Here is a 56,571-nt window from a genome sequence, read left to right on the forward strand (position 1 = left end):
GGGGCTCCGGGGGGGCTCCGCCCCCGCCGCCCGGGGCGGGCCCCACCACGATCCGGAGCTCAGGAGCGGGCCACCCGGTACAGCACGGTGCCGTGCGACGGGACCGAGGCGCGGATCGTGCCGCTCGTGGTCCGGCTCGACGTGCTCCACAGGTCCTTGAGCGTGTACGACGACGAGCCGCCCAACCCGATCTCGGCCGCGCTGGTGCTGATCGTCGTGCCTGAGTCGGACTCGTTGAACAGGGCGACCGCCCGGTCGCCGTTCGCCAGTTGCTTGCTGTACACGGCCAGGCCGTTCGTCCGCTTCACGAGGACGCCCTGCTTGCCGAGGCTGTCCTGGTCGACGGCGACCACGTCGCGGTTGGTCAGGATCGTGTACGTGGCGGGCGACGCCTTGCGCAGGTCGGTTCCGATCAGCAGTGGTGCCGCCATGACGGCCCACAGGCTGAAGTGTGACCGGTACTCGGTGTCGGTGAGCTTGCCGTTGCCGACCTCGAGCATGTCCGGGTCGTTCCAGTGTCCCGGGCCGGCGTACTGTGCCAGCTTCTCGTTGGCGTGCAGGATGCTGATGATCTTCGACCAGTTGTCGCTGATGTCGCCGGTGGTCCGCCACAGGTTGCCGACGTCGGCGCCCCACGTCCAGACCTTCGGGTCGGTGCGGCCCCACTCGCAGATGCTGTACACGATCGGGCGGCCGGTCGCCTTGAGCGCGTCGCGCATCGCCGTGTACCGCGTCCGTGCGTCGACGCCCTGGTTGTTGCAGTTGTCGTACTTGAGGTAGTCGACGCCCCAGGACGCGAACAGGGCGGCGTCCTGCTTCTCGTGGCCGAGCCCGCCGGGGAAGCCGCCCGTACCGTTGCAGGTCTTCGTGCCGGCGCTGGTGTAGATACCGAACTTGAGACCCTTGCCGTGTACGTAGTCGGCGACCGCCTTGATGCCGTTCGGGAACCGGGTCCGGTCGGGTACCAGGTTGCCGTCCGGGTCGCGGGCCGGCTCGGCCCAGCAGTCGTCGATGTTGACGTAGCGGTACCCGGCGTCCCGCAGGCCCTTCGAGACGAACAGGTCGGCGATGCCCTTGATCATCGCCTCGTTGAAGTCGGACCGGCAGCCGGTGGAGTTCCAGTTGTTGAAGCCCATCGGGGGCGTCCGTGCCAGGCCGTTTTCCAGGGCGGCGGCCGGGGGAGCGTCGAGGGTGGCGGCGACGGCGGCGCCGGCCAGGGCGAGGCCCACGGCGGCGAGTGCCGATCCGAGCTTGCGGGGTCTGTGCACGCTGTGCCTCCTAGGGAAGTCGCGGCGGACGTGCGGAGTGGTCGCGCGTCCGGCGAAGCGGTGGCGGACGCGCCCGCGGACGTCATGCCGGACGCACCTCCGGCAGTCGCTGAGGGTGCGTCGCGCCGGTGCGGTACTCCTGGCAATGGGCGGGCGTGGGAACGGCGCGACCGGTCGGAGTGCGGGGAGCGCCCTTAGGCATTGACGCTTGTAATTTTCTTAGAAAGGTAGGATGTTTAATGGGTGCGCGTCAATGGCGTTTCCCGGCCGGGCCGGCCCTCGGGCGACCTTCAGCCGGTCCGGCGTGACCACTGTCGGTCGGTCCTGCGAGCCGGCACTCAGTCGGCCCGGTGCGCCGACTCCAGGCGCCGTACCGACTGCCGGATGTGCTTGCGGAGCAGGCGTTCGGCGGTCTCCCCGGCGCCGGACTCGACGGCCCGGAGGATCTCCGCGTGCTCGTCGTACTCGGCCTGCCAGGTGCGCCAGCGCTCCCACAGGAGGGCGACCGCGCCGAGCGCGGCCAGTTCCTGGAGCGCGTCGAGCTGGCCGACGACGATCTCGTTGCCGCAGTGGGCGTACAGCGCGCGGTGGAACCGCCGGTTGGCCAGGCTGAGCTGGACGTGGTCGGGCTCGGGCGGGTGGCGGCGCGCCTCGTCGAGCGCCGCGCGGGCGGCGCTGACGGCCGCGGGTGCGCCTGTGTCGCGTACCGTCCGGGCCGCCGCCCACGGCTCCAGCAGCAGGCGCACCTCGTACGTCCGGCGGACGTCCTCGACGCCGACCGCGCGCACCACGGCGCCCCGGTTGGGGGTGACCGTCACCAGGCCGGTCGCCGCGAGGGTGATCAGCGCCTCCCGTACCGGCGTCTTCGACACCCCGAGCTGTTCGGCGATCCGGCGTTCGACGAGCGTCTCGCCGGGGGCGAGGCGGCCGCCGAGGATCGCCTCCCGTAGAGCGTCGACGACCAGGTCCGACGTCGTGGTCGAGCGGGGCAGTGGTGGCAGGACAGGTGGCATCGAATTCCGTCCAACGGAAAGGCTTCCCGCGATACTGGTATACCAGCGGCTTGGGTGCGAATGTACACCTGCCGCGATTTCATCGGATGTCTATCCGTCGATGAATTCGGTGGCGGTACGACGGGCGCCGTCCGCGGCGGGGGAGCGGACGGCCACGCCACGCGAAGGAGACCGACGTGGACATCCGGCATGCCACGCACCCGGACGAGCTGCGGGCCGGTGGCGCCCGCGAGGCTGAGATCCAGGCGCGCATCCCGGCCGGCCGGTGGGCCGAGTCCGCGGACATCGCGGGCCCGGTGGTGTTCCCGGCATCGGCGGCCGCGGATTACGTACACGGTCATGTACTCGTGGTGGATGGTGGGTGGATGGCGAGATGAACAGAACCGGGTCGCCCTCGGCGATCGCGAAGGTGGTGGCGGTGGCGGAGGCGCTCACCGAACACCGGCGGCTGTCCCGGATCGCGCAGGTCACCGGGCTGCCGATCTCGACGGTGCACCGGATCCTCCAGGAGCTGGTGTCGCAGGGATGGGTACGCGAGGGCGAGGAGCGCGACTACATGCTCGGCCCCGGCCTGCTCCGGCTCGCCGGCCGCGCCGCCGACGACTCCGACCTCGCCCGGGCGGCCCGCCCGGCACTGCGCGCGCTGGGGGAGCGCAGCGGGTACACCGTCCACTTCGGAGTACGTCAGGGCGACGAGGCGGTGTACGTGGACAAGCTCGAAGGGCGCGGCGCGTACGGGATGCGCTCGCGCATCGGTGCCATGCTGCCCCTGCACTGCACCGCCATCGGCAAGGCGATCCTCGCGGCGCTGCCGGAGGAGGACGTGCGTCTGATCGCCGCCCGTACCGGCCTGCCCCGGCGGATGCCACGCACGTTGACGGCGACGGACGCGCTGCTGGCCAACCTCGCCACCGTTCGCGCCCGGGGCTGGGCGCTCGACGACGAGGAGAACGCGACCCGGGTGCGCTGCGTCGGGGCGGTCGTCATCGACCATCGCGGGGAGCCGATCGGCGCGGTCAGCGTCTCCGGACTCAGTGTCGACCTGGGCCGCGTACAGGTCGCCCGGCTGGCTCCGATGGTGGTCCGTACCGCTCGCGAGGTGTCCGCGGCGCTCGGTGCGCGTGGCCTGAGCGGCGTGCGTCCCGCCTGACCGGGTGTCGGCCGGGCCGCGCAGCGCCCACCGGGCGTCCCTGATCCGCCGGGTACCCCTGCCGATCGACCCGCGTCTTTGGTATACCAGATACCACGCGTTGAACAGGAGTGGCTGATGTCCCACCACCAACAGGTCAGGCGGGCGCTGGAGTCCGTCGTCGCGATCACCGTCACGCCCTTCGACGAAGCCGGCGCGGTGGACGTCGACGCGTACGCGAAGGTGCTCACCCGATACGTCGACGCCGGTGTCGAGACGGTCACCCCCAACGGCAACACCAGCGAGTTCTACTCGCTCGACCCCGACGAGCTGACCCTGGGCCTGCGGATCACCACGGCCGCCGTGGCCGACCGGGCGACGGTCGTCGCCGGCGTGGGGTACGACGTCGCGCGCGCCGTACGGATGGCGCGGGAGGCCGCCGACGCCGGCGCGCACGCCGTCATGGTGCACCAGCCGGTGCACCCGTACCAGTCGACCGAGGGGTGGGTCGCCTACCACCACGCGATCGCCGAGGCCGTGCCCGACCTGGGGGTGGTGCCGTACGTGCGCAGCCCGCTGGTCACCGCCGGCGCGTTCGTCGCCCTCGCCGACGCGTGCCCCAACGTGGTCGGCGTCAAGTACGCCGTGCCCGACCCGCTCGCGCTGCCGGGGCTGGTCGCGGCGGTCGGTGCCGGCCGGCTGGTGTGGGTGTGCGGGCTGGCCGAGACGTGGGCGCCGTACTTCTGGCTCGGCGGCGCGCGTGGCTTCACCTCCGGTCTGGTCAACGTCGCACCGCAACCGTCACTGGACCTGCTGGCGCACCTGCGCGCTGGTGAGTACGAGGCGGCGATGGCGGTGTGGGCACGGCTCAAGCCGTTCGAGGACCTGCGCGCCCGCAACGGGAACGCGGCCAACGTGTCGGCGGTCAAGGAGGCGCTGGCCCAGCTCGGGCTGTGCCGGCGGGCGGTACGGCCGCCGATCGGCGAGGTCTCGGCGGCGGAGCGCGACGAGGTGGCCGCGTTCCTCGCCGCTCTTTAGCGCCCCGGATCCTGGACACGTGTGCCGCCTATGGCCGGCGCGCGTGTCCAGGATCGTGGAGGGGACGGGCTAGCGTGCCAGCTGTTCGTTCATGATGAGGAACGCGCCCAGGCCGTGCAGGTCGTTGGTCTTGCGCGGGCGGGCCAGGTAGTACGCCTGGTCGCCGACGTTGGTGCCGATGCAGATCTCGCGGACGTCACCGGTCGACGACACCCGGGCGAGCACACCCCGGTACCCCTTGTCGGCCACCGGCCGGTAACTCGCGTCGACGTAGCCCCGCTGTACCGCACGCGAGATCGTGTACGTGTACATGCTCGAGCAGGACGTCTCGGTGAAGTTGCCGGACAGGCCCGCCTCGGGCACGAGTTGGAACCAGCGCCCGCTGGCCGGGTCCTGGTACTTCTTGAACGCCGCGACGAGGGTGCGGATGTGGTCGACGAGGTCGGCGCGACCGGGCTGGTTCGCCGGTACGATCTCGAGCGCCTCGATGGTGGCCATGCTGTACCAGCCGATCGCGCGGCACCACGACTCCGGTGCCTGTCCGGTCGTCTTGTTCGCCCACGACTGGGACCTCGACTCGTCGTACGCGTGCCGCAGCAGCCCGGTCTTCGGGTCGTACAGGTGCGACCAGTAGATGTTCAGATTGCGTACGGTCTCGGCATTGGCGTAGTCGGCCTCGCCCACGACCTGGCCGTAGTGCAGCAGGAACGGCAGCACCATGTACACCCCGTCGGCCCAGAGTTGGTTCTGCCGGCTGGTGGCGTGCCAGAAGGCGCCGGGGTTGCCGTCGTTTCTCGTCCGTGGATAGGTCTTGAGGCGGTTGCGGATCTGCGTCGCCGCGGTCCGGTACTTCGTGGCGCCGGTCTCGGCGTACAGCGCGAGCAGCACGGTGCCGGACTGCATCGAGTCCAGGTTGTTGAAGCTGCGGGACATGTTTCCGCTCGAGTCGACGAAGCGGTCGGCCCACGCCCTCATGTACGACAGGTACTTCGGGTCGTGCGTGCGCTGGTAGACCAGGTACGTGCCGTACAGGAAGAGGCCCTGGGTGTAGCCCCAGCCGCCGAGTTCGGTCGGCGAGGCGCGATTCTCCTGGGCGTCGGCCACCAGCGTCGAGTAGTCGACCGCGGACGTCGACCCGTCGACAGAGGCGGTGGCAGTGGTGGCGGCGGCGACCACCAGGGCCAGGGTCAGGGTGGCGGTGGGCAGCGCCCGCCCGGCCATCCATCGGAGGTTTAACGACATCGGTACGCGCTCCTTTCCGGCGTTGCCGGTGGTGGCGGAGGGGCTGGACGTCCGTAGTGGACGGACCGGCGACGAACGGTCTATCGGCTGGTCAACCGCCCCGGCGTCGCTCGTGTGCGGCTTCTCCGCCAGGTGGTAGAGGAGATGCCCGTACCTTGACGGGGCATCGAAGTGATCCTATGTTTTCTGGCAAGTTTCTGAACAGGTCCGCCGGCACGTTCTCCCGCCTGACGGGCGACATACCGCCACCGGCGACGCCGACGTCACGGTGACACCCATACCTGCCGGTGCCCGGCGACACCCCGTGCCGGCCGGTGCACCCGGTACGACCGGAAAGAGGCAGCTACATGGCGAGACTCAGAGCAACGGGTACCCGGTGGCGCCGCGCCGCCACGGGTGCCGTGGTGGCCGCCGTCGCCACCCTCGTCGCGATGGCGGGTGCCGTGCCGGCGCACGCCGACGTCGTCAACCCCCGGCAGACCTGGCTGCGCAACGCCACCGGCGGCCTGTTCCTGCACTGGGGCATGCGCACGTCCCCCGGCTACACGAGCTGTACGGCCTGGGAGAACGCGGTCACCAGCGGAGGCTGGAGCGCGGACTACTGGGTACGGGAGGCGCAGAAGCTGCACACCCAGTACATCGTGCTCGCCACGATGCACAGCCGGCTCGGGTACGCGCGGCCGTACCCGTCGAAGATCCCCGGCTCCTGCGCGACCAGGCGCGACTTCCTCGGCGAACTGATCGCCGCGGCCAAGGCCAAGGGGCTGAAGGTCGTCTACTACCAGACCGACGACCCGCAGTGGCACGACGAGGGCGGCCACGAGTGGCTCGACTCGGCCGCCTACTCGACGTACGCCGGGCACACCGTGGACCTGACCACCCGGCCCGGCTTCGGGGAATTCAGCTACAAACTGTTCTTCGAGATGATGAGCCGGTACCCCGACCTCGCCGGCTTCTGGATCGACAACGACAACGCGTACTGGGAGGACCACAACCTCTACCAGCAGATCCATCAGCAGCGCCCGGACATGTTGCTGACCAACAACAACGAGGACACGCCCGAGATGGACGTCGTCAGCAACGAGCAGAAGACCGGCATGACCCCGGCCTACGACTACCCGCAGGCGGTGTGGACGGCGCAGCCGCGCATCGTCGAGGCCGACTACAAGCTGCCCAGCAGCGGCGCGTGGTGGTACAGCGGCAGCGACTCCAGCGTCGACTACACGCTCACGCTCGGCCGGTTCGTCATGAACGCCGGCTCGTCGATCAAGTCGCTGGAGGACGAGCAGGCGATGGTGAACGGGAAGTTCCCGTCCAAACAGGTGGCATTCAACAACTTCGCCGACACCTACCTCGGCGCGATCTGGGAGTCGCTCGGCGGCACCGAGGGCGGCGGCTTCCTGCACGGCGGCATGCCGGGCGGCTTCTGGAACGACGGCGCGCACGGCGCGACCACGATCAGCCGGAGCAACCCGAACCTCCAGTACATCCACGTCGTCACCCGGCCCAGCGGCAGCGTGCTGAAGGTCCGCGACGCCGGGTACCACGTCACGAAGGTGACCGACCTGCGCACCGGGGCGGCCCGCACGTTCAGTCAGGCGAACGGTGTACTGACGATCAACAACAGCAGCTGGGACTCCTACGACACGGTGTTCAAGGTCGAGACGACCGCCGGCCGGGTGGGCGTGTACTCCGGCGTCAAGGCGTCGGCGTCCACGGGTACCGCCGCCAACCTCGTCGACGGCGACTACGCGAAGTACTGGTCCAACAACAAGACCGTGCCGGCGACCGTGACGCTGGACCTGGGATCGGCGAAGCGGGTCGAGTACCTGGGCATCAACCAGCATGAGGACTCGGTCAGCTACGAGCGCTCCTCGACCGAGCAGTCGGCCCGCATCAAGGGCTACTCGGTCGCGGTCAGCACGAACGGCAGCAGCTGGACGACCGTGAAGAGCGGCACGCTGCCGAGCCACCGGGGCGCCCAGTTCATCGACCTCAACGTGGCGTCGGCCCGGTACGTCCGGCTGACGATGAACGGCACCTGGGCCACGGCCGGCAACTCGAAGAACCGGATCGGTATCGATGAGCTGTGGGTCGCCGGCGGCTACGCCTGATCCCACCTGCCGCGATCTTGGACACGTGTGCCGCCTATCGCCGGCACGCGTGTCCAAAATCGCAGGTAGCGTGTGCCGGGTGCGCCCCGATGAGCTACTCGCGTTAGACCGCGCCCACGTGTGGCACCCCTACGGGCCCATGCCGGGCCAGACCGATCCGCTGGTCGTCGAGTCGGCGGCCGGCGTCCGGCTGCGGCTGGCCGAGCCGTTCGAGGGGCACCGGGAACTGGTCGACGGGATGTCGTCGTGGTGGGCGGCGATCCACGGGTACGCCCACCCGGTGCTCGACGCCGCCGTCCGCGACCAGCTCGGCCGGATGAGCCACGTCATGTTCGGCGGGCTCACCCACTCCCCGGCGGTACGGCTCGCGACCCGGCTGGTCGATCTCACCCCGGCCGGCCTGGAGCACGTGTTCTTCTCCGACTCCGGCTCGGTCGCCGTCGAGGTGGCCGTGAAGATGTGCCTGCAGTACTGGCGGTCACTGGGTCGACCGGACAAGCGCCGGCTGCTCACCTGGCGCGGCGGCTACCACGGCGACACGTTCCACCCCATGTCGGTCTGCGACCCGGACGGCGGCATGCACCACCTCTGGTCGGGCATCCTGCCCCGCCAGGTCTTCGCCGACGCGCCGCCGGTCGCGTTCGACTCCGCGTACGCCCGGCAGCTGGCCGACCTGATCGCGGCGCACGCCGACGAACTCGCCGCGGTCATCGTGGAGCCGGTGGTGCAGGGTGCCGGGGGGATGCGCTTCCACGCGCCGGAGTACCTGCGGGTGCTGCGGGAAGCCACCGCCGCCCACGGCGTCCTGCTCGTCTTCGACGAGATCGCCACCGGGTTCGGCCGGACCGGCGAGCTGTTCGCCGCCGACCACGCCGGGGTGAGCCCGGACGTGATGTGCGTGGGCAAGGCGATCTCCGGTGGGTACCTGTCGTTCGCGGCGACCCTGTGCTCGGCCGAGGTCGCCGACGGCATCTCACGCGGCAACGTACCGATGCTCGCGCACGGACCGACGTTCATGGGCAACCCGCTGGCCTGCGCGGTGGCGAACGCCTCCCTGGACCTGCTGGCCGACGGCGGCTGGCGGACCGACGTGAAGCGCATCGAGGCGGGCCTGCGCGCGGGGCTCGCACCCGCCGCCGAGGTACCCGGGGTCGCCGACGTACGGGTCCTCGGCGCGATCGGCGTCATCCAGCTCGACCACGACGTCGACGTCGCCGCGGCCACCCGCGCCGCCGGCGCGCGGGGCGTGTGGCTGCGCCCGTTCCGGGACCTGATCTACACGATGCCGCCGTACGTCACCGACGACACCGACGTCGCGCGGATCGCCGCCGCCATGACGGCCGCGGCGGCCGTCGGTTGATTCGTCCATCGTGGACTGACGGACCGGATTCGTCCAGGCTGGACAGACACTAACGATCTACGGATTGCGATATGGTCGGCACGAAGCTCGGCCGAATCACGGGGAGGAATCCGCATGCCTGTCCACACATCCACGCGGTCACACGACCGCGCCGAGCGCCGCCGTCCGCGGGCACTGCGCACCGCCGCCGCGGCGGGTGTCGCCACCGCTCTGCTCGTCGGCACGGTGCCGGGCACGGCGCACGCCGCCGTCGCCGACAGGCCCGTCCGGTTGCCGATCGGCACGGTCGCCGACGTGGCGGCCACCGGCAACCGGGTGTTCGTCAGCGGCGGCCGGACGTCGAACGATCTCGTCGTGACGAACGCGGCGGGCGGGGCGGCGCGGACCGTCAGCGGCCTGCCCGGCCCCACCGACCTGCTGCTCAGCACCGACCGCGCGACGCTGTACGTCGCGCTGCCCAACACCGGCGAGATCGCCGCGATCGACACGGCGACGCTGGCCCAGAAGGCGCGGTACCGGACCGGCGCGCCGTGCCCGTCGTCACTCGCGATCACCGGGACGTCGCTGTGGTTCGGGTACGGCTGTGGCCAGTGGGGCGGCGACATCGGCCGGGTCGACCTCGCCGCTATCCCGGCCACCGTCACCCTGGGCCTGGCCGGGGGCGACTTCTACGACTTCCCGCTGCTGGCCACGGCATCCGGCAACCAGAATGTGCTCTTCGCCGGCCAGCCCAGCCTGAGCCCCGGCTCGGTGAGCGTCTTCTCCACCACCGTCACCGACGGCAGGCTGCCGCTCGTCGGCCGGACCGACCACACGGCGGTCGGCAGCAACCTGCGCGACGTGGCCGCCACCGCCGACGGAGCGATGTTCTACACCGCGTCCGGCGCCCCGTACGAGGTGGTGGGCTTCGCCACCACCGACCTCACCCAGGCGCGGCGCCGGCTGCCGACCGTCGCGTACCCGAACGCCGTCGAGCTTTCCCCCGACGGGCAGTACCTGGCCGCCGGGTCGGACGCCTCGTACGACCCGGACGTGTTCCTGTTTCGCCAGGACGGGACGCCGGTCGCCACGGTCGAACTGAACGGCCCCCTGCTCGACCGGGCGCTGGTCTGGGCGCCGAACGGCAAGCGGCTGTACGCGGTGACCGGCGACCGGTACGCGTCGACGCCGCAGTCGGCGGTCCTGCACGTCATCGAACCGACCTGGGGCTGAGGCCCCACGCCCTGACCATGATCGTGGAGGGTTCTCCGTGTTCCGGCACGGAGAACCCTCCACGATCATGAGGGGTGCTACGGCTGCGGGCGGACCCGCAGGCCCTGCATCCCGCCGTCGACGGCGAGGGCCGTGCCGGTGGTCGACCCCGACAGCGGCGAGGCCAGGTACGCGATCGCGTGCGCGACCTCGTCCGCGGTGACCAGCCGGCCCATCGGCTGCCGGGCGTTGAGCGCGGCGCGCTCGGCCTCCGGGTCGGGAGCCTGGTCGAGTAGCCGCCCGACCCACGGCGTGTCGGCGGTGCCCGGGTTGACGCAGTTGACCCGGATACCCTCCCGCACGTGGTCGGTCGCCATGGCGAGGGTCAGTGCCAGCACGGCACCCTTGGACGCGCTGTAGACCGCCCGCTGCGGCAGGCCGGCGGTGGCCGCGATCGAGCAGGTGTTGACGACCGCGGCGGCCGGCGACCGGAGCAGGTGCGGCAGCGCCGCACGGGTGACGCGGGCCATGCCCACCACGTTCACGTCGAGTACCCGCAGCCACTCGGTGTCGCCGGCGTCGGCGACCGTGCCGATCGCGCCGATCCCGGCGTTGTTGACCACCACGTCGAGGCGGCCGAACCGGGTGACGACCGCGTCGACGGCGGCCCGTACCGCGGCGTCGTCGGTGACGTCGCAGGCGATACCGACCAGCGGGTCGGGTACGTCGTCGGGCTTGAGGTCCAGGCAGGCCACCCGCGCGCCGCGCGAGGCCAGCAGCCGCGCGGTGGCCAGTCCGATGCCGGACGCCCCGCCGGTGACGATCGCGACGAGGCCGTCAAAGTCCCTCATGCCGCCCCCTCGCTACGCTCGCTCATGCCGATCCCACCTCCGCCTCGGCGACGGACTGCCGCTGCCGGCCCAGGCCGTCGATCTCCATCTCGACCACGTCACCGGCGGCCAGGTACGGGAACCGGCCGGACAGGGCCACGCCCTGCGGCGTACCGGTGTTGATGACGTCGCCCGGATCGAGCACCATCACCTGCGACAGGTGCCACACCAGGTAGGCGACCGAGAAGATCATGTCGGCGGTGGTGGAGTCCTGCCGCACCTCGCCGTTGACCCACGAGCGCAGCCCGAGCCGCTGCGGGTCGGGTACCTCGTCCGGGGTCGCCAGCCACGGCCCGAGCGGGTGGAACGTCTCGCAGCACTTGCCTTTGGACCACTGCCCGCCCGACCGGTCGAGCTGGAGCTCCCGCTCGGACACGTCGTTGCCGATCGTGTACCCGGCGACGTGCGCCAGCGCGTCGTCCGGCGAGGCCAGGTAGCGGGCCCGCCGGCCGATCACCACGGCCAGTTCGACCTCCCAGTCGGTCCGCGTGCTGCCCGGCGGGAGGAGCACGTCGTCGTACGGGCCGACGACCGTGTTGGGGTGCTTGAGGAACACGATCGGGGTGCTCGGCGGGGCGGCGCCGGACTCGGCGGCGTGCGCGGCGTAGTTCTGGCCGATGCAGATCACCGCGCCGGGCCGGGCGACCGGCGGACCCACGCGCAGCCCGGCGGGGTCGAGGACGGGCAGCCGGCCGGTGTCCAGCGCCTCCCGGACCCGGTCGACGCCGCCGCCGGCCAGGAACGCGCCGTCGACGTCGGCGGTGAGCGGGGTCAGGTCGTACCCGCCCCCGTCCGCGGTGCGCACCGCCGGGCGTTCCGCGCCGGCCGGGCCGAGGCGCATGAGAAACACGTCAGTCCTCCTCGCTGGTGGTCCGCTGTGGACGGCCGGATCCGGCCGTCGTCCACTCCGGACCGTCCGGGTAGCGGAACCGGTGCAGGGTCTCCGGCCGGATCTTCGCGCTGAACCCCGGCGCGGTCGGTGCCCGGTACCGCCCGCCACGCACCACCACCGGGTCGACGAAGTGTTCGTGCAGGTGGTCGACGTACTCGATGACCCGGCCGGCCAGCGTGCCGGAGACCGCGATGAAGTCGAACATGGCCAGGTGCTGCACGAGTTCGCACAGGCCCACCCCACCGGCGTGCGGGCACACCGGTACCCCGAACTTGGCCGCCAGCAGCAGGATCGCGATGTTCTCGTTGACCCCGCCGACGCGGGCGGCGTCGATCTGCACCACGTCGATCGCGCCGGCCTGGAGCAGTTGCTTGAACACCACGCGGTTGGGCACGTGCTCGCCGGTGGCGACCCGTACCGGCGCCAGCGCCCGACGGATCGCGGCGTGCCCGAGCACGTCGTCGGGGGAGGTGGGCTCCTCGATCCAGTACGGGTCGAACTCGCGCAGCCGCTCCACCCACCGGACCGCCTCGGCGACGTCCCAGCGCTGGTTGGCGTCGATCGCCACCCGGATTTCCGGACCGACCGCCTGCCGGGCGATCCGCATCCGGCGGACGTCGTCGTCGAGGTCCGCGCCGACCTTCAGCTTGATCTGGGTGAACCCGTCCGCGACCGCTTCCTTGGCCAGCCGCGCGACCTTGTCGTCGTCGTAGCCGAGCCAGCCCGGTGACGTGGTGTACGCCGGGTATCCCGCCTCCCGCAGCAGCGCCTCGCGCCCGGCGCGGCCGGGCTCGGCGCGGCGCAGCAACGCCAGCGCCTCGTCCGGGGTGAGCGCGTCGCTGAGGTACCGCCAGTCGACCAGGTCGACGATCCGCTCCGGCGCCATGTCGGCCAGCAGCTTCCAGACCGGCTGGCCGGCGCGCCGGGCGGCGAGGTCCCAGGCGGCGTTCACCACGGCGCCGATCGCCATGTGCATGACGCCCTTCTCCGGGCCCAGCCAGCGCAGCTGCGAATCCGAGACCAGCTCGCGGTAGAGGCCACCCAGGTCGGCGCAGAGCGCGTCGACGTCGCGGCCAAGCAGGTACGGCGTGAGCGCCCGGACCCCGGCGGCCTGCACGTCGTTGCCCCGGCCGATGGTGAATGCGAAGCCGTACCCGTCGGGGCCGGTGTCGGTGCGCAGGACGACGTAGGCCGCCGAGTAGTCGGGGTCGGGGTTCATCGCGTCCGAGCCGTCGAGTTGGCGCGAGGTCGGGAAGCGGAGGTCGACGACGTCGACGGCGACGATCCGTGCCATGGGGACCTCCTGCTCGCAGCGCGCGGGAAAATCCTATAGGAATGTGGATCCTATAGGAACTTCTCAATGTCGTGCCCCGCCGGGGAACCGTCTAACCGAACGAGGCACGCAACCGGTCGCGCGCCCGTTCCAGGTGCTCGCGCATGGCCCGCTCCGCCGCCGAAGCGCCGCCCCGGATCACGGCCGCGGCGATCCGCTGGTGCTCGGCCAGCGTCTGGGTGCCGCCGCCGCCCGCCGAGTACAGCCGGAAGATGTGCAGGTGGCAATGGGTACGTTCGAGCGCGACCCGCAGTTGCCGGTTGCCGCTGAGCGCCGCGATGAGGCTGTGGAAGCGGCTGTCGTGGGCGGCGAGCGTCTTGTAGGCCTCGTACTCGTCTCCGAGTGGCGGCTCGGGGCAGGAAGCGATCTCCTGGGTGATGCGCGCGTGGGCGTCGCGGTCGGCCAGTTCGGCCGCCCGGCTCGCCGCCCAGGGCTCGACCAGCAGGCGGAACAGGAACAGGTCGTCCACTTCGGAGCGGGTCAGCAGGGGGGTGGCCGAGTAGCCGCGCAGCGGCTCCTTGGTGACCAGGCCGTCGGACTCCAGCCGGGCCAGGGCCTCCCGGATGGGCGTCTGGGACACGCCCAGCTGCCGCGCCAGGCCGTCGATGCTCACCCGGGCGCCGGGCGCGATGACGTGATCCATGACGAGCGCCTTGACCGCTTCGTACACGTCGTCGGCGAGCACCTGCCGCTGTGGGGGCCGGATTCCGGCCGGCCGAACGGACGAGGTGGAGGAGGCGGTGCGCGCCGGTGGCGGGTCACTCGTCATGGGCAGCTCCCGTACGGCGGTCGTGGCCGAATATCCTATATGGTCAACGGTCGAGGTGGCGCGCGAGCGGCCAGACGGCCTTCCGCCGGACGATTTTTGCCGCGCTCCGCATGGCCGTCATACCGGCCTCTATCGATAACATCATTCAGTTCGCCGGCGTACCGCCGGACGGACCCGGGCGACCGACGGCGTTGCGGTCGGCGCTCGTGCTGTCCCGGGCTCATCAGCGGCGAGGCGCGCAGACAAGGGAGATGGCGGCATGACGTCACGGGTGGACTCCCATCACCACATCTGGGACCTGTCGGTGCGCGACCAGGCGTGGCTGGACGGCGAACCGTTCACCCCGATCCGGCGTACCTTCACCGTCGACGACCTCGCCCCGCTCGCGCGCGCCACCAACGTCGACGCCACCGTGCTGGTGCAGACCGTCGCGGTGCCCGAGGAGACGCCCGAGCTGCTGCGGGCCGCCGTGGACCACGACCTCGTCGCCGCGGTGACCGGCTGGGTGGACCTGACCTCCCCGTCGGTCGCCGACGACCTCGCCGCCCTGCGTTCCTGCATCGGCGGCGCCTACCTGCGCGCGATCCGCCACTCCGTACAGGACGAGCCCGACCCGGACTGGCTGGACCGGCCCGACGTGCGGCGGGGACTGCGCGCCGTCGCCGAGGCCGGACTCGGGTACGAGCTGCTGGTCCGGCCACCCCAGCTACCGGCGGCACTGCGGGTCGTGGCCGAGGTGGAGCAGGTGGAGTTCGTCCTGGACCACTGCGCGAAGCCGTACGTTGCCGCCGGCGTCCTCGAGCCGTGGGCGACCCAGGTCCGGCAGCTGGCCACCCACGCGAACATCACCTGCAAGCTCTCCGGCCTGGTGACCGAGGCCCACTGGGACCGGTGGGGGCCGCGGACGCTGCGCCCGTACGTCGACGTGGTTGTCGAGGCGTTCGGGCCGCAGCGGCTGATGTTCGGCTCCGACTGGCCGGTCTGCCTGCTCGCCGGCTCGTACGGCCGCTGGGTGGAGACCGTCGACGAGCTGATCGCGCCGCTCGCCGAGGACGAGCGGACGGCCATCACCGGCGGCACGGCCCGCCGCTTCTACGGCATCCCGGAAGGGGGAGCGGATGCAGACCGTCGCGCTGCATACCCGGCTCAAGGCCGGTAGCGAGGAGGAGTACGAACGGATCCACCGGGTGATCCCGGCCGACCTGGATGCGGCGCTGCGCGCGGCCGGCGTCCGGGAGTGGCGCATCTGGCGGGACGGGCAGGATCTGTTCCACCTGGTGACCGTCTCCGACTACCGGGCGATGCGCCGGTTCCTGGCCGGGCACCCGGCGAACGTCGACTGGCAGGCGACGGTCGGGCCGCTGCACGACGTGCCCGACGACTACTCCGGCAACGACGACGGTATCCGGCTCGTCTGGGAGCTGCCGCCCTCCGCGCCCTCCGCACCCGCCGCGCCGTGATCCCGGCCGCGGCCGGGACCGGGTGAACGTCGCGGGGCCACCATCCCGCGACGCCCACCCGGGCGGCACCGGGTCAGCGGCTCCACCGCTGGTTGGCGCCGCCGTTGCAGGTCCAGAGCTCCACCAGCGTGCCGTTGGCGGTCGCGTTGCCCGTCACGTCGAGGCAGAGCCCGGACTGTACGCCGACGATCGTGCCGTCGGCGTTGACCCGCCACTGCTGGTTGGCGCCGGCGTTGCAGTCCCAGAGCGCCACCGGTGAGCCGGGCGCGGTCGCCTGGTTCAGCACGTCCAGGCACTTGGTGCCGTACACCTGGAGCGCGCCGTTCGACACCTGCGCCCACTGCTGGTTGGCGCCGCCGTTGCAGTCCCAGATCTCGACCTGGGTGCCGTTGGTCTGTACCTGGTTGGGTACGTCCAGGCAGCGGCCCGAGGCGGCGCTGACGAGCCGGCCGGACACCGGCGGGGGCGGACCGGCCACCGGCGTGACGCTGAGGTTGTCGAACTGGGCGGTCTCGCCCTGACTGGTGCCGAAGCCCACCTGGCCGACGCTCCAACTCGTGTCGGTGAGCGTGGCGACCGTCGCGCCGTCGATCCGTGCGGTGATCGTCGCGCCGGAGAACGTGAGCGAGAGGTTGTGCCACGAGTTGGTACCGAGCGCCGCCACGCTGCCGCTGCGCAGCGGCGTCATCGCGGTGTTGACGTCGTTGCGGAACACCGTCCAGCCGCCGGTGTCGCTGACGCGCAGGTAGTACGCGTTCAGCCCGGCCGGGCCGAAGCTGTGCTGGGTGCCGGCCCGGCCGATGAGCTCGACGTACCCGGCCTGCTCCAGCAGCACGTCCGACGACACCGCGTAGTTCGACCAGCCGATGTCGCCGAGCAGCGCGTACGGGTCGCTCAGGTCGTCCCAGGTGATCGGGGCGCGCGGCGACATCTGGCGTACGCAGCGACCGCCCCGGCCGGCACCGCACCCGGTGACCTCGAAGGCGCCCTGCATGTCGGCGAGGTACCTAGCCTCCCGGCCGGTGGCGTAGGAGTCGTAGGTGTCGGTGTACGGCAGCGGGAACGACCCGGCGGCCGGGCCCGCCGCGCCGCCCTTGCCCTGGCCCGTGGTGGTGCTGAGGGTGTACATGTAGCCGGGTTGCAGCGTCAGCGAGAAGCTGCCGCCCCGCAGGTCGGCCGGGTGGACGAAGTGGTCGGCGGCGTTGCCGGAGCCGACCTTCGTGGCCCAGACGTGTACGGTGCCGGTCGACAGCCCGCCGGTCACCGCGGCGGTGAAGGTCTGCGCCGCGGTCGCGTCCATGGTCTCGATGACCGTGCTGAAGTTGCCGTCGGCCGGTGACCGCAACGTCACGTAGCTGCCGTTCGACCGGTTGCCGCCGAGGTAGCCGGAGGCGGAGTCGAGGTAGCGCCACCCGGGCGCGGTGAACTGCGTGGTGTGCGCCATCACCCAGGCGTTCCGGCCGATCGAGTAGGCGCCCGACCACGGCTGTGCGGCCAGCGCCACGCCCATCGTCGGGAACGGGATGTTGGGTGTGACGGCCGCGATGACCGGCCAGTTGAGGTACGCGGTCATCCTGCCGTCGAGATAGCCGCGGTTGATGCCCCGGGCGAGCGCGACCGCGCCGGCGTTGTAGTCGTCGGAGCCGTTCTCGCTGGCCCAGATCGCCTTGCCGGAGGCGACCGCGTTGGCCGAGCTGGGGCAGGTGCTCTGGGAACCCCGGTAGCCGCAGACGTAGTGCGACCCGAGGACGTCGACGGCCGCGGCGAAGGCCGGGTCGCTCACGACGTCGTCGGCCGGCCGGAAGCTGGTGTCGTCGGCGATGATCTTCACCCCGCCATAGCCACGACCGTTCAACGTGGACTTCAGGTTCTGGTACCAGCCCTTGTCGTAGCCGCGCTCGTTCCAGCCGCCGAGGTAGTCGATGCTGAGCCCGTGGTTGGTACGGGCGCAGTCCAGCCAGCGTACGAGGTAGTTGACCATGTCGGTGGACCAGAAGGTGCCGTTGCCGATCCAGCCGGGTGCGCCCCAGGCGAGCCCGACGAGCCTGATGCCGGGGTTGCGGGCCTTCGCCTGCTCCATCAGCCACCACTCGTACCCGCGGTCGCAGTTGAGGTCGCCGGCGGTGTGCTGATGGCTCGGTTCGGCGCCGCTGGTGGAGTTGGTGTCGCCGCCGATCTCCACCTTGAGGATCTGCACGGCCGCGCCGTAGCCGGGCTTGAACAGGTAGTCGAGGATCTGGCCGCGCTGCGGTTCGGGATAGTCGATCAGCAGCCGGCTGTTGCCGCCGCCGCCGCTGATCGCGCCGACCCCGTCGAACGTACGGCCGGGGGCGGTGCCGTCGATGGTGACCGTGGTGGCCGTCGCCGCCACCCCGGTCCGGGCGGCGGCCGTCCCGGTCGCGGTTGCCGCCGCGGTCGTCGAGGTCGCTTTCGTGTCGGGCACGGCCGCCGCCGGTGTCGCTGCGGGAGGTACGGCGAAGGCCGCGGCCGCACAGAGCGCGCTCCATGACAGTGCGCGCTGGAGGGAAGCACGCTGAGCAAACATGACATAGTCAAACACGACCGGACGAGACCGCACAACAACAAGCATCGATGTATGGTCCGGTGCGAGGTTCCCCGTCGCGGATCTTGACGATTTCACCTACGGGAATAGTAGGTTATTGGCGATCGCGATGCCCCGCATGGCCGTAGGGTCAGTAGTGGTACCGGTCTTGAAGCGGCTCCTGTTCCGGCCGAGGAGGCCCCATGGCACTGTGGAAGCCCGACCCCAGTTTCTATCCGTCCCCGCGGCAGGCGGTCGCCGCGCCGCCCGAGAAGCTCGCGTACCTCGCCGCCTTCGACCGTTCGGAGCAGCGCCCCGACGCGATCGCCGTTCTCGACGTCGACCCCGACTCCGAGCGGTACGGGCAGGTCGTCGGCTGGACCGACATGCCGTACACCGGTGACGAGCTGCACCACTTCGGGTGGAACGCGTGCAGCAGCGCGCTGTGCCCGTACGCCCCGCACCCGCACGTCGAGCGGCGGTACCTGATCGTCCCGGGCCTGCGCTCGTCGCGCATCTACGTCATCGACACCAAGGCCGACCCGCGCCAGCCGGAGATCGTCAAGGTTCTGGAGCCCGAGGAGCTCGCCAAGCACGCCGGCTACTCCCGCCCGCACACCATCCACTGCGGGCCGGAGGGCATCTACGTGTCGGCGCTGGGCGGGGCGGGCGGCAACGACGGGCCGGGCGGGATCGCGCTGCTCGACCACACCTCGTTCGAGGTGCTCGGCCGGTGGGAGATCGACCGCGGGCCGCAGTACCTGGCGTACGACTTCTGGTGGCACCTCGGCCACGACACGCTCGTCACCAGCGAGTGGGGGACCCCGTCCATGGTCGAGGACGGGCTCGTCGGCGAGCTGCTGCTCGGCCGCAAGTACGGGCACGCCCTGCACTTCTTCGACCTCCGCAAGCGCCGTCACCAGCAGACCGTCGACCTGGGCGACCAGTACCAGATGGCGTTGGAGCTACGGCCGGCGCACGACCCGACCAAGGAGTACGGCTTCGCCAGCGTGGTCGTCAGCGTCGAGGACCTGTCCGCGTCGATCTGGGTGTGGCACCGCCAGGGCAAGGAGTGGGCCGCCACCAAGGTGATCGACATCCCCGCCGAGCCGGCCGACCCGGCGCTGCTGCCACCTGTCCTGCAGCCGTTCGGCGCGGTACCGCCGCTGGTCACCGACATCGACCTGACCGTCGACGACAAGACGCTGTACGTGTCCTGCTGGGGTACCGGTGAGCTGCTCCAGTACGACGTGACCGACCCGTTCAGGCCGGTGAAGACCGGTTCGGTGCGCATCGGCGGCATCGTCGGTCAGGTGCCGCACCCGGCCGCGCCGGACCAGCCGCTGCGCGGTGGACCGCAGATGGTCGAGATCAGCCGCGACGGCCGCCGGGTGTACGTCACCAACTCGCTGTACGGCGCCTGGGACGACCAGTTCTACCCCGACGGGGTGGGCGCCTGGGCGGCGAAGCTCGACGCCGACCCGAGCGGGGGCATCGCGCTGGACGAGCGCTTCTTCCCCCACGGTGACGACTTCCGGGGCCTGCGGGTGCACCAGGTGCGGCTACAGGGCGGCGACGCCTCCTCCGACTCGTACTGCTACCCGTGACCGGGTGGCAGTGGCTGGCGCTGGCCGGGTTGGGGGCGTTCCACGGGCTCAACCCGGGCATGGGCTGGCTGTTCGCGGTCGCGATCGGGTTCCAGGAGCGCAGCCGGGCAGCGCTGCTGCGCGCGTGTGCGCCGATCGCGGCCGGGCACGCGGCGTCGGTACTGGTCGTGGCGGGCCTGGTCGGCGTGTTCCAGTCGGTGCTGGCCACCCGGCTGGTCGCGATCGGCGGTGGCACCGTCCTGGTCGGGTTCGGCCTGTGGCGGGCGCTGTCCACACGGCACTTCCGGTGGGCCGGCATGCGGCTGTCCCCGGCCCAGCTCATGGCGTGGTCGTTCCTGATGTCGTCGATCCACGGCGCCGGGCTGATGTTGCTGCCGGTGCTGGTGGCTGGGCCGGCGCCGGCCGCGGGCCACCACCACCTCGCCGCGGCGGCCGGCGCGTCGCTGTGGACCGGCCTGGCCGCCACGGCCGTCCACACCGTGGCGATGGTGGGGGTCGCCGGAGTGGTGGCGCTCGTCGTGTACGAGGTCGTCGGCCTGGGAATCCTGCGTACCGCCTGGGTCAACCTGGACCGTGTCTGGGCGTACGCCCTGGTCGGCGCGGGCGTGGCGACGGTGGCGGCGGCCGTGGCCGCCTAGGCCCGCATCCTCTCCGGGGACACGTCCATCGATGGCGGTTGCTATCCTGCGCCGGCGCGGGGAGGGCGCGACTCGGGGGGATGTGGATCGCATGGATGAGTTCGCTGGCGGGCCGGACGGCGACCAGCCCCGGCGGATCGATCGCCGCCGGGACCTCGCCGTCTGGGTGGTGACGCCGCTGGTGACCCTTCTCCTCGGGCCGGTCATCGCGTTCTGCGTCTCGGGGGCGGCGCTCGGCGCGGCGCGGGGCACGCCGCCGTCGATCGACTGCACGAGCCACATCTACCGCGATGAGAACGTCAACCGCGGCCACATCCCCGACGGTAAGGGCGCCTACCGGATCCAGCGGGACTGCTATGGCGCGGAGACGTCGATCATCCGGCGCTATGCCGCCGCGTTCCTGGTCGGGTGGGTGCTGCTGTGGCTCCTGCCGTGGTGGCGAGGGCTGCGGCGGGTGAGGCTCCTCCTCGCGGTTGTGACGGTGCTGCCGCTGGTGCTGCTGCCGGTCCGCTTGTTCTTGGGGATGCCCGACGAGTGGTGAGGCCGTGACCGATGTTGCCGTAGGTCAGAGACCGCGCCGGCGGCGGATCGCGATGCCGACCATGCCGATGCCGACGAAGATCACCGACAGGATGCACAGCGCCTTGAGTAGCATGCCGCCACGGTAGCGGGCGGCATGCTGCCCGGGAGCGGGCGGCATGCTGCCCGGGGGCGCCGGCGATGGCGTCAGAACGCCCGGCGGTACTGGGCCGGCCAGCCCGGCTCGTCGCCCAGCTTCATCGCGGCCCGGCGCGGCCAGTACGGGTCGCGTAGCAGTTCGCGACCGAGCAGCACCAGGTCGGCGTGGCCGTCGGCGAGGATCTCCTCGGCCTGCTCCGGCTCGGTGATCAGCCCCACCGCGGCGGTGGGCACGCCGGCACCGGCCCGTACCCGGGAGGCGAGCGGCACCTGGTAGCCCGGGCCGACCGGGATGGTGGCCTGCGGCACCGCGCCGCCGGTCGAGCAGTCGATCAGGTCGGCCCCGGCCGCCTTCAACTCGCCGGCGAGCGCCACGCTGTCCTCGACGGTCCACCCGCCGTCGGTCCAGTCCGTGGCGGAGATCCGTACCAGTACCGGCACGTCGTCGCCGACGGCCGCGCGGATCGCCCACGTCACCTCGACCGGCAGCCGCATCCGGTTGGCCAGGCTGCCGCCGTAGCCGTCGGTGCGGTCGTTGACCAGCGGCGAGAGGAACTCGTGCAGCAGGTACCCGTGCCCGGCGTGCACCTCGACGGCGCGGAAGCCGGCGTCCACGGCGCGCGCCGCGCCGGCCGCGAACGCCTCCACCACTCCGGCGATGCCGGCGGCGTCCAGCGCGCGGGGCGTGCGGTACGTGAGGGTGAAGGGCGTCGTCGTGGGGCCGACCGGTTCCCAGCCGCCGTCGGTGTCGGGTACGCCGCCCTGCCCGAGCGCGAACGGCGGGTAGGTGGACGCCTTGAACCCGGCGTGCGCGAGCTGCATCGCGGGCACCGCGCCCTGGGCGCTGACGAACGCGGCGATCGGCCGCCACGCGTCGACGTGCCGGCCGGACCAGATCCCGGTGTCCTCGGGCGAGATGCGGCCCTCGGGGTTGACCGCGGTGGCCTCGGTGATGATCAACCCGGCGCCGCCGACGGCCCGGGAGCCGAGGTGCACGGCGTGCCACGACGTGGGCAGCCCGTCCTGGGCGGTGCAACTGTACTGGCACATCGGGGACATGCCGACGCGGTTGGGTAGCGTGACCGCCCGCAGTGGAAGCGGCTCGAACAGCAGGCTCATGCACTCATCCGTTCACTGGAGTGGCGGTACGTTCACAAGGTGACGGGAATCCCTATCTAATTTATAGGGAAACCAGGGTATGCTGGCCGTCATGGGTGCCCGATCGAAAGCAGCGCCCGGCCGGCACCGCGCGGCCGGCGGCCTGACGCACTGTCGCTGACCCCCGCCGTGCCCGCGACGCGGGGCGGAGCCGACACGTACGCGTTTTCCAGCCAGGCCGACCCTTTCGAAAGAGCAGACATGACCATCACTTTTACCCCTCGCCGTGCCGTTCACCCAGTGACGGGTCTCGCAGCCCTCGCCCGCCGGTACGCCGCCGACCCGGCGAGTTGGCCGGTCGCGCCGCGATTCACCGCCGACGACCGGTGGTACGCCCGGCTCGGCGGTGACCAGACTCACGAGGTGTGGCTTCTGACGTGGCTGCCCGGCCAGTCCACCGACCTGCACGACCACGGCGGGTCCGCCGGGGCGTTCACCGTCGTCAGCGGCGTGCTCACCGAGCAGGTTGTCCGGACCCTCCGTACCGGGCCGGTCACCCCGGTCGAGGTCACGCTGGCCGACGGGGCGGTACGGGCGTTCGGCGGCCGGCACATCCACCGGGTCGTCAACAACGGCACCGTCCCCGCCGTCAGCCTGCACGTCTACGCTCCGGCGCTGGGCGAGATGACCCGGTACCGCATCGAGGACGGCCGGTTGCGGGTCGCGGTGGTCGAGAAGGCCGGGGTCGACTGGTGACCGCCCGGCGCACCATCGACCAGATCCTCGCCGACGCCCGGGCGCGCCTGGACCGCCTCGAACCGGCCCAGGTGGCCGACGCCCAGCGCGACGGTGCCGTCGTCGTCGACATCCGGCCGATCGCCCAGCGGGTCGCCAGCGGTCAGATCCCGGGCGCCCTCGTGGTCGAGCGCAACGTCCTCGAATGGCGTTTCGACCCGGCCAGCGACGCCCGGCTGCCGGTGGCCGACCGGTACGACCTGCCCGTGATCGTGTACTGCCAGGAGGGTTACACCTCGTCGCTCGCCGCGGCGGCCCTGCAGGATCTCGGCCTGTTCCGGGCCACCGACCTGATCGGCGGCATCAGTGCCTGGCGGGCGGCCGGTCTTCCGGTCGAGCCGGCACCGGAGGCACCGGGAACGCCGGCACCGGAGGCACCGGGAACGCGGGCACCGGAGGCACCGTGACCAGGGCCTACGGTGGCGCCGCGAGCCGCCGCGCCGCCGACGTTCCGGCGGGGCCTGACGTCCCGGCCGGCGACGTCGACCCGGAACCGTCGACGCTTGTCGTCAATGTCCAGATCGCGGTGCCACGCGGCACCCCGTCGGCCGAGCGGGTGTTCGCCCTCGCCGACCGCCTGCACGCGTTCGCCGTCGGCGACGACGCCGCCGCGCGGGTCTCGACCACCGTCGCCCTCGTCGTCGACGAGACGGCCCCCGGCGTCGACCCGGACCTCCCGCCCGCGGCGCCGCAGCGGCCGATACCCGATCTCGTGCTTCTCGTCGACCGCAGGATCGCGCTGCTCGAAGGCCGGACGATGCGCCTGACCCGGCTGGAGTACGACCTGCTGTGCTACCTCGCAGACAATGCCGGCCGGGTGCTCACCCGGGGCCAACTGATGCGCCAGGTGTGGGGGTACCCGGTCGGCGTTGCCGGCCGTACGGTCGACGTCCACATCCGCCGACTGCGGGCGAAGCTCGGCGGTCGCGGTCCGGCCATCAGTACCGTCCGGGGCGTCGGGTACCGGCTGGACCGGCTCAACCGGGTCGCGGTGGTCCGCGCTGCCACCGGGGCGCGCACCGGCTGACCGGCGCCGGGGTGGTTCAGGGCGCCGGGGTGGCCCACGGGCCGGTCGGGATCCGCCAGGCCCGTGCCGGCGGCCGGGCGGCGGGCGGCCGCCGGTGCCACAACACCAGCAACCATGCGATGCCGACGGCCGACACGACCATCAACCCGGCCCAGTCCAGGAACGTGATCAGGTGGACCTGTGCCTCGGTCGGCTGCGGGATGTAGCCCCGGTCCAGCAGGCTGTACTGCCACGCCGTGCCGGTGAGCAGCAGTGTGAGCGTCACCGAGATCTGGTGCATCGAGTCCCACAGGGCGTGCAGGACGGCCACCCCCAGGTACGCCGCGAAGACGCGGTCGGACAGCAGGAAGTGGTCCCGGGTGCTCCGGGAGAACAGCACGCCGCCGAGGATCGCGGTCCACAGTCCGTGCCCGAGCGGGGTGAGCAGGCCGCGCAGCATCTCCGTCTGCACGACGTCCATCAGCGACAGGCCGCGCTCGGTGAACAGGGCGGTGAACGCGTACCCGGCCGACTCGAACGCGGCGAACCCGAACCCCACCGACGCGCCCAGGATCATGCCGTCGCGGACGGACTTGAGGTGCAGCTGCCGGGTGAGCCAGGCCAGCGCGACGAGCTTGACCCCCTCCTCGATCAACCCGACGCCGATGAACAGGCCGGGGGAGGGGTGCAGCAGGTACGACTCCAGCAGCGAGGCGGCCAGGACACCGAGGACTCCGCCGGTGACGAACGTGTTGAAGATCAGCTCGGTGGTGATCTCGCCGGTGTCGCGGCGCTCGAAAGCCCAGGCCACGAACGTGACCGGGACGAGGAAGCTGCCGAGCAGGACGAGGGTCGGTACCAGGTTCGGGTTGCCGGTCAGGAACGTGACCGCCACGGTGAGCAGCCACAGCGCGAGGCCGTAGAAGAGGATCCGGAGCCACGGTCGGGGCCTGCCGGCCGGCGGACCGCTGAGATCGGCCATGTTCCCTCCAGGGCTCATCGACGCGTGACTCGGTTACCCATTCGGGTGACGCCCAATCCGCGCCGGCTGAACCGTTGCCGGAGAGGCCGACCGGCAACGGAACCGTTGCCGGTCGGCCGACCGGTCAGTGCATGACGGCCGACTCCAGCGGGCCACGCAGGAAGAACAGGATGAACATGACCGCCACCACGTACATCAGCGGGTGCACCTGGCGGAACTTGCCGTTGACCACCTTCAGGAACACGTACGAGATGACCCCGGCGCCGATGCCGTTGGAGATCGAGTACGTGAACGGCATCAGCACGATGGTCAGGAACGCCGGGATCGCGATCTCGTAGTCCGACCAGTCGATGCTGCGGACGGACGTCATCATCAGGAAGCCGACCACAACGAGGGCGGTCGACGCCGCCTCGAACGGGACGACCGTCACCAGCGGCGCCAGGAACATCGCCAGCAGGAACAGACCACCGGTGACCAGGTTGGCGGCGCCCGTCCGGGCGCCCTCGGCGACACCGGCGGCGCTCTCGACGAACGAGGTGGCGCTGGACGAACTCGCCACGCCACCGGCGGCCGCGGCGATGCCGTCGACCAGGAGGATCTCCTTGGCCCGCGGCGGCGCGCCGTCCTCGCCGAGCATGTCACCCTCCTGGGCGACCGCGACCATCGTGCCCATCGTGTCGAAGAAGTCCGTCAGGATCAGCGTGAAGGCGAACATCAGCGCGACCAGCCAGCCGGCCCGGCTCCACGAGCCGAGCACGTCGAACTTGCCGAGCAGCGACAGGTCCGGCGTGAAGTCGAAGATCTTGTCCGCGCTCGGCAGCTTCGGGACGTTGAGGCTCCAGCCCTTCGGGTTGGGCTTGCCGTCGACGAACGACGGGCCGACCTTGGCGACCGCCTCGACGACGATCGCGATGACGGTCGAGACGACGATGCCGATCAGGATCGCGCCCTTGACCCGGCGGACCACCAGGAACAGCGTCAGCAGCAGGCCGAGGACGAAGACGAGCGCCGGCCAGCTGGCGAGCTTGCCGCCGATGCCGAGGTTCACCGGAGGTGAGGCGGTACCGCCGCGCACGAACCCGGCGTCGACGAAGCCGATCAGCGTCAGGAACAGGCCGATGCCGACCCCGATCGCGGTCTTGAGCTGGGTGGGTACCGACCGGAAGATGGCGGTGCGCAGTCCGGTCAGGACCAGGATCGAGATGACCACACCTTCGATCACCACCAGGCCCATCGCGTCGGCCCAGGTCATCTGCGGTGCGACCTCGTACGCGACGATCGCGTTCACGCCCAGGCCGGCGGCGAGCGCCAGCGGGAACCGGCCCACCACGCCCATCAGGATCGTCATGAGACCGGCGACGAGCGCGGTCGCCGCGGCCACCGCCGGCAGCGCCAGCTTCTTGCCGTCGCCGTCCACCGCGGCACCCAGGATCAGCGGGTTGAGCACCACGATGTAGGCCATCGTGAAGAAGGTCGCGAGACCGCCCCGCACCTCCCGGCTGACCGTCGAGCCGCGTTTGCTGATCTCGAAGAATCGGTCGAATCCGGTGCGAGGTGGGCTGGCGGGCTGCTGGCCGGGCGGGGCTGCCTGGTCGACGGTGTCCATACTGTTCCTAGCGTTTGATCATCCGGGGCTTTGCGCGCATAGTTTCAGGCCACCGGGCCGCTTGAAAAGCTCACGCCCTCGGCCGGACCCAACAGTAACCGACCCGAGACCTGCGAAATCTCGCTGTAACACGGGCGGCGGTCGTCTCCGGTGGCCGTTCCCGGTGATCGTTTCCGGTGGTCGTCTGCGGTGATCGTGTCCGGTGATCGTCGCCAGGCGCCGCGGGTCAGAGCACCCCGGCGGCGGCGCGGACCGACAGCCCGACACCGACCAGCATGACCAGGGCCGCGGTCAGGGTCGACGCGGCCGCCGGTACGCGCGCCGCGAGCGGGCTCAGCCGCCGGGCCAGCCGCGCCCAACCGGCAGCCGCGGTCACCCGGCGCTGCACCACGACCAGGAGCAGGCCGGCGCCGGTGAGCGCGGCGGCCATGCCGAGCCCGTACCCGAGGACGAGCAGGACGCCGAAGCCGGCCCGGCCCAGCCCGACCGCGCCGAGCAGGACGACCAGGGCGGACGGGCTGGGTACGAGGCCACCGGCGAGGCCGATGCCGGCGAGGCCGAGTCGGCTGGGCCGGCCGGCCCGCGGCGGATGATCGTGCCCGTGCGGGTGGGAGTGGCCGTGCTGGTCGGGATGCCCGTGCGGGTCGGGATGCCCGTGCGCGTCGGGATGCCCGTGCGGGTCGGAGTGGGAGTGGCCGTGGGAGTGGGAGTGGGAGTGGGAGTGGGAGTGGCCGTGCGGCTGGCCGGCGCCGCGGCGCAGTCCACCGACGAGCATGCCGAGGCCGACGGCGGTCACCAGGATCCCGCTCGCCAGACCGAGGTAGCCGAGCAGGCGGTCGCCGGCCAGGGCGCTCGACGTACTCAGCAGCAGCCCGATCACCAGTACCGCGCCGGTGTGGGTGAGCGTGACCATCGCGCCCACGGAGACCGCGTCGCGGATCCGGCCCTGCCGGCCGGCGAGGTAGGCCGCCAGGACGGTCTTGCCGTGCCCGGGCAGCGCGGCGTGCCCGGCGCCGAGCAGGATCGCGACCAGGACCGCCAGGACGCCGACGACCGGGGTGAGGTCGCGCCCGGCAGCCAGGTGCTCCAGCCGCCGGTCGGCGCCCGCCAGCCACCGGCTCACCGGATCACCGGCGGCCGTCGCGCCGGGGCCGCCCGCGGCGCGGCCGGCTCCGGTGTCGCCGCGTCCGGCGGAACCGCCCACGGCGGAACCGCCCGCCGCCGGTTCGGTCCGCAGCCGTGCCGAGCGCACGTCCGGTGACGAGGAGAGCAGGTCGGTCGGGTACGACCGGAGCTGGTCACTGACGCTGGTCGCGGGCAACGGGGAGTCGATCAGCCGTACCCCGTCGCCGACCGCCGTCATCTCGCGCCAGCCGACCCGGTCGGCGCGCCAGCGGTTGGTGACCGTGACCGTGGTCGCCGAGGCGAGCCGGGCAGGGGCGCTGAGCCCGCAGGTCAGCCGGCTCGTCGGCAGGCCGCCGCTGCCCGGGGCGTACTCCAGCGCCGGTGCCCGCACCGTCCACGCCAACCGTTCCCGGCCGGCGCGGACCTCGAACTCCCGCGCCAGTTCGGCGCAGGTGGCCGCGGCGTACGCCGACCGCTCGGCGTCGCCGACCGTACCGTCGTGGTCGGTGTCGACCCCGGCGCGCTCCTGCATCGTCGGGATCTCCGCGATGTCGACGATCGCGGTCACCTCGACGCGGTCGGGGCGCAGCGTCAGACCCTCGTACTGGTTGACCGAGAAGTTGCCGAGCGGGTGGGCGGCGGCGGGATGGGCCAGGCAGCCGAGCACGCCGATGGTGACCAGCACGCCGAGCACCAGCACGAGCGCGAGGCGGCGGACCAGGGTGGGCACGGGACGCGTCACGGGGTGGCTCCCAGGCCGGCCAGGGCCGCGCGCGCAGCCGGCGCGTCGACCGGCGAGAAGGTGGGGTTGGTCCGCAGCGCCCGGCCGAGGTCGGCGCGCGCGGCGTCGCGCTGGCCGAGGGCCAGCTCGATCATCCCGAGGTGGTAGGCGTACCCGGCGGCGCGCGCACCGGTCGCGGCGACCCGCTGGGCGTAGCCGAGGGCCTCGGCGTCCCGGCCGGCCGCGTGCAGCGCCCAGGCCAGCGTGTCGGCGACGTCGACGTGCTGGCGGCGCTGCCACTCGGCGCTCGCGGCGTCGACCGCCTCCGCCGGCCGGCCCCGGGCGAGCGCCAGCGCGGCGGAGGCCAGCCCGTCCACGCCGCCGTTGCCGGTGAACAGCTCGTGCGCGGCGACGGCCAGCCGTACCTGCTCGTCGGCCTGCGCCGCGCGGCCGGCCGCCCGCAGCAGCTCGGCGTACTCGAGCAGGTCCGCAGGCGTCGGGGCGCGCCGGGTCAGCTCGGCCCAGGTGGCCAGGGCGGCGTCGGTACGCCCGGCCGCGGCGGCGGTCCGGGCCCGCCCGCGCAGGCCGGCGGTGGCGCCCGGGTCGGCGGCGAGGGCCGCGCCGTACTCGCGCTCGGCGGTCGCCAGGTCCCCGACCTGCCAGGCGAGGTCGCCGAGCTGGCTGTGGCAGAACGCCGCGTCGTGCGGGTCGAGCGCGTCGTCGAGCGCCCGGCGCATCAGGTCGGCCGCCTCGGTCACCCGGCCGCGCAGCTCCAGGTCGTACGAGGCGCGGGCGTACGAGGGCAGGCCGGGCCGCAGGTCCAGCATGCGCTGCACCGCCTCGGTGGCCCCGGCCGCGTCGCCGAGCTGGGTCAGCGCGTCGGTGAGCACCCCGTACGCGTCCGCGCTGGCCGGGTTGACCGCCAGCGCCGCCCGCGCCTGGTCGCTGGCTTCCGTGAAGTCGTGTCGGGCGTTGGCGAGCGCGCCGAGCGCGACCAGCCCCTCGGCGTTGCCGTCCGGCCGGCGGGCCAGCGACTCGCGGGCCGCGCCGTCGGCCTTGGGGTAGTACGTCGGGTCGGCGCTGACCCGCGCCTTCTCCAGGTACGCCGAGCTGAGCGCGGCCCAGGCGTGCCAGTCGCCGGGGACGTCGCGCAGCCGCTGCTGCTGCCGGGCGATCGTCGCGGCGAGGAGGTCGGCCGGACCGGTACCGCCGCCGCGCCCGGCCGCGGTCTCGCCGTCCCGGCCGGGTCGGGCCTGCGGAGCGAACGCGCCGGCGGCCAGGACCAGTGCCAGGGCGGCGACACCGACCAGCGCGACCACCCCGGCGGAGCGCGCGGCGGAGCGGCCGAGGGTGGGCAGCCGCAGGCCGCCGAGGGTGGGCAGCCGCAGGCGGCTGAGGAGGGGCAGCCGCCTGCGGCTCGGGAACCGGCTCATCATCGTCCCGGGATACCGGTCACCGTCGTTGCGGCGGGTCGGTCACGACCACCGCCGGCTTCGCCGCGCCATGGACCGGTACGAGCGCGGGACGGCGCTGCCGACCGACGATGCGGTACCGGCTCGCCAGGAAGCCGCCCAGGGCCACCAGCGCCGCCAGGCCGCCGAGGGCCAGCGGGGTACCGGTGCCCGACCCGCCGAAGAAGCCCTTGGTCTCGGTCGCGACCGAGCCGTGGGTGTTCACGCCGTTGGTGTTGGGCAGGGCGACGTACGGGAAGCTGGCCTCGAAGTCCCGGTCGTTTGCGTCGACCTTGTCACCGGCCGCCAGCGCGTCGACGAGCTTGCCACTGGCCGCCGCGCCCTCCATCGCCTGGATGCTGATGTCGATGACGTCGTCGGTCAGCCGGCGCCCGTTGGGGAAGCCCTGCTTGTCGCCGCCGAGGACGCCCAGCCGGTTGGGGCTCTTGGTGACCGGCACCATCATGTTCAGCCGTAGCTGCTCGGACGGTACGAACCGGTTGGGATCGACGTGGTAGTTGTTGAGCTGCGAGTTGAGGTCGGCCTTGATCGGGCCGCCGGCCTTGGTGGTGATCCCGGTCAGGAAGATCTCGGCGAGGTCGTTGCGCGGCCCCGCCGGCGCCGGGATCTTGTAGATGCCCTCGATCAGCTTGGGCAGTTCCGGGTTGAGGACGCGGTCGACGATCTCCTTGATCCCGGCGTCCTTGTCCGGCGACAGCGAGTTGAAGGCGTCCTTGAGCCCGGCGGGCACGACGACCTCGTTGACCAGCGGGTTGCCCAGCCGCGAAACCTGGACCTGGTCGTTGTCCCGGTTGGCCCGGTACCCGTCGCGGTCCTTGTTCCGGCCGCGGTTCTTGTCCTGGTACTTGCCGCTGTCCTCGTACCGGTTGTTGCCGCCGTACCCGTTGTGCGTGGCGGACCCGCTCGCGCCGGCGTCCTTGTTCGCCGCGTCCTTGTTCGCCGCGTCCTTGTTCGCCGCGTCCTTGTTCCCGGCGTCGAAGCCGCTCACCCGGACCCGGTCGCGTTCGGCGGTGGCCCACGCGCCGATCACCGGGTTGCGGTGGGCGTCGCCCTTGAGCGCCAGGTCGGAGGACTTCACCTGCAACGCGATCGTGTTGACGTTGTACCCGCCGAGGGTGTCCTGGCCGGTCTCGCTCAGGTTGGCGCCGTAGAGCAGGTCGAACACCCGCAGGTCGGCGAAGAACGGGTCGTCGGCCTGTCCGGCGAAGCTCTTCACCCCGGCGCTCAGCGACAGCGACGCCTGGTCGCGCAGCTTCTTGTAGTCGGGCATGGAGGCCTGGCCGACCCGGGACGGGGCCACCGGCGCGTCCTTGACCAGGGTCTTCCACGCGTCGCCCGAGGTCCACTTCTCCAGCGTGTACACCTGCCGGAACAGCAGGTTCGGGTCGTCGAGGGAGGTGACCGGTCCGTTGTTGTACAGGAACGTCGCGTTGCCGCGCTTGTCGATGTTCTTGAACGACCAGCGGAACTTCACGTCGGCGACGGCGTCACCGTCGTTGTCGACGTTGACCAGGTACGAGGCGTCCGTGGCGAACGGGAAGAAGTTCGGCCCGCCGTTGGGCTCCTGGAACGGCACCCAGTTGGACACGAACGTGACCGTGTCCGACCGGTCGGGGCTGACGAACGCGTAGAAGTCGGTGTTGTCGACCGCCGGGTCGGCGGCCACGAGTGGTGCTTCCCGGTGGCTGGACGCGGTGGCCGGGCCGGGCCCGAGGCCGTACCACGACGCGGCCACAACCAGGCCGACCGCCACGGCCGCCGTGCCTCGCCGGACCCACCCGCCGCGTCGCGCGGCCGTTGGGAGTGGTGGGATGGGGGTCATCATCGTCCCTTTCACGCAGGCTTTCGTGCCGGACCACCCACTGGTACGGAGCCCGCCCACGGACGGTTCGATCGACTGCGATCGCGATGTGCCAGATACCGGCGGGACCCGTCGGTACGGCCGGACACCCGTCGACTTCGTACTGGTGACGCCAGGGTGCGAGCATGGGCGACGTGTCAGCTCTGCATCGGCTGCGGGTGGCCCGCTACCTGGGGACTTTCGGCGCCGTGATGGTGGCGGTCGCCGCGTACCTGGGTGGCGCGCTGCCCGACGGTGACCTCCTGTCGACGCCGACCCGGATCCTCGCGACGCCGGTCGGGCCGTACTGCCTGGCGGCCTGGCTCGTCGGCACCGCGCTCATGGTCGCCGCGTGGCTGCTGGCCGGCCGCGCCGGACCGCTGCCGGCCCGGTGGGTGCTGGTCACCGCCGCGCTGTGGGTACTGCCGCTGGCCCTGGCGCCGCCGCTGGGCAGCCGGGACGTGTACGCCTACGCCTGCCAGGGCGCGGTGTACCTGGGGGGCCTGAACCCGTACCAGGTGGGGCCGGACGCGTTGCCCTGCCCGTGGATAGACACCATGTCGTACATCTGGCGCGACACCCCCGCCCCGTACGGGCCGCTGTACCTGGCGGCCACCGCCGGGGCCGTCAAGATCTCGGGCGGCCACCTGTGGGTGGTCCTTGGGCTGCTGCGGCTCATGGCGGTCGTCGGCGTCGGCGTCGCCACCACGTACCTGCGGCGCCTCGCGCAGGCGTGCGGCGTCGACGACGCCAGGGCCACCTGGCTGGCCCTGGCCGCGCCGGTGACCGGCATACACCTGGTCTCCGGCGGGCACAACGACGCCCTGATGATCGGCTTCTGCCTGGCCGGCCTGGTCTACGCGGCGCGCCGCCACCCGCTGGCCGCCGGCGCGCTGATCGGCCTGGCGGTTGCGGTGAAGGCCACCGCCGGGATCGCGCTGCCGTTCGCGGTGCTGCTCGCGGTGCGCCCCGACCGCTCCTGGCGCCGGCTGTGCGGCGCGGCGGCGTGGGCGGCGCTCGGCTTCGCGGTCACGTACGGTGCCATCGCCCTGGTGACCGGGCTCGGCGTCGGCTGGCTCGCCGGCCTGAGGTACAGCGGTGAGACGGTCCAGTGGACGTCGGTGCCGACCGGGGTGGGTATGGCGGTCGGGTACGTCGGGCGGCTGTTCGGTGACCGGCACCTGTACCGGGGGGCGGTCGACGCCAGCCGCACCGCAGCCCTGGCCGTGCTGGCCGTGGTCCTCGTCGCGACGTGGTGGCGGGCCCGGGGTCGGGACGCCCGGCAGACCGTCGGGTACGCCGGGGGCGCGCTGCTCGTCGCCACGATGCTCGCGCCCGTGTTCCACCCGTGGTACTGGCTGCTGCCCATCACCGTGCTGGCCGCCGCCGGGGTGGCGGCGCGCTGGGCGGTGGCGGTCACCGCGGCCCTGGCGTTCCTGGTACTCCCGGACGGCTACAGTCTGGCCCGGGCCATCCAGGCGCCCGGCGCCTTCGCCGCACTCGCCGCCGCGATCGCGGCGGTGGTGTGGTGGGGGCGGCGGTACCTGACCGGGCGGCGCCTCGCCCCGGCCGGTGCGGCCGCACCGGCTCACGACGTCTCCGGGGTCGAGGCAGGCGTCCCTCCGACCGCCGAGAGCGCCCCGGTACCCCCGGTGGAGAGGTAGCGGAGCGCCCGTCGACGGGCGTACGCCCGGGTCAGTCCTGGCGCAGCAGGTCCTCCCGCAGCCGGTCGAGGGTACGGCTGAGCAGCCGGGACACGTGCATCTGCGAGATGCCCAGGTCCCGGGCGATCTCCGCCTGGGTCATGTTGCCGTAGAACCGCAGGCTCAGGATCTTCTGCTCGCGGTGCGGCAGCTTCGCGAGCAGCGGGTGCAGCGCCTCCCGGAACTCGACCGCGTCCAGCCCGTCGTCCTCCTGACCGAGCCAGTCGGCCGGGGTCATGGCGTCCTCGCCGGGGTGCGTCGGCGCGTACAGCGAGCTGGCCCGGTAGCCGCTGGCCGCCACCATGGCCTCGACCACCGGCTCCTCGTCGATGTCGAGGTGGTCGGCCACGTCCCGGACGGTGGGGGAGCGGCCGAGCCGCTGGGTCAGCGACTCCCGCGCCTGGTTGATCTCCAGGCGTAGCTCCTGCAACCGGCGGGGGACCCGTACGCTCCAGCCCCGGTCGCGGAAGTGCCGCTTGAGCTCGCCCACGATGGTCGGCGTGGCGTAGCTGGCGAAGTCCGTCGTGTGGCTGGGGTCGAACCGGTCGACCGCTTTCAGGAGGCCGACCGCGGCGACCTGGTTGAGGTCGGCGGCCGACTCGCCGAGGCCGTGGAAGCGGCGGGCGAGCCGTTCGGCGTACGGCAGGCACGCCTCGACGACGCGCTGGCGCAGGTGCCGCCGGTGCGGGTCGTCGGTGGGCAGTTGACTGATCGTCCACAGCAGGGTGTTGATCTCGTCACCCCACAGGCCCTGCCACTGGTGCCGGTCCGTGCCCAGATGCTCGACGTTGTCGGCGCGCTCCGCCGACGACGGCAGTTCGACCGGTGGGTCGTAGGCGGCCAGGGCCTTGGCCGATCCGGTGATCTCCAGAACTTCGAGCGCCAGCCCCTGCGCGCCCTGTACCCGCAGCGTGCCGCCGCGTTCGGAGAGTTGTTCCTGTACCCGGAGCATCACGCCGACGGCGCTGGCGTCGATCAGCCGGACGCCGGCAAGGTCGACGACGACCTGTTCGGCGCCGGCGTCGAGTTGCTCGAACAGGACGAGCCTGAGCCGCACCGAGGCGGCAAAATCCAGCACGCCGGTGATCTTGACTAAATGTATGGAGTCGAAACGCCAGACTTCGACATGTGCGGTTTCGGCCATGAGCGGCCCCCATCGTCGCGGAGACCCACCGTCCTTTCCATCTGCGAGGCCGCTCAAACCTCACGTGGTCGACAATGTTTGCCCAGGCCGCAGGGGTTACCGTCGGTTGCCGCCCGGTAACTGAAGGGTGGCCCAGACCACCTTGCCGTTTTCGGTCGGCGTGCTGCCCCAGCCGGCCGCGAGCGCCTCCACGATCTTCAGACCCCGGCCGTCGGCCTCCAGATCGTTGTCGGATCCGCCCAGCCGCGGTGCCGCGCGGCAGTCGTCGCGCACCGACAGGTGCAGGTACCGCTGGCGCAGCGACACGGTCAGCTCCATCTGGGTACCCGCGTGCCGCAGCGAGTTGGCCACCAGTTCGGTGGTCACGATCTGGGCGCGGTCGGTGACGGTGTCGACGTTCCAGCCGGTACAGGCGCGCCGCACCAGCGTGCGGGCCTTGCCCAGGGACCGGGGCACCGGCTTGAGGACCTGGCTGGCGCGCCGCCGGGGCACCGCGGTCACCCGGCTGGCGAGCGCCTGCTCCACGGTCGGGTAGACCGGGACCGACCGGCAGACGGCCATCCGCTCCAGCGCCGCCGACAGTTGCGGCCCGGGGGCACCGAGCACCAGCGACGCGCCGGGCCACGCGGCGGCGTGGCTTGCCATGGAGGGCAGGACGGAAAGTACGATGTCGTCGTCGGTGTCCATCGTCGACACGTCGAGGACGATCAACTCTGGCTGGCTGGCCAGGCACTGCAGCAGGGTGGCACGAACGGCGGGCGCGGTCTCGACCGTCAGCGTTCCGGCGAGGCGCACCAGTGCGACGGGGGACTGCCGCTCGACACGGCAGGACAGGTCCCGGCCGGGCCCACCGGCCTCCTTCCGCCTCGTCCAGAACGATCGCGGTAACACGGTCTCTCCTTATGGCCGCGGATCTTTGCCAGCGCGACTACCCCGTCCCGGCTTCGGTAACCATCGTCGTTGCGAATGTGGGCATATCCAGGTCATGACCGGGTAGCGGGGCCTGTCGTAGCCGGTACGGGAGGCAGCACCATGGACCGCCAGGTCAGCCGACGCGAGGTACTGCTCGGCAGCGCCGCGCTGGGCGGGCTGTCGCTGGCCGGGATGACGCTCTCCGGCTGCAGCAGGTACTCACCGCCCCCGAACGGCGCCCCGGGCGGTGACGAGCAGGGTGACCGTACCCCCGCGCCGGGCCAGGGCGGCGAGGGCATCCTCGACACCACCGACCACATCCCGGTCGGCGGGGGACGGGTGTACCCGCCCCACCAGGTGGTGGTGACCCAGCCGGCCGCGGGTGACTTCAAGTGCTTCCGTGCGGTCTGCCCCCACGCCGGCTGCCTGGTCAACAAGGTGGCGGACGGCGCGATCGACTGCCCCTGCCACGGCAGCAGGTTCTCGATCACCAACGGCGCGGCCATCCAGGGGCCGGCGACGAAGCCGCTCGAGCCGAGGGCCATCACGGTCGACATCGATCAGGTCCGGCTGCTGGACTGAGGTGGAACCGAGGACCGGAGAGCGTGACAACGACCAACACCCACGCGGCCCCGGCCGCGAGTGCCCCCGCTCCCGGCGGCCCGTCGGCGTGGGCGCCGCTGCGCCACAAGTGGTTCCGGGCGCTGTGGCTGGCGCAGTTCGCCTCCAGCGTCGGCGGCTGGATGCAGACGGTCGCCGCCCAGTGGCTGATGCTGACCCTGACCCGCGCCCCACTGCCGGTGGCGCTGGTACAGACGGCGCTGAGCCTGCCGGTCTTCCTGTTCGGGCTGCCGGCCGGCGCCCTCGGCGACGTGCTGGACCGCCGCCGCCTGTTGGTCGCCTCGCAGGCGTTCACGCTGGTCGCGGCGGCGGTGCTGGCCGCGCTGGCCTTCGTCGGGCTGATGTCGCCCTTGCTGCTGCTGACGTTCACGTTCCTCATCGGTACCGGCGGTGCGCTCATGGCCCCGGCATGGATCGCCATCCAGCCGGGCCTGGTCGCCCGCGAGGAGATACCGCAGGCCACCGCGATCAACGCGGTGAGCATCAACCTGTCCCGGGCGGTCGGTCCGGCCATCGGCGGGGTGATCGTGGCCGCCGCGGGTGCGGCGGCGGCGTTCGCGGTGAACGCCCTGTCGTTCGTCGGGGCGCTGGTTACCCTGCAGCGCTGGCCGCACCGTCCCGACCCGCGCCCGCTCGGCGCCGAACCGATCATGTCGGCGATGCGGACCGGCCTGGCCTACGTCCGCCACTCGCCGCCGGTGCAGGTGGTGCTGGCACGGGCCGCCCTGTTCCTGGTCTTCTCGTCCGGGATGTGGGCGCTACTGCCGATCGTGGCCTCCCGCCACCTGGGCCTCGGCTCCGCCGGGTACGGAATGCTGCTCAGCATGATCGGGCTGGGTGCGGTGGTCGGCGCCCTGATCCTGAACCGGGCGCGGGAACGGTTCGGGTTGGAGGCGACGGTCAATACCTGCATCGTCGTGTTCGGCCTCGGCATGGTGGAGCTGGCGCTCGCCCCCGGCCTGCTCCCACCCGACCTGGTCGATCTGGTGTTGATGGGGATCGCCTGGATCGGCAGCCTGTCGTCGCTGAGCGCGGCCGCACAGACCTCGCTGCCCAGCTGGGTGCGGGCCCGGGCGATGGCGGTGTACCTGCTGGTCTTCCAGGGCACCCAGGCCCTGGGCAGTGTCGTGTGGGGCGCGTTCGCCGAGAGGTACGGCGCCACGCTCGCGCTGGGCATCGCCGGCGCCGGGGTGATCGTCGGCCCGCTCGCGACGATAACCCGGCCGCTGACCATGGGGACCTACTACGAGCGGGAGCTCGCGTCGCTGTCACCGGAGCCCCGGCTCGGGCCCAGCTACACCCACGACACCGGCCCGGTGCTGGTGATCCGCGAGTACAAGGTCCCCCCGGAGAACGCGCGGGAGTTCGAGAACGCGATGCGGCTGGTACGGGGCAGCCGGCGCCGGTTCGGCGCGCAGCGCTGGAACCTGTACCACGACGCCGAAGACCCCACGATGTACGTCGAGACGTTCACCGCCAACAGTTGGCAGGAGCATCTGCGTCAGCATGCCGAGCGAACGACCGCGGCGGACCGGATGATGGAGAGGCAGGCGCTGAAGTTCGCCCGTGGTGAACCGCGGACGACGCACCTGATCTCGGCCGAGTGACCGCCGCCCGGCCGCGAGCGCACCGGAGGGGACTCCTTGACCTGGCACGCGGGGGCGGCGCCGCCCGGCCGGCGCCGGATGGAAACGCTGGACCGGCACCTCACCGAAGCCACCGAGGACCTGTTCGCCCACGACGACCGGCTGCGCGGGCTCGCCGTCGACGCCCGCTTCGACCGCGGCGTCGCCCACCTCACCGGTGACGTCGCCGACGGCAAGGAACTGCTGCTGGTACGCCGGCTGGTCGGCCGGCTCGCCGGCGTGCTCGCCGTCTGGTCCCGGGTACGGGTGGCCGGCCGGGTGCCCGTGGTGCTGGACCTCGGCTGCGGCGACACCAAGCAGTACCCGGACAACGTCGGCGTCGACCTGCGGCCGGCGGCGGGCGTGGACGTACGGGTCGATCTGCGCCACGGGCTCCCGTTCGACGACCGCTGCGCCGACGTGATCTTCGCGGTACACGTGCTGGAGCACCTGGCCGACTTCCTGCCGCTGGTCGACGAGTGCCACCGGGTGCTGCGCCCGGACGGCGTACTGCACCTGCTCAGCCCGTGGTGGCGGCACGTGAACGCGGTGGCTGACCCGACCCATGTGCGGCTGCTCGACGTCCAGACGGTCAAGGGGATCTGCCGGCGTCCCGGCAGCTCCCGGCGCTGGTACCCGCTGCACGCCGGCTGTGACGGCGCGACCGTGTTCGGCGACCTGACCCCGCTGGCCGAGCACGACCCGGGCCCGGACGAGGCGCACCTGGCGCGGTTCTTCGACTGACCCGCCACTTCCATGATCGTGAAGGCTTCGCGGATCACGGTCCCACGAATGCCTTTCGTGATCACGGAAGAAGAGGGGTCATGGGGGAGGACGGAGTGATCACGGGAAGGTGAGGCGGGCGGGGCCGTCCGGGTCGCCGGTCTCCCCGTACCAGGCGGCCAGCCGGCCCGCCCGGGCCACCGCCCGCAGCCGCCGCTCGACCGCCTGGCGCTTGGCCGTCGTCGCGACCACGAGGAGCTGGTCGCCGGTGTTGAGCCGGGTCGTCGGCTGCGGCACGAAGGCGTGCCCGTCGCGTACGATCAGGGTGACCGCGCACGGCTCGGGCAGGCGCAGCTCGAACACCTCCACGCCGTGCAGGCGGGAGCCGGGTTCGATGGTCAGCTCGATCAGCTCGGCGTCGATCGTGTCCAGCGGCGCGGTCTCGACCTGGAGTTCCCGTCCGGCGGTGCCGGGTATCAGCCGCAGCCGGCGCGCCAGCCACGGCAGGGCCGGCGCCTGGACCAGGATGAAGATGGCGACCAGGACGAAGACCACGTTGAGCAGCTGATGGCTGCCGGGCACCCGGGCGACGACCGGGATCGTCGCGAGCACGATCGGCACCGCGCCGCGCAGCCCGGCGAACGACAGGAACAGCTGTTCGGGCGGCGGTACCCGGAAGGGCGTCAGGCACAGCAGGATCGACAGCGGGCGGGCGGCCAGCAGCAGGACCGTCCCGATCAGGAGCGCCGGTACCACGCTCGCCGCCAGTTCGTGCGGGCTGACCAGCAGGCCGAGCATGACGAACAGGCTGATCTGTGCGATCCAGCCCAGCCCTTCGGCCACCGAGCGGGTCGCCCGCCGGTGCGGCAACCCGGCGTTGCCCAGGATCAGGGAGGCCACGTACGCGGCGAGGAAGCCGCTGGCGTGGGCCGCCCCGGCAGCCGCGAACGCCAGGATGCCGACGGCCATCACCGCCAGCGAGTGCAGGCCCGAGGTTCCCAGCGACAGCCGGCGCAGCAGCCGCACCCCGCCGATGCCGACGGCCAGTCCGGTCGCGGCACCGACCACCAGTTCGTACCCGAGGTCGACGAGCAGTCGCAGCGCGCCGTGGCCGCTGATGGCGGCGGTGCTCAGCGCCACGACGAGGATGACCGACGGCGCGTCGTTGATGCCCGACTCCGCCTCGAGCAGGCCGGTCAGGCGCCGGGGCAGGGACAGCGACCGCAGGACCGAGAACACGGCCGCCGCGTCGGTCGATGACACCACCGCCCCCAGTAGCAGCGCCAACTGCCAGGGCAGGTGCAGTGCGACATGCGCGGCGACGGCGACGACCGCCACGCTGATCAGGACGCCGACGGTGGCGAGGACCGAGGCGGGCACCAGGACCGGCCGGATGAGCGACAGGTCGGTGCTCAGACCGCCCTCGACCAGGATCACGGCGAGCGCGGCGGTGCCGAGCGCCTGGGCCAGCGCGGTGTTGTCGAAGCGCAGCCCGAGACCGTCCTCGCCGAGGAACGCCCCGACCGCCAGGAACGCGAGCAGCACCGGCAGCCCGATCCGGTAGGCCAGCCGCGCGGCGACGACGCTGACCAGCAGGATCACGGCGCCGGCGAGCAGGAAGAGATACACCTGGTGCAGACTCATTGCCGCAATCTTCGCCCGAATCGAGTTCAGATGACGGTGATACCGACGACCGTGCTCATGATCGCGGAGATTTTTCCGTGCCGGAACACGGAAAAATCTCCGCGATCACGCGAGTGAATGTGTCGCCGCCGTGACGTTGCGGAGCAGCAGGGCGGTCGTCACCGGCCCGACGCCTCCCGGTACCGGTGTGACGGCGGCGGCCACCGGCTCCACGGCCGCGGTGTCGACGTCCCCGACGAGCCCTCCGTCCTCGGTCGGGTTGGTGCCCACGTCGATGACGACCGCGCCGGGCTTGACGTGGTCCGCGCCGAGCATCCGGGCCCGGCCGACGGCCGCGACCAGGACGTCCCCGTGCCGGGTGTGGGCGGCGAGGTCGCGGGTACGCGAGTGGCAGATCGTCACGGTCGCGTTCTCGGCCAGCAGCAGCAGGGCGGCCGGCTTACCGACGACGTTGCTGCGCCCGACGACGACCACGTCGGCGCCCTCCAGCGGCACCTGCTCGCGCTTGAGGATCTCCACGACCGCCTGCGCCGTGGCCGGGGCGAACGCCGGCAGCCCGGCGGCCAGCCGGCCGAGGCTCTCCGGGTTGGCGCCGTCGACGTCCTTGGCCGGCGCGATGTGCTGGCCGACCTGGTCGAGCGTGACGCCCTTGGGTAGCGGCGTCTGGCAGATGATCCCGTGTACCGCCGGGTCGGCCGAGAGCGCGGCGAGTTCGGTGACCAGTTCGACGGCGGTCGTGCCGTGCAGGTCGATCTGACGCGCTTCGATGCCGACCTTCGTCGCGCTGCGGACGATGGACCGCACGTACCACGCGGTGGCCTCGTCGTCGGTGGGCACCACGATCGCCAGCGTCGGCGTGGTGCCGGCGGCGCGCAGCCGGGCCACGTCCTCGGTCACGTCCCGCAGGATGGCCGCCGAGATGGCGCGCCCGTCGATGAGGGTCACCGCTGCAGCCCCTTCCGGACGGAGGCGACGATCGCGCCGGCGCGATCGAGGTCACGCTCGATCGAGGCGACCGCGTCGCCGAGCCGGGCCTGCTCGTCGGGGTCCTTGATCGCGGCCCGGTTGATCTCGATGTTGACGATCGCCGCCTCCAGGCCGCCGCGCGCGCTGCTGGCGGCGACCGCCACGTCGGACAGGACGTTGACGTTGGCGCCCGGGAGGATCCGCTCGGCCAGGTCGAGCACGGTCGCGGCGGCCTGGGCGGTGCGCCACGGCACGTCCGCGGCGCCGAGCAGGGCCCGCTGGATGCGGGCCGACCGGGCGGCCTTCTCCTCGTCGGTGCCCTTGGGCAGCTTGTACGCGTCGGTCACCGCGGTGAAGGCACGGGCGTCGTCGTCGGCCAGCTGGATGGCCCGGCGCCGCTGCTCGGCGGCCTGCTCCCGAGCCTCGATCATGGTCTGCTCGTGCTCGGCGTACCGCGGGTTGCCGATGGTCAGGTTGGTGACCATCTCCACCAGGCCGGCCGCCATGGCCACCTGCATCGCGGCGGCGGCGCCACCGCCCGGGGCGGGCGCCGAGGAGGCGAGGTCGTCGAGCCAGGCGCCGATCTCCTGGTGCTGCACGGTGAACTCCCGTCTGCTTCCGGTGCCGCTTCGGCCGGGACGTCCGGTGCCCGTCCGGCGCGGGTCGCCCTCGGTCAAGAGTTAAGCAGACCGGCCGGTGCGCACGATCAGCCGGGCGCGCCCCGCGGTCCGATGACCCCGCCTACCCGGTAACGGCCCCGTCCGCACGGCTGGCCGCCGCGATTTCGACCCGGCGCCGACACGGTCCCGACGCATTCGGCCGGTACACCCGATCCCGTACCCCAACGACGTGACGAGGAGGTGCGGCCGGTGCGTGCGACCACGACATCGCGGGCGGTGCTCGAATCGGTGACCCCGCGGATCGACTCGGAGCGGCGGTGCCGGTGCGGCGCCACGGTCGTGTGGGACGAGGTGTACGGCTGGCTGCACGCGGCCGGCCGGGTGGGGCGGTGCCGGGTGCCCCACCCGGCCTGAGCCGGTCAGCTACCCTGCGGCTGGTCCAGCAGGGCTTCGAAGACCCGCAGGGTCTGCGGAGACGAGTTGGGCGTACGGGGCATGGTTGAAACCTCATATACGAAGACTTGATGGGCAAGGCTCGGCCGTTGACTGCTCGGCGCCACGTGGCTAGCCTGCATACCGACCAGTCGGTATGCAGGAGGTGGCCGTGCCCGATCAAACCTCGCCGCCGGGGCTCGACCTCGACCGGGCCGCGCCGTACCTCGCGCAGGCGGGGCTGACCGGTCCGCTCACCGCCGCGGTGATCAGCGGCGGCCGGTCGAACCTCACCTACCGGGTCAGCGGCGCGACGGGACAGGTGGTCGTCCGGCGCCCACCGCTCGGGCACGTCCTGCCGTCCGCGCACGACATGGCCCGCGAGTACCGGGTGATCAGCGCGCTGTCGGGGATCGGCTTCCCGGTGCCGCGGCCGCTGCTGCTGTGCCCGGACGCGCAACCGATCGGCGCGCCGTTCTACGTGATGGAGTACGTCGACGGCGTGGTCATGCGCGGCCGCACCCCGGTCACCCCGGACCAGGCGCGCGACTGCGGGTACCGGCTGGTCGACCTGCTCGTCCGGCTGCACGGCGTGGACCACGAGGCGGTGGGGCTGTCGGACTTCGGGCGGCCCGAGGGGTACCTGCAACGCCAGGTGCGCCGCTGGCACCAGCAGTGGGAACGCTCGAAGACCCGCGAGCTGCCGCTGCTGGAAGAGGTGACCGAGCGGCTGGCCAAGGACATCCCCGAGTCGCCCCGCGCCGGCATCGTGCACGGCGACTACCGCCTCGACAACGTCATGTTCTCCCGGAGTCTCGACACCATCCTCGCGGTGATGGACTGGGAGATGGCCACGGTCGGCGATCCACTCGCAGACGTCGGCCTGCTGGTCGTGTACACCGACCTGGCGCACCTGAAGCTGATCCCGCCGGTACCGGACGGTTTTCCGACCGGCGCGCAGCTCGCGGCGCGCTACGCGGCGGCGACCGGCATCGACGTCGCGCGGCTGAACTGGTACGTGGCCTTCGGCAACTACAAGCTGGCCGTCATCAGCGAGGGCATCCACGCCCGTTACCTACAGGGCAAGACCGTCGGTGCCGGGTTCGAGACGTTCGGGCCCGCGGTGCCGGCGCTGATCGAGCGGGCAGCCGCGATCCTAGGGGAGTAGAGACGATGGACTTCGCCTTCGGCGAACGGGCCCTGGACATCCAGCGGCGGGCCGAGGAGTTCCTACGCGAGTGCGTGTACCCGGCGGAGGAGACGTTCGCCGCGCAGGTCGCCGAGCGCCCCGGCGAGTGGGACTCCCCGCCGGTGGTGGAGGAGCTCAAGAAGGAGGCCCGCAAGCGGGGCCTGTGGAACCTGTTCCTGCCGCACTCCGAGTTCGGCGCCGGCCTGTCCAACCTGGAGTACGCGCCGGTCGCCGAGCTGACCGGCCGCAGCCCGCTGATCGCCCCCGAGGCGATGAACTGCGCCGCCCCGGACACCGGCAACATGGAGATCCTGGCCATGTTCGGTACCCCGGCGCAGCAGGAGCGCTGGCTGAAGCCGCTGCTGGACGGCGAGATCCGCTCCTGCTTCTCGATGACTGAGCCGGAGGTGGCCAGTTCGGACGCCACCAACATCGCCACCCGCATCGAGCGCGACGGCGACTCCTACGTCGTCAACGGGCGCAAGTGGTGGTCGTCCGGCGCGATGAACCCGCGCTGCAAGGTCTCCATCGTGATGGGCGTCAGCGACCCCGACGGGCCCAAGCACCGCCGGCACAGCATGATCCTGGTGCCGTTCGGTACCCCGGGGATGACCGTGGTGCGCCCCACCACCGTCTTCGGCTACACCGACGCCCCGCACGGCGGGCACGCCGAGATCGGATTCGACAACGTCCGGGTACCCGCCGAGAACCTGCTCGGCGTGGAGAACGAGGGCTTCGCGCTCGCCCAGGCGCGGCTCGGGCCGGGCCGCATCCACCACTGCATGCGCCTGATCGGCATGGCCGAACGCGCGCTGGAGCTGATGTGCCAGCGGGTACTGTCCCGGCAGACGTTCGGCGTCGCGATCGCCCAGCACGGCGTGGTGCAGGAGTGGATCGCCGAGGCGCGCATCCGCCTGGAGCAGGCCCGGCTGCTGACCCTCAAGACCGCCTGGCTGATGGACACCGTCGGCAACAAGGGCGCGGCCCAGGAGATCTCGGCGATCAAGGTGGTCGCGCCGGAGACCGCGCGGTGGGTCATCGACCGGGCCATCCAGGCGTACGGCGCGGCCGGCGTCAGCCAGGACACCCCGCTGGCGAACCTGTACTCGCACGCGCGCACCCTCCAGCTCGCCGACGGCCCGGACGAGGTGCACCGCCGCTCGGTCGCCCGGCGGGAGCTGGCCAGATGGCGTTAGACAGCGTCGCCGGCGCCGCCGCGGCCGGCCCGGTGCAGACCCGGCTGCTCGCGGCGGCGGTCAGCCTGTTCGCCGAGAAGGGCTTCGACGCCACCTCGGTGCAGGAGGTCGTCGAGCGGGCCGACGTCACCAAGGGGGCGATGTACCACTACTTCCGCTCCAAGGACGACCTGCTGTACGAGATCTACCACGGCCTGATCAGCCAGCAGCTCACCGACCTCGACCGCATCCTGGCCGCCGGCGGCGAGCCCGGGGACGTGATCCGCGCGATCATCGTCGACCTCGTCGAGACGACCGCCGCCCGGCTGGCCGAGGCGGCCGTGTTCTCCCGGGAGATGCACCGGCTGTCGGCCGACCGCCGGGCCGCGCTGCGGGCCCAGCGGCGCCGGTACCACGAGGCGTTCCGCGACCTGGTGGCGCGCGGGCAGGCCGACGGCGTGTTCGCGGCGGTGGCGTCGGCCGACACCGTGACGCTGATCGTGTTCGGGGTGGTCAACCAGCTGCCGCAGTGGTACCAGCCGGACGGGCCGAAGTCGCCGCGGCAGCTGGCCGACGAGGTGGCCGACTTCGTGCTCGCCGGGCTGGCGGTACCGCCCGCCTCCTGAGGGGCGCTTCTCTTGTCCGTGGTGCGGCACTCGTGCGTGGCAATTGCGTCCGGCGGCACCCTCAAACTCATCGCCGACTTCGGCGACGAACAGCTCAAGGTCGCGTAACGCCTGCCAGTCACGGCGGCCCAGTACGGAATTTGCATGAGGGCGTCCCTCTTCCGCCGTACCCGGTCAGAGGGGCGCCCTTCTCGCCAACAAGGCAAGAACATTGACCGATGACCCCCTCCCCGGCCGGGCCGGAACACGGTTTACTGACCGGTAACTTCAGTCGACGGGGAGGGTCCATGACCGACGAGGTGCGCACCGCGTACACCACCTGCCCGCTGTGCGAGGCCACCTGCGGCCTGGCGGTGACCGTCTCCGACGGGCGGATCACGGGCGTCCGCGGGGACGCCGACGACGTGTTCAGCCACGGCTTCATCTGCCCCAAGGGCGCCTCGCTCGGCCAGCTCGACGCCGACCCCGACCGGCTGAGCGCGCCGCGGATCCGCCGGGACGGTGCGCTCGTGCCGACGGACTGGGACACCGCCTTCGAGGCCGTCGACGCCGGGTTGACCAGGATCATCGCCGAGTACGGCCGGGACGCCGTCGCGCTCTACCTCGGCAACCCCAACGTGCACACCCTTGCCGGCAACCTCTACGCGGGGATGCTGCGCAAGGCGCTCGGCTCCCGCAACGTCTACACCGCCTCCACGCTGGACCAGATGCCCAAGCACGTGTCGTGCGGGTACCTGTTCGGCGGCCCGTTCGCGATCCCGGTACCCGACATCGACCGCACCGACTTCCTGCTGATCCTCGGCGCCGACCCGTACTCGTCCAACGGCAGCTTGTGGACGGTGCCCGACGCGCCGGGGCGCCTGCGGGCGTTGCAGGCGCGCGGCGGCCGCTTCGTCGTGGTCGACCCGCGCCGCAGCCGCACCGCCAAGGCGGCCGACCGGTACGTACCGATCCGGCCCGGTACCGACGTGTGCCTGCTGCTCGGCATGGTGCACGAGCTGTTCGCCGCGTCGCTGGTCTCGCTCGGCCGGCTGAGTGAGCATGTCACCGGGGTCGACGAGGTGCGCGAGCTGGTCGCGCCGTTCAGTCCGGAGGCGGTGGCGCCGCGCTGCGGGGTCGACGCGGCGACCATCCGCGAGCTGACCCGGGAACTGGCGGCCGCCGAACGCGCCGCGGTGTACGGGCGGATCGGCACCACCACCGTCGCGTACGGCACCGTGACGAGCTGGCTGGTCGACGTCCTGAACGTGCTCACCGGCAACCTCGACCGCGCGGGCGGGGCGATGTTCCCGCTGCCCGCGCACAGCCGGCCCGGCACGGGCACCGGGCCGGGGTTCACCACCGGGCGCTGGCGCAGCCGGGTCCGCGGCCTGCCCGAGGTGCTCGGGGAGCTGCCGTCGGTCACGCTCGCCGATGAGATCGAAACCCCGGGTGAGGGGCAGGTACGGGCCCTGGTCACCGTCGCCGGCAACCCGGCGTCGTCGGTACCCAACGCCGACCGGCTGGCCCGCGCCATCGCCACGCTCGACTTCGTGGTCAGCGTCGACCCGTACGTCAACGAGACCTCCCGGCACGCCGACGTGATCCTGCCGCCGCCCCCGCCGAGCCGCGGCGCGCACTACGACTTCGCGTTCTACGGCTTCGCCGTCCGCAACGTCGCCAACTTCTCGCCGCCGGTCCTGCCGCTCGACGAGGGCATGCGCGACGAGTGCGAGATCTACCTGCGGCTCGCGGCCATCGCCGGTGGCCTCGGCTGGCGCACCGACGTGGCGGCCTGGCAGGACGACCAGCTCCGGACCACGCTGGAGAAGAACGGCCTGACGTTGGACGCGCTGACCGGCGACACCCCGGCGGAGCGCCTGATCGACCTGCGGCTGCGCACCGGAGCGTACGGCGACGGTTTCGGTCGCGACCCCGGCGGCCTGTCGCTTTCGACACTGCGGGACAAGCCGCACGGTGTCGACCTCGGCCCGCTCGCCCCGCGTGTCCCGGAGATCCTGCGTACCCCGTCGGGGCGGATCGAGCTGTGCCCACAGCCGATCGCCGCCGAGGTACGCGCGCTCGCCGCCGCGCCGGCGCCGCAGCCGGACGGGTTCGTCGTCGTCGGCCGCCGGCACCTGCGCTCCAACAACTCCTGGCTGCACAACGTGCCCACGCTGGTGAAGGGGCGCGAGCTGTGCACCGTCGTGGTCAACCGGGCCGACGCCGCGCGGCTGGGCCTGACCGACGGCGGTAGGGCGCGGGTCACCTCCCGGGTCGGGCAGGTCGAGCTGACCGTGGAGGTGACCGACGACATCGCGCCGGGCGTGCTGAGCATCCCGCACGGTTGGGGGCACGACCTGCCCGGGGTGGAGCTGTCGGTCGCGACGCGTACCGCCGGGGCCAACGCCAACGTGCTCACCGACGACCTGCGGGTGGACCCGCTGTCGGGTACCGCCGTGCTCAACGGCACCCCGGTGACGATCGAGGCGACGGGAAGGTCCTGAGTCCCGGTGCGCCCGCCCGGGTGACGGGCGCACCGGGGTCCGGCGGGACATTCGTCCACGAGGGATTGTCGATTCGCCGGGGGCGGTCGCCGCGCGGTGTTTTACACCAGCCGTGACAGGGTGTTCACTGAGAATCAACACCCGGTGGCGAAGTCGGCTTGCGACGCCGGAAACCATTGCACCCCTTGGATAAATGTCTTCACGGCATGGCAGACTTTCATTGATCACGAGGTGCTCGTGTTCCGTTGCCGTCGCCATCCGGGTCCTCTCCACCGGGCGGCGCCTGATCGTTCACCTCCATGGAGGCCCCACCGTGGCTGGCTACACCATCACCATCACGTCCAATGACGAGGTCGGCGCCCAAACCACCATCCGGGTGGAGACGGCGGCCGGCAGCCCCCGCATCACCGAGCTCACCGTGCGCGCGGCGGACGGTGGCGCGATCTTCCCCGAGAAGCTGCCGGCGCTGAGCCTCGACCAGCTCATCGCCGCGCTCGTACCGTCCGGGGTGCCGGCCGGCGCCACCGCGCCGGACCCGACCCCATCGGCGCCGACCACCAAGGCGTCGGGTACCGAACTGCCGGCCGGGCCGGCGTCCGAGCCGCTGCCGGCGTCCGAGGCGGTACCGGCCGACGAGCCGGAGCCGGTGGCCGCGCCGGCCGACGAGGTCGAGACCCCGGCGGCCCCGGTGGAGTCGCCGGCGCGGACCGCTCGGTCGACGCGCGCGAAGAAGACCCGTACCGCCCCCGCGAAGAAGGCTCCGGCGCACCCCCGCCAGACCAAGGCCGACAGTGCGCAGACGGCCAACGGCCGCCGGGCGTACCGCCGGATGCCGGACAGCACCGAACTGCTCGCGGCCTACCGCGAGGTGGGCGGCACCACCGCGCTCGCCCGGCACTACGGCGTACCCCGCCACACCGCCACCGGTTGGCTGCGCCGCCTGCGCATGCAGGGTCTGCTCGAATCCTGAGAGCCCCGAGACGGTTCCCGTACCGCCGCGCGGCGGTACGGGAACCGGAAAACCCGCTGGCGGGCGCGACGGTCACGGGTCGCCAGGGTGCCGTATCCGGTGGTCACCGGTCATCGACCGGGCGCCGCCGGCCGGTACCGTGTGCCGGCACTTCGAGAGGAGATGATGTGAGCGTCCCGCCCGCACCGCAGCCCTACGGTGGGCACCCGCAGCAGCCGTACGGCGGCCAGCCGCAGCAGCCCTACGGTGGGCACCCGCAGCAGCCCTACGGCGGCCAGCCGCACGGCTACGGCGCGCCGCCACCGGTGCCGGGCGGCGCGCCCCATCCCGGCGCGGCGATCGCGCTCACCACGAAGTTCCTGCCGCTGGCGTTCTTCTACTACCTCGTCAAGCCGAAGGTCAGCATCGACGGGTACCCGGTCGCGGCGGAGTGGGGGCGGACCGTCATCCCGGTCCCGCCGGGTGACCACCGGGTCGACGTCCACACGCCGTACATCCTGCCGCCGCGGATCGGGCCGGCCGACACCGTCGTCAGCGTGGCACCCGGACAGACGCTCGAACTGGAGTACCGCTCGCCGGTCGTCGCGTTCTCCCGAGGATCCCTCGGCGCGCCGCCGCAGAAGTACAACGGCGTGCCGGTCCTCATCGCGCTGCTGGCCATCGTCGTCGTGTTCGGACTGTGTGCCTGCGTGCTGCCGCTGCTGGGCGCGTCGACCTCGTCCTGACGGCTGTTGCGCGCCGGTCGCCGCCGGTGGAGCCGGGCGGCCGGCGTCCGGCGTGGAGACCGGCCGCCGGGTCAGCCGCCCGTGGCGCCCGGTCCACCCGGGACGCCGTGCTCGGCGAGCGGGCCGAGCCGCAGCCCCCGGGACCGGACCCCGTCGATCAGGGCCGGCAGCGCGGCGAGGGTACGCCGCCACGAGCCCGGCGCGGAGGTGCAGTCGGAGTCGTGCAGCAGGACCGTACCGCCGCCACGCAGCCGGCGCGTGACGGTGGTCAGGACCGACTCCGGGGTGGCGCGGGCCTCCCAGTCACGGCCCCAGGCCGTCCACAGCACCGGCGTGAGGTCCAGCCGCCGGGCGGCGTACAGCGCCGCCGTGGTCAGCACCCCGTACGGCGGCCGGAACCACCGGGGTTGCCGGCCGGTCGCCGCGCCGATGAGGTCACGGGCGCGGGCGAGGTCGTCGTAGGTCGCGCGCGGGCCACGGGCGAGGTGGCAGCGGTGCTGCCAGCCGTGCACGGCGACCTCGTGCCCGGCCGCCACCAACTCGGCACCCAGCTCCGGCGCCCGGCTGAGCATGTCGCCCAGCAGGAAGAACGTCGCCCGTACCGCACGGTCGTGCAGCAGGTCCAGGAACGCGGGCGTGGACGCCGGGTCGGGGCCGTCGTCGAACGTCAGCGCCACGTGGTCGGGGTCCCCGACGCCGGCCAGGTTCGGCAGCAGCAGGCGGCGCAGCGGGGTCAGCGCGGTCAGCCCGGGGGCCGCGTGGGCGGCCGCGAGCACGGTACCGGCAGCCAGCACGGTGGAGCGTCTCACGCCAGCACTCTATGCGCCCGCGCGGAGGTGCTCCCCACCGCGCGGGCGTCCGGCGGGTGGTGGCCTGACACCGGCACGGCCGCCCGGTGGCGGTGGCCGGTCGTGCGGAATATCCGCCAGGTGTCCCACGTGGATGCTTTCCCGCGCTTCCGGTCGCGGGAGTTGTCGACGCGTGCCTATAGTGGCCGAGGTCACTTGGACCACTGGGAGTGAGCTAGAGACTCCTCGCCGGCCTCCGTCACCGGCGAAGAAGGTCGGGCCACGGCGAAACCCGTCCACAGCTCGCAATGCGCGAGGAGGACGAATACGTGAACCCTGGTCAAGGATCGTGGGATGTCGGCGCAACCGCCTGGGTGCTCGCCTGCACGGCCCTTGTACTGGTGATGACCCCCGCGGTGGCGTTCTTCTACGGCGGCCTCGTACGCCAGAAGAACGTGCTGGGGATGGTCATGCAGAGCTTCGCGACGATCGGCGTCGTCACCCTCATGTGGGCGGCGATCGGCTTCTCGTTCGCGTTCGGCTCCGGCCGCCTGCTCGGCGGTTTCGAGCTGGCCGGGCTCACCGGTACGGACGCACGGCTGCCCGGCTTCGCCCACCTCGCCGTGCCGGTACCGGCGTTCGTCGTCTTCCAGCTCATGATCGCGGTCGTCACGCCCGTCCTGGTCACCGGCGCCACCGCCGAGCGGTGGCGGTTCGAGGCGTACCTGCTGTTCGTCGCGCTGTGGACAGTGCTGGTGTACGCGCCGGTGGCGCACTGGGTGTTCTCCCCGGAGGGCTGGGCGCACCGGCTCGGGGTCCTCGACTTCGCCGGCGGCACGGTCGTCCACGTCAACGCGGGTGCGGCGGCGCTGGCGGCGGTGTGGGTACTGGGGCGCCGCCGGGGCTGGCCGGGCGAGCCGCAGCGGCCGCACAACCTGCCGCTGGTGATGATCGGGGCCGGTCTGCTGTGGTTCGGGTGGTTCGGCCTGACCGGGGGATCGGCGCTGGCCGCCAACGGCGTGGCCGCGACCGCGGTCCTCAACACCCAGCTCGGCGCCGGTGCGGCGCTGCTGGTCTGGATCGCGATCGAACGGGCGCGGTTCGGCAAGGGTACGACGCTCGGCGCGGCCTCCGGCGCGGTCACCGGACTCGTGGCCGTCACCCCGGCCGCCGGGTACGTCACGTCGCTCGGCGCGGTCGTCATCGGCCTGCTCGCCGGTACGGTCTGCCAGCTCGCGATCGGCCTGAAGTCCTGGTTCGGCCTCGACGACTCGCTCGACGTGGTCGCCGTCCACCTCGGCGGCGGCGTGGTCGGGACGCTCGCGGTCGGCCTGTTCGCGACCCGGTCGGTCAACCCCGACGGCGCCGACGGGCTGTTCTACGGCGGCGGGTACCGCCTGGTCGGCGCCCAACTGGTGGCGGTGTGCGCGGTCGTGGCGTACTCGCTGGTCCTCAGCGGCCTGCTGGGCAGCCTGACCAACCGGCTGCTCGGCAACCGGGTCGACCCGCGCGACGAGGCCGTCGGGCTCGACCTGTCGCAGCACGGGGAGTCCGCCTACGAGATCGCTCCACCGAGGGCACGCGCCTGCGCGCCGGTGCCGGTACCCAACGGTCCGGGCGCCGCGCGTACCCGCCGGCGCTGAGCCCCCGGCGCACGTCCATCCGGTGGCCAGGTCGCGGCCTTCCGACCGGGCCACCGGGTCGGTGACGTGAGGGACGCCGGGCAACCCGATCCGCCCGGGACGGGCGACCGACTCGCCCGAGCCGGGCAACCCGACCAAGCCATCCGAGCCGGCCGCGCCGTACGCGCCGCGCCGTGCTCCGCCAGCCGGTCGCAGAAGGGGAAACCGCCATGCCCAACCGCATCAGTGCCGCCGTACCGAGACGATGGGGTTCGCACGTACTGACCCGCCTCGCCGTCGTGGTGACGGCCGGCATGCTGTTCATGTTCGTGATGGCACAGTCGTGGAGCGTCACCAGCAAGGGGCTGTCGGACGTCGAGGCCGAGCGCCACGGTGTGGCGTACCTCCAGCCGCTGGTGCAGCTCATCGGCGAGCTGACCGACGTGCAGTCGACGGCGGTGCGCGGCACGCATCCCGACGCCACCCAGATCGACGCGGCCGTCACCGCCGTCGACGCGGCCGACGACATCCACGGCGACCCACTCGGCAGCCACCGGCGCTGGTCGGAACTGCGGGGCCGGATCGCCACCCTGATGGGCCAGCGCCTCGCCGGCGAGCAGGCGTACGCGGCGTACTCGTCGGTGGTCGCGCTCGCCGTCGACCTGGTCCGCAGGATCGGCGACGCCGCGAAGCTCGTACCAGACCCCCAGCTCGACGTGTACTACCTGGCGGACGCCGCCCTGGTCCGGGTACCCGACGTCATCGTCGGCGCGGGACGCGCCGCCGACCTGGCGGTACTCGCCGAGCGCACGCCCTCGGACGGGGCGCAGACCCGGGTGTCGGTGGCCCGTTACCAGGTCTCGGTCGCCGGCGAAGAGCTGAGCACCAGCCTGCACAGGGCGCTCGACACCCGGTCGGTGGACGGCGCCGCGGCGCAGCTCGGACCCAACCTGGCCGGTCAGCTCGACGCCTTCACCTCCGCGGTGGACGCGTTCGCGCCGCCGGCGATGTGGTTGCAGTCGCTGAGCAAGGTGGACACCCCGACCGTGACCGGCGGCGCCGATCGGGTACGCCAACAGACCCGCCCGCTCGCCGGTGCCGCGCTCGGCGAACTGGACTCGCTGCTGAGCCAGCGCCAGGACCGGCTGTCCACCCGGCAGACCTGGACGATGCTCGGCGCGGTCCTGGCCGTCCTGCTGCTCGGCGCCATCCTGTCGCTGCTGCTGCCGGCCCGGCCGCGCACCTTACCGGGCGACGGCGGGGTGGGGGAGCACGGCCATCCGGTGGCGCTGCGCGGCGTTGACGCCGGGCCGTTCGGTGCGGATTTCCCCGGCGGGAGGTTCCCCGGTTCGGCGCTCGTCGACGCGGAACCCACCGGGGTCGGATATCCGGGCTCGCCGTTCGGCGGTCCCGGCTCCGGGCCGGCCGGGCCGCCCGGCCCGGCCGAGGCCGATGAGCTGCTGCACGTGGGCCGGGCGGTGTGGGGCAGTCGGCGGGAAGGGGTGGGCGATGTTAGGTAGGTTGAGCGTCCAGCAGAAGCTCAGCGTGCTGCTCACGTTGCCGCTCGCCGCGCTCGTGCTGACCGGGGTGCCGTTCGCGGTCGGCCGGCTCGACTCGGTGATCTCCACCGCTGAGACCGTCGCCGCCGCGCACCACGCCCGCGAGGTTGGCGAGCTCATCGAGTGCCTGCAACAGGAGCGGCTGCTCGCGCTCGCCGCGCTGGCCAGCCCCGAGGTCGACGCGAGCGGCTACCTCGCCCTCGGCGCCGACGCCAACGACCAGGCCCAGGAGGTCGCCGAGGACGGTACGCCGGAGGTACGCCGGGCCGTCGGCGAGCTGGTGTCCCTGGACCCGGTCCGGCGCGAGGTCAGCGGCGCGACGGCGACGGCGGCCGTGGTGCAGGACGCCTACCACACCCGCATCCTGGGCCTGATCAACGCGCTGCGGTTGACCCGCCAGCCGCGCGCCGACCTCGCCGGGCTGCGGCAGCTGAGCGCCCTCGACGCGATCTTCCGTGGGAACGAGGAGACCAGCCGGCTCGGGGCGGCGCTGCTGGTGTCGGCCACCGACAAGCGGGGCGCGGCCAGCCTCGTCATCGAGGCCCGGTCCCTGCACGCCACCGACGTCGACCGGTTCCGGCAACAGGCCGAGGCGCCGGCGGTCGCGATGCTGGACGAACTCGAACGCGGGTCCAACGCCCGGCGCCTGGCCGAGCTGGCCGGCCAGGTCGGCGACGGCGGCGGGCTGCGCGGCCCGCTGCCCGAGGCGGTCGCGATCGCCCGGTCCGCCACCGTCCAGGGTTCCGCGCTGCAGGAGCGGGTCGTGCAGGCGACGGTGGTACGGGCCCAGGCGCGCGCCGGATCGGCCCGGTACGCGGCGGTCACGCTGATCGGCCTCGCGGTCGCCCTGCTGGTCTGCGTGATCTGGCTCGGGGTACGGGTCAGCCGCTCGGTGTCGCTGCCGCTGCGCCGGCTCACCTCGGCCGCCCGGACGGTGGCCGACCTGGCCCACGAGGAACTGGTCCGGGTCGCCGACACCGACGCCCAGCACTACCGGCCGCCGAAGCTCAGCACCGTCGACGTCCGTACCGGCGACGAGATCGGCGAGCTGGCCGCCGCGTTCAACCGGGTGCAGACCACCGCGGCCCAGTTGATGGAGCAGCAGGTGGCCGGCCGGCACAACGTGGCCGTGATGTTCGCCAACATCGCCCGCCGTACCCGTGGCCTGGTCGCCCGGCAGCTCGCGTTCATCGACGAGTTCGAGCGCAACGAGCAGGACGAGCGGATGCTCATGAAGCTGTACCGGCTCGACCACCTGACCACCCGGCTGCGCCGCAGCGCCGACAGCCTGCTCGTGGTGTCGGGCATCCGGGAGGACGAGCCGATCTGCGCCGAGGCGTCGCTGCTGGAGGTGGTGCGGTCGGCGATCGCCGAGATCGAGGGGTACCAGGCGGTCCGCGTCGTGGCCGTGTGCGACGTGACGATCCTGCCCCAGCTGGTACCGGACCTCCGGTTGCTCCTGGCGGAGCTGCTGGAGAACGCGACCGCCTTCTCACCGCCCGGCGCGCCGGTCGAGGTGTACGCGCGGTTGGCCGGTACCTGCGAGATCGCGGTGGTCGACCACGGCATCGGGCTGTCGGCCGACCGGCTCGCCGAGGAGAACCGCCGGCTGGTCGAGCGGGAGCGGCTCGACGTCGCGCCGACCAGCATGCTGGGCCTGTTCGTGGTGGGCCGGATCGCCCGCCGCCACGGCCTGCGGGTGCAGCTGCGGCACAGCCCGGGTCAGGGGGTGACGGCCGAGGTCACGGTTCCGGAGTCGCTGTTCACCATGCCCCACGCGGCCGGCCACGGCAGCCGGCGCTACGACCCTCGCACCGACGAGACCCGGGAGCTGGCACAGCTGTCGGGCTGGGGTGCCGGCCAGCCGGACGCCTCCTTCACCTGGTTCGACCACCCCGAGCTGGAGGCCGGACGGTGCCCCGGCGGGATCGTGGACGGCGCGGTGGTGCACGGCACGCTCGTGGACGGCGCGGTGGTACACGGCACGCTCGTGGACGGCGCGGTGGTGCACGGCACGCTCGTGGACGACACCGCACCGGCGGCGTTGCCCCCGGCCGCCGTCGCCGCACCCGTCGCGGCGCCCGAGCCGGCGGCCGTCGCCGCACCCGTCGTGGCGCCCGAGCCTACGCTGACCCGGGGCGGCCTGGTCCGGCGCAAGCCGGGCGGGCACCTGACCGAGTTCGGCGTGGCGCCGACCGCCATCCCCGGCCAGCCCGCCGCCACTGCCGGTCAGCCCACCGCCATTCCAGACCGGCCGGCCACGGCGCCCGACCGGCCGACCGCCACCCCCGACCAGCCGGCCGCACCCCGCGGCGGCGGACTGACGCGCCGGGTACCGGGCACGCACCTGGACCGGTCCCTGCGCGTGAACCACGCGTCACCCGCGACACCCAGCACGCAGACACGTGATCCCGCGGCCGAGCGCGCGGAGCTGGAGAGCTTCGTCGCCGGCGTGGCCCGCGCCACGAGCGTCCCGAGCGACGCACCCGCGAACCAGTGACGCACGAGGGAAATGGAGTGGCGATCATGCAGACGACCCAGAACATCAGTACCGAGGTGCAGCGCTTCAACTGGCTGCTGCGGCGCTTCGCCGCCGGCACCGCCGGGGTGATCGAGGCGATCGCCGTCTCGTCCGACGGTCTGCTCATCGCGATGTCGGCGACCCTGGAGCGGGCCGACGCCGACCGGCTGGCCGCGATCACGTCCGCCATCAACAGCCTCGCCCGGGGTGCCTCCCGCGTGTACGACCTGGGCGGCGCGAACAAGGTCATCATCGACCTCGACCGGGGATACCTGATGGTGTGCACCCTCGGCGTGGGGTCCTCGCTGGGCGTGCTGGCGATGAAGGAGGCCAACCTCGGCGTCCTGGCGTACGAGATGGCGATGTTCGCCAACCGGGCCGGTGACTTCCTCACGCCGCAGCTCGTCGAGGAGCTGAAGATCAGCGTCGGGTCCTGACCGTGATGGACCTGAGCGCGATGACGGGCGACGACGGTCGGTGGCCGCCGGATCCGGGGCTGATCCGGCCGTACATCGACGAGCCCGGCGGGACGACCGGCCCGGCCGCGGGGTACCCGCCGGGGCCGGAGGTGGTACCGCCGCCGCGGGAGGCACCGGGGGTACGCCCCTACCTGCTCACCGGCGGCCGGGTCCGCCCTGCCGACGCCAGCCTGGAGATCGAGGCTCAGGTGAAGACCACCCCGGCCGGCCGGGCCGACGCCGGCCGGCTGAC

50 protein-coding genes (1 of these 50 only partly in view) are annotated in these 56,571 nt (G+C 72.4%); 30 read left to right on the forward strand and 20 right to left on the reverse strand.

Annotation, left to right across the window (positions count from 1 at the left end; all coding sequences use genetic code 11):
* Positions 1–59: 59 nt before the first annotated feature.
* Entirely contained in the window at positions 60–1,268 is a 1,209-nt protein-coding gene (locus ACNTMW_RS29910; RefSeq protein ID WP_426637287.1) for a glycoside hydrolase family 27 protein, read from the reverse strand.
* A gap of 338 nt (positions 1,269–1,606) precedes the next feature.
* Positions 1,607–2,281, reverse strand: coding sequence for a GntR family transcriptional regulator (locus ACNTMW_RS29915; protein ID WP_426637289.1), 675 nt, complete (start codon positions 2,279–2,281; stop codon positions 1,607–1,609).
* A 176-nt stretch (positions 2,282–2,457) separates the two neighbouring features.
* Between ACNTMW_RS29915 and ACNTMW_RS29920 the strand changes: the two genes are divergently transcribed.
* The 3 genes from ACNTMW_RS29920 (at position 2,458) to ACNTMW_RS29930 (ending at position 4,448) form a co-directional block, all read left to right on the forward strand.
* On the forward strand, positions 2,458–2,658 hold the full coding sequence (locus tag ACNTMW_RS29920) for an SDR family oxidoreductase (protein WP_426637290.1): 201 nt from the start codon (positions 2,458–2,460) through the stop codon (positions 2,656–2,658).
* Positions 2,655–3,431: an IclR family transcriptional regulator gene (locus tag ACNTMW_RS29925; RefSeq protein ID WP_426637291.1), complete on the forward strand. Its 777-nt coding sequence runs from the start codon at positions 2,655–2,657 to the stop codon at positions 3,429–3,431. Before ACNTMW_RS29920 ends, ACNTMW_RS29925 begins: the two co-directional genes overlap by 4 nt.
* Before the next feature lie 117 nt (positions 3,432–3,548).
* Positions 3,549–4,448 (forward strand): dihydrodipicolinate synthase family protein, encoded by a 900-nt coding sequence (locus ACNTMW_RS29930; RefSeq protein ID WP_426637292.1) that lies wholly within the window; start codon positions 3,549–3,551, stop codon positions 4,446–4,448.
* A gap of 69 nt (positions 4,449–4,517) precedes the next feature.
* Here ACNTMW_RS29930 and ACNTMW_RS29935 read toward each other — a convergent pair whose 3' ends face one another.
* Positions 4,518–5,690 (reverse strand): glycoside hydrolase family 88/105 protein, encoded by a 1,173-nt coding sequence (locus tag ACNTMW_RS29935; protein ID WP_426637293.1) that lies wholly within the window; start codon positions 5,688–5,690, stop codon positions 4,518–4,520.
* 347 nt (positions 5,691–6,037) lie between these two features.
* Here ACNTMW_RS29935 and ACNTMW_RS29940 point away from each other — a divergent pair, with 347 nt between their 5' ends.
* The 3 genes from ACNTMW_RS29940 to ACNTMW_RS29950 all read left to right on the forward strand — a co-directional run bounded on the left by ACNTMW_RS29940 (position 6,038) and on the right by ACNTMW_RS29950 (position 10,376).
* The gene (locus ACNTMW_RS29940) at positions 6,038–7,804 is read left to right on the forward strand and encodes a galactose-binding domain-containing protein (RefSeq protein ID WP_426637294.1); all 1,767 of its coding nucleotides are present in this window, start codon (positions 6,038–6,040) and stop codon (positions 7,802–7,804) included.
* A 79-nt stretch (positions 7,805–7,883) separates the two neighbouring features.
* Positions 7,884–9,164: an adenosylmethionine--8-amino-7-oxononanoate transaminase gene (locus ACNTMW_RS29945; RefSeq protein ID WP_426637295.1), complete on the forward strand. Its 1,281-nt coding sequence runs from the start codon at positions 7,884–7,886 to the stop codon at positions 9,162–9,164.
* 114 nt (positions 9,165–9,278) lie between these two features.
* Positions 9,279–10,376 carry a YncE family protein gene (locus ACNTMW_RS29950; protein ID WP_426637296.1) on the forward strand — a complete coding sequence of 366 codons (1,098 nt, stop codon included), beginning with the start codon at positions 9,279–9,281 and terminating at the stop codon, positions 10,374–10,376.
* A 77-nt stretch (positions 10,377–10,453) separates the two neighbouring features.
* On the opposite strand, the gene ACNTMW_RS29955 is transcribed toward ACNTMW_RS29950, so the two are convergent.
* From ACNTMW_RS29955 to ACNTMW_RS29970, 4 genes are all read right to left on the reverse strand, one after another.
* Positions 10,454–11,206, reverse strand: a complete 753-nt coding sequence (locus ACNTMW_RS29955) for an SDR family NAD(P)-dependent oxidoreductase (RefSeq protein ID WP_426637297.1) — start codon at positions 11,204–11,206, stop codon at positions 10,454–10,456.
* A 22-nt stretch (positions 11,207–11,228) separates the two neighbouring features.
* The gene (locus tag ACNTMW_RS29960) at positions 11,229–12,086 is read right to left on the reverse strand and encodes a fumarylacetoacetate hydrolase family protein (protein ID WP_426637348.1); all 858 of its coding nucleotides are present in this window, start codon (positions 12,084–12,086) and stop codon (positions 11,229–11,231) included.
* A 10-nt stretch (positions 12,087–12,096) separates the two neighbouring features.
* Positions 12,097–13,431, reverse strand: a complete 1,335-nt coding sequence (locus tag ACNTMW_RS29965) for an L-fuconate dehydratase (protein ID WP_426637298.1) — start codon at positions 13,429–13,431, stop codon at positions 12,097–12,099.
* Between the two features lie 91 nt (positions 13,432–13,522).
* The gene (locus ACNTMW_RS29970) at positions 13,523–14,239 is read right to left on the reverse strand and encodes a GntR family transcriptional regulator (RefSeq protein WP_426637299.1); all 717 of its coding nucleotides are present in this window, start codon (positions 14,237–14,239) and stop codon (positions 13,523–13,525) included.
* Between the two features lie 259 nt (positions 14,240–14,498).
* On the opposite strand from ACNTMW_RS29970, the gene ACNTMW_RS29975 reads away from it, so the two are divergent.
* Positions 14,499–15,398: an amidohydrolase family protein gene (locus ACNTMW_RS29975; RefSeq protein ID WP_426637300.1), complete on the forward strand. Its 900-nt coding sequence runs from the start codon at positions 14,499–14,501 to the stop codon at positions 15,396–15,398.
* Complete coding sequence (locus ACNTMW_RS29980) at positions 15,358–15,699, forward strand: L-rhamnose mutarotase (RefSeq protein WP_426637301.1); 342 nt, start codon at positions 15,358–15,360, stop codon at positions 15,697–15,699. Before ACNTMW_RS29975 ends, ACNTMW_RS29980 begins: the two co-directional genes overlap by 41 nt.
* Positions 15,700–15,772: 73 nt before the next feature.
* Here ACNTMW_RS29980 and ACNTMW_RS29985 read toward each other — a convergent pair whose 3' ends face one another.
* A complete protein-coding gene (locus tag ACNTMW_RS29985) occupies positions 15,773–18,142 on the reverse strand; it encodes a ricin-type beta-trefoil lectin domain protein (RefSeq protein WP_426637302.1) in 2,370 nt (789 codons plus the stop codon).
* 302 nt (positions 18,143–18,444) lie between these two features.
* Here ACNTMW_RS29985 and ACNTMW_RS29990 point away from each other — a divergent pair, with 302 nt between their 5' ends.
* The 3 genes from ACNTMW_RS29990 to ACNTMW_RS30000 all read left to right on the forward strand — a co-directional run bounded on the left by ACNTMW_RS29990 (position 18,445) and on the right by ACNTMW_RS30000 (position 21,027).
* Positions 18,445–19,848, forward strand: a complete 1,404-nt coding sequence (locus ACNTMW_RS29990; RefSeq protein WP_426637303.1) for a selenium-binding protein SBP56-related protein — start codon at positions 18,445–18,447, stop codon at positions 19,846–19,848.
* On the forward strand, positions 19,845–20,486 hold the full coding sequence (locus tag ACNTMW_RS29995; RefSeq protein WP_426637304.1) for a hypothetical protein: 642 nt from the start codon (positions 19,845–19,847) through the stop codon (positions 20,484–20,486). Before ACNTMW_RS29990 ends, ACNTMW_RS29995 begins: the two co-directional genes overlap by 4 nt.
* Before the next feature lie 91 nt (positions 20,487–20,577).
* Complete coding sequence (locus tag ACNTMW_RS30000) at positions 20,578–21,027, forward strand: hypothetical protein (RefSeq protein WP_426637305.1); 450 nt, start codon at positions 20,578–20,580, stop codon at positions 21,025–21,027.
* A 185-nt stretch (positions 21,028–21,212) separates the two neighbouring features.
* Here the strand turns inward: ACNTMW_RS30000 and ACNTMW_RS30005 are convergent, their stop codons facing one another.
* Complete coding sequence (locus tag ACNTMW_RS30005) at positions 21,213–22,283, reverse strand: NADH:flavin oxidoreductase/NADH oxidase (protein ID WP_426637306.1); 1,071 nt, start codon at positions 22,281–22,283, stop codon at positions 21,213–21,215.
* A gap of 279 nt (positions 22,284–22,562) precedes the next feature.
* Between ACNTMW_RS30005 and ACNTMW_RS30010 the strand changes: the two genes are divergently transcribed.
* The 3 genes from ACNTMW_RS30010 to ACNTMW_RS30020 are packed head-to-tail and all read left to right on the forward strand — an operon-like array spanning position 22,563 to position 24,084.
* The gene (locus ACNTMW_RS30010) at positions 22,563–23,018 is read left to right on the forward strand and encodes a cysteine dioxygenase (RefSeq protein WP_426637307.1); all 456 of its coding nucleotides are present in this window, start codon (positions 22,563–22,565) and stop codon (positions 23,016–23,018) included.
* Positions 23,012–23,464 (forward strand): rhodanese-like domain-containing protein, encoded by a 453-nt coding sequence (locus ACNTMW_RS30015; RefSeq protein ID WP_426637350.1) that lies wholly within the window; start codon positions 23,012–23,014, stop codon positions 23,462–23,464. The genes ACNTMW_RS30010 and ACNTMW_RS30015 overlap by 7 nt, the downstream gene beginning before the upstream one ends.
* Positions 23,461–24,084: a winged helix-turn-helix domain-containing protein gene (locus ACNTMW_RS30020; RefSeq protein WP_426637308.1), complete on the forward strand. Its 624-nt coding sequence runs from the start codon at positions 23,461–23,463 to the stop codon at positions 24,082–24,084. The genes ACNTMW_RS30015 and ACNTMW_RS30020 overlap by 4 nt, the downstream gene beginning before the upstream one ends.
* A gap of 16 nt (positions 24,085–24,100) precedes the next feature.
* Here the strand turns inward: ACNTMW_RS30020 and ACNTMW_RS30025 are convergent, their stop codons facing one another.
* The 5 genes from ACNTMW_RS30025 to ACNTMW_RS30045 all read right to left on the reverse strand — a co-directional run bounded on the left by ACNTMW_RS30025 (position 24,101) and on the right by ACNTMW_RS30045 (position 31,794).
* Entirely contained in the window at positions 24,101–25,045 is a 945-nt protein-coding gene (locus tag ACNTMW_RS30025; RefSeq protein ID WP_426637309.1) for a PrsW family intramembrane metalloprotease, read from the reverse strand.
* A gap of 124 nt (positions 25,046–25,169) precedes the next feature.
* On the reverse strand, positions 25,170–26,651 hold the full coding sequence (locus ACNTMW_RS30030; RefSeq protein WP_426637310.1) for an NCS2 family permease: 1,482 nt from the start codon (positions 26,649–26,651) through the stop codon (positions 25,170–25,172).
* A gap of 226 nt (positions 26,652–26,877) precedes the next feature.
* Entirely contained in the window at positions 26,878–28,518 is a 1,641-nt protein-coding gene (locus ACNTMW_RS30035) for a hypothetical protein (protein WP_426637311.1), read from the reverse strand.
* Complete coding sequence (locus ACNTMW_RS30040) at positions 28,515–29,933, reverse strand: tetratricopeptide repeat protein (RefSeq protein ID WP_426637312.1); 1,419 nt, start codon at positions 29,931–29,933, stop codon at positions 28,515–28,517. Before ACNTMW_RS30040 ends, ACNTMW_RS30035 begins: the two co-directional genes overlap by 4 nt.
* Positions 29,934–29,949: 16 nt before the next feature.
* Positions 29,950–31,794, reverse strand: a complete 1,845-nt coding sequence (locus ACNTMW_RS30045; RefSeq protein WP_426637313.1) for a DUF4331 domain-containing protein — start codon at positions 31,792–31,794, stop codon at positions 29,950–29,952.
* A gap of 170 nt (positions 31,795–31,964) precedes the next feature.
* Here ACNTMW_RS30045 and mptB point away from each other — a divergent pair, with 170 nt between their 5' ends.
* Entirely contained in the window at positions 31,965–33,473 is a 1,509-nt protein-coding gene (mptB, locus tag ACNTMW_RS30050; protein WP_426637314.1) for a polyprenol phosphomannose-dependent alpha 1,6 mannosyltransferase MptB, read from the forward strand.
* A gap of 31 nt (positions 33,474–33,504) precedes the next feature.
* Here mptB and ACNTMW_RS30055 read toward each other — a convergent pair whose 3' ends face one another.
* Positions 33,505–34,656 carry a SigB/SigF/SigG family RNA polymerase sigma factor gene (locus tag ACNTMW_RS30055; RefSeq protein ID WP_426637315.1) on the reverse strand — a complete coding sequence of 384 codons (1,152 nt, stop codon included), beginning with the start codon at positions 34,654–34,656 and terminating at the stop codon, positions 33,505–33,507.
* Positions 34,657–34,752: 96 nt separating this feature from the next.
* Entirely contained in the window at positions 34,753–35,547 is a 795-nt protein-coding gene (locus tag ACNTMW_RS30060) for an STAS domain-containing protein (protein WP_426637316.1), read from the reverse strand.
* 141 nt (positions 35,548–35,688) lie between these two features.
* On the opposite strand from ACNTMW_RS30060, the gene ACNTMW_RS30065 reads away from it, so the two are divergent.
* The 3 genes from ACNTMW_RS30065 to ACNTMW_RS30075 all read left to right on the forward strand — a co-directional run bounded on the left by ACNTMW_RS30065 (position 35,689) and on the right by ACNTMW_RS30075 (position 38,558).
* Positions 35,689–36,150, forward strand: a complete 462-nt coding sequence (locus tag ACNTMW_RS30065) for a Rieske (2Fe-2S) protein (RefSeq protein ID WP_426637317.1) — start codon at positions 35,689–35,691, stop codon at positions 36,148–36,150.
* A 23-nt stretch (positions 36,151–36,173) separates the two neighbouring features.
* A complete protein-coding gene (locus tag ACNTMW_RS30070; protein WP_426637318.1) occupies positions 36,174–37,796 on the forward strand; it encodes an MFS transporter in 1,623 nt (540 codons plus the stop codon).
* Positions 37,797–37,874: 78 nt separating this feature from the next.
* Positions 37,875–38,558 carry a methyltransferase domain-containing protein gene (locus tag ACNTMW_RS30075; protein WP_426637351.1) on the forward strand — a complete coding sequence of 228 codons (684 nt, stop codon included), beginning with the start codon at positions 37,875–37,877 and terminating at the stop codon, positions 38,556–38,558.
* Positions 38,559–38,657: 99 nt separating this feature from the next.
* Here the strand turns inward: ACNTMW_RS30075 and ACNTMW_RS30080 are convergent, their stop codons facing one another.
* The 3 genes from ACNTMW_RS30080 to ACNTMW_RS30090 form a co-directional block, all read right to left on the reverse strand.
* Positions 38,658–40,181, reverse strand: a complete 1,524-nt coding sequence (locus ACNTMW_RS30080; protein ID WP_426637319.1) for a potassium/proton antiporter — start codon at positions 40,179–40,181, stop codon at positions 38,658–38,660.
* 105 nt (positions 40,182–40,286) lie between these two features.
* Complete coding sequence (locus tag ACNTMW_RS30085; RefSeq protein ID WP_426637320.1) at positions 40,287–41,126, reverse strand: bifunctional 5,10-methylenetetrahydrofolate dehydrogenase/5,10-methenyltetrahydrofolate cyclohydrolase; 840 nt, start codon at positions 41,124–41,126, stop codon at positions 40,287–40,289.
* Positions 41,123–41,746 (reverse strand): cyclodeaminase/cyclohydrolase family protein, encoded by a 624-nt coding sequence (locus ACNTMW_RS30090; RefSeq protein ID WP_426637322.1) that lies wholly within the window; start codon positions 41,744–41,746, stop codon positions 41,123–41,125. The genes ACNTMW_RS30085 and ACNTMW_RS30090 overlap by 4 nt, the downstream gene beginning before the upstream one ends.
* Positions 41,747–42,016: 270 nt before the next feature.
* Between ACNTMW_RS30090 and ACNTMW_RS30095 the strand changes: the two genes are divergently transcribed.
* The 7 genes from ACNTMW_RS30095 to ACNTMW_RS30125 all read left to right on the forward strand — a co-directional run bounded on the left by ACNTMW_RS30095 (position 42,017) and on the right by ACNTMW_RS30125 (position 49,370).
* Complete coding sequence (locus ACNTMW_RS30095; RefSeq protein ID WP_426637323.1) at positions 42,017–42,181, forward strand: hypothetical protein; 165 nt, start codon at positions 42,017–42,019, stop codon at positions 42,179–42,181.
* 175 nt (positions 42,182–42,356) lie between these two features.
* Positions 42,357–43,367 carry a phosphotransferase family protein gene (locus ACNTMW_RS30100; RefSeq protein ID WP_426637324.1) on the forward strand — a complete coding sequence of 337 codons (1,011 nt, stop codon included), beginning with the start codon at positions 42,357–42,359 and terminating at the stop codon, positions 43,365–43,367.
* A 5-nt stretch (positions 43,368–43,372) separates the two neighbouring features.
* On the forward strand, positions 43,373–44,584 hold the full coding sequence (locus ACNTMW_RS30105) for an acyl-CoA dehydrogenase family protein (protein WP_426637325.1): 1,212 nt from the start codon (positions 43,373–43,375) through the stop codon (positions 44,582–44,584).
* Positions 44,575–45,189 (forward strand): TetR/AcrR family transcriptional regulator, encoded by a 615-nt coding sequence (locus ACNTMW_RS30110; RefSeq protein WP_426637326.1) that lies wholly within the window; start codon positions 44,575–44,577, stop codon positions 45,187–45,189. The genes ACNTMW_RS30105 and ACNTMW_RS30110 overlap by 10 nt, the downstream gene beginning before the upstream one ends.
* A gap of 287 nt (positions 45,190–45,476) precedes the next feature.
* Positions 45,477–47,675, forward strand: coding sequence for a molybdopterin oxidoreductase family protein (locus ACNTMW_RS30115; RefSeq protein ID WP_426637328.1), 2,199 nt, complete (start codon positions 45,477–45,479; stop codon positions 47,673–47,675).
* A 313-nt stretch (positions 47,676–47,988) separates the two neighbouring features.
* Positions 47,989–48,645, forward strand: coding sequence for a hypothetical protein (locus ACNTMW_RS30120; protein WP_426637329.1), 657 nt, complete (start codon positions 47,989–47,991; stop codon positions 48,643–48,645).
* A gap of 167 nt (positions 48,646–48,812) precedes the next feature.
* The gene (locus tag ACNTMW_RS30125) at positions 48,813–49,370 is read left to right on the forward strand and encodes a hypothetical protein (protein ID WP_426637330.1); all 558 of its coding nucleotides are present in this window, start codon (positions 48,813–48,815) and stop codon (positions 49,368–49,370) included.
* Positions 49,371–49,441: 71 nt separating this feature from the next.
* Here the strand turns inward: ACNTMW_RS30125 and ACNTMW_RS30130 are convergent, their stop codons facing one another.
* Entirely contained in the window at positions 49,442–50,179 is a 738-nt protein-coding gene (locus tag ACNTMW_RS30130; RefSeq protein WP_426637331.1) for a polysaccharide deacetylase family protein, read from the reverse strand.
* A gap of 308 nt (positions 50,180–50,487) precedes the next feature.
* Here ACNTMW_RS30130 and ACNTMW_RS30135 point away from each other — a divergent pair, with 308 nt between their 5' ends.
* The 5 genes from ACNTMW_RS30135 to ACNTMW_RS30155 form a co-directional block, all read left to right on the forward strand.
* Complete coding sequence (locus ACNTMW_RS30135; protein ID WP_426637332.1) at positions 50,488–51,801, forward strand: ammonium transporter; 1,314 nt, start codon at positions 50,488–50,490, stop codon at positions 51,799–51,801.
* Positions 51,802–52,010: 209 nt separating this feature from the next.
* Entirely contained in the window at positions 52,011–53,300 is a 1,290-nt protein-coding gene (locus tag ACNTMW_RS30140; RefSeq protein ID WP_426637333.1) for a hypothetical protein, read from the forward strand.
* Positions 53,290–55,839 carry a sensor histidine kinase gene (locus tag ACNTMW_RS30145; protein WP_426637334.1) on the forward strand — a complete coding sequence of 850 codons (2,550 nt, stop codon included), beginning with the start codon at positions 53,290–53,292 and terminating at the stop codon, positions 55,837–55,839. Before ACNTMW_RS30140 ends, ACNTMW_RS30145 begins: the two co-directional genes overlap by 11 nt.
* 26 nt (positions 55,840–55,865) lie before the next feature.
* On the forward strand, positions 55,866–56,297 hold the full coding sequence (locus tag ACNTMW_RS30150; RefSeq protein WP_426637335.1) for a roadblock/LC7 domain-containing protein: 432 nt from the start codon (positions 55,866–55,868) through the stop codon (positions 56,295–56,297).
* Between the two features lie 5 nt (positions 56,298–56,302).
* Positions 56,303–56,571, forward strand: partial view of a DUF742 domain-containing protein gene (locus ACNTMW_RS30155; RefSeq protein WP_426637352.1) — the 5' portion only. It continues 214 nt past the right edge of the window; only the first 269 of its 483 coding nucleotides appear in the window; the start codon lies at positions 56,303–56,305; its stop codon lies beyond the right edge, outside the window.

It is taken from the genome of Planosporangium spinosum (assembly GCF_049999945.1).
Classification (GTDB): Bacteria; Actinomycetota; Actinomycetes; order Mycobacteriales; family Micromonosporaceae; genus Planosporangium; species Planosporangium spinosum.

What these genes read in the sequence shown, in the direction of transcription:
- ACNTMW_RS29915 (WP_426637289.1), bottom strand. Translation starts at nt 2,281, where the DNA reads ATGCCACCTGTCCTGCCACCACTGCCCCGCTCGACCACGACGTCGGAC.
- ACNTMW_RS29925 (WP_426637291.1), top strand. Translation starts at nt 2,655, where the DNA reads ATGAACAGAACCGGGTCGCCCTCGGCGATCGCGAAGGTGGTGGCGGTG.
- ACNTMW_RS29930 (WP_426637292.1), top strand. Translation starts at nt 3,549, where the DNA reads ATGTCCCACCACCAACAGGTCAGGCGGGCGCTGGAGTCCGTCGTCGCG.
- ACNTMW_RS29935 (WP_426637293.1), bottom strand. Translation starts at nt 5,690, where the DNA reads ATGTCGTTAAACCTCCGATGGATGGCCGGGCGGGCGCTGCCCACCGCC.
- ACNTMW_RS29940 (WP_426637294.1), top strand. Translation starts at nt 6,038, where the DNA reads ATGGCGAGACTCAGAGCAACGGGTACCCGGTGGCGCCGCGCCGCCACG.
- ACNTMW_RS29950 (WP_426637296.1), top strand. Translation starts at nt 9,279, where the DNA reads ATGCCTGTCCACACATCCACGCGGTCACACGACCGCGCCGAGCGCCGC.
- ACNTMW_RS29955 (WP_426637297.1), bottom strand. Translation starts at nt 11,206, where the DNA reads ATGAGGGACTTTGACGGCCTCGTCGCGATCGTCACCGGCGGGGCGTCC.
- ACNTMW_RS29960 (WP_426637348.1), bottom strand. Translation starts at nt 12,086, where the DNA reads ATGCGCCTCGGCCCGGCCGGCGCGGAACGCCCGGCGGTGCGCACCGCG.
- ACNTMW_RS29965 (WP_426637298.1), bottom strand. Translation starts at nt 13,431, where the DNA reads ATGGCACGGATCGTCGCCGTCGACGTCGTCGACCTCCGCTTCCCGACC.
- ACNTMW_RS29970 (WP_426637299.1), bottom strand. Translation starts at nt 14,239, where the DNA reads ATGACGAGTGACCCGCCACCGGCGCGCACCGCCTCCTCCACCTCGTCC.
- ACNTMW_RS29975 (WP_426637300.1), top strand. Translation starts at nt 14,499, where the DNA reads ATGACGTCACGGGTGGACTCCCATCACCACATCTGGGACCTGTCGGTG.
- ACNTMW_RS29980 (WP_426637301.1), top strand. Translation starts at nt 15,358, where the DNA reads ATGCAGACCGTCGCGCTGCATACCCGGCTCAAGGCCGGTAGCGAGGAG.
- ACNTMW_RS29990 (WP_426637303.1), top strand. Translation starts at nt 18,445, where the DNA reads ATGGCACTGTGGAAGCCCGACCCCAGTTTCTATCCGTCCCCGCGGCAG.
- ACNTMW_RS30000 (WP_426637305.1), top strand. Translation starts at nt 20,578, where the DNA reads ATGGATGAGTTCGCTGGCGGGCCGGACGGCGACCAGCCCCGGCGGATC.
- ACNTMW_RS30005 (WP_426637306.1), bottom strand. Translation starts at nt 22,283, where the DNA reads ATGAGCCTGCTGTTCGAGCCGCTTCCACTGCGGGCGGTCACGCTACCC.
- ACNTMW_RS30025 (WP_426637309.1), bottom strand. Translation starts at nt 25,045, where the DNA reads ATGGCCGATCTCAGCGGTCCGCCGGCCGGCAGGCCCCGACCGTGGCTC.
- ACNTMW_RS30030 (WP_426637310.1), bottom strand. Translation starts at nt 26,651, where the DNA reads ATGGACACCGTCGACCAGGCAGCCCCGCCCGGCCAGCAGCCCGCCAGC.
- ACNTMW_RS30040 (WP_426637312.1), bottom strand. Translation starts at nt 29,933, where the DNA reads ATGATGAGCCGGTTCCCGAGCCGCAGGCGGCTGCCCCTCCTCAGCCGC.
- ACNTMW_RS30045 (WP_426637313.1), bottom strand. Translation starts at nt 31,794, where the DNA reads ATGATGACCCCCATCCCACCACTCCCAACGGCCGCGCGACGCGGCGGG.
- ACNTMW_RS30055 (WP_426637315.1), bottom strand. Translation starts at nt 34,656, where the DNA reads ATGGCCGAAACCGCACATGTCGAAGTCTGGCGTTTCGACTCCATACAT.
- ACNTMW_RS30065 (WP_426637317.1), top strand. Translation starts at nt 35,689, where the DNA reads ATGGACCGCCAGGTCAGCCGACGCGAGGTACTGCTCGGCAGCGCCGCG.
- ACNTMW_RS30075 (WP_426637351.1), top strand. Translation starts at nt 37,875, where the DNA reads ATGGAAACGCTGGACCGGCACCTCACCGAAGCCACCGAGGACCTGTTC.
- ACNTMW_RS30080 (WP_426637319.1), bottom strand. Translation starts at nt 40,181, where the DNA reads ATGAGTCTGCACCAGGTGTATCTCTTCCTGCTCGCCGGCGCCGTGATC.
- ACNTMW_RS30100 (WP_426637324.1), top strand. Translation starts at nt 42,357, where the DNA reads ATGCAGGAGGTGGCCGTGCCCGATCAAACCTCGCCGCCGGGGCTCGAC.
- ACNTMW_RS30105 (WP_426637325.1), top strand. Translation starts at nt 43,373, where the DNA reads ATGGACTTCGCCTTCGGCGAACGGGCCCTGGACATCCAGCGGCGGGCC.
- ACNTMW_RS30110 (WP_426637326.1), top strand. Translation starts at nt 44,575, where the DNA reads ATGGCGTTAGACAGCGTCGCCGGCGCCGCCGCGGCCGGCCCGGTGCAG.
- ACNTMW_RS30115 (WP_426637328.1), top strand. Translation starts at nt 45,477, where the DNA reads ATGACCGACGAGGTGCGCACCGCGTACACCACCTGCCCGCTGTGCGAG.
- ACNTMW_RS30140 (WP_426637333.1), top strand. Translation starts at nt 52,011, where the DNA reads ATGCCCAACCGCATCAGTGCCGCCGTACCGAGACGATGGGGTTCGCAC.
- ACNTMW_RS30145 (WP_426637334.1), top strand. Translation starts at nt 53,290, where the DNA reads ATGTTAGGTAGGTTGAGCGTCCAGCAGAAGCTCAGCGTGCTGCTCACG.
- ACNTMW_RS30150 (WP_426637335.1), top strand. Translation starts at nt 55,866, where the DNA reads ATGCAGACGACCCAGAACATCAGTACCGAGGTGCAGCGCTTCAACTGG.